The organism is Arthrobacter sp. NPDC056727 (assembly GCF_042790555.1).
Taxonomy (GTDB): Bacteria; Actinomycetota; Actinomycetes; order Actinomycetales; family Micrococcaceae; genus Arthrobacter.
On sequence record NZ_JBHTZA010000009.1, the window covers coordinates 112,306 to 169,976 of the forward strand.

Consider the following 57,671-nt stretch of genomic DNA (forward strand, 5'->3'; position numbering starts at 1 on the left):
GGCTCCTGCCGTGCGCCAAATCGGCTACTGCCGGTTTTCCGGCGGCAGGGCGATCTGGAGCTTGCGTACCTTGCCCCTGCCCACGATGTAGCCGCGGCCCGGAATGAAGTCCGTGCCGACCCGTCCGAGTGACGTATTAAGGAGGCTGTCGCCGTCGATATCGCCGGGATTGATCAGCAGCCCCCTCCTGCCCGACTTGAACGGCTGGGCCAGTGACCACGCCGATGACCAGGTGGACGTTTCGGATTCGCCCACCACCCACTGGTCGGCCTTGATGCAGGCCGCCACGAGCCTTTCGATGCCGGATTCGGCCAGGGTGTCCGTGAACTCCGTGAGCCCCTCGATGAAGATGGCCACTTTGCCCGGATTGGCCGAGGCATGATCCGTCAGCGCTTCCACAGCCTCCTCGACGTCGTCGGCCCCCACCAGCGACCGGTCCCAGACCGGCAGGGATGCCACGGCGGACTTCCTGGCGGCGAGGTAGACCAGTTCGGTCCCCGGATTGGAGCGGCGCAGCGCGTAGGCCATGGTCACGAGGGCCACGGTCCGGCCGGCGCCGGGAGGACCGGCGAGCAGCAGCGGGCCCTTGGCCGTGAGCGTGGCCGGCTGCAGCGTCTCGTCGTCCACGCCGATCACCGGAAGGTCCGGCAGCCCGGCGGGCAGGATGTCCAGGTCGATCTGCTCGGGCAGCCGTTCGATGCGCGGGGCCCGTTCCACGCCCTGGCGGAGCATGGCCTCGCTGAGCTTGTGCACCTCGCGCGCCTGCAGGGCCAGGTTGGAGTTGCCGCCCAGGACGGAGAGCTGGACCTCGAGTCCGCCCAGCAGCCCGCGCCCGGGAGGCGAACCCTTGCCCAGGACATCCTTCGGCACGTCCATGGTCAGGTAGTCGTCCTCGGCGGACAGCCGGAGAACCAGCCGCCGCTGGATGGAGGCAAGCAACGACGCCGGGACGGAGTTGGGCCGGTCACCGGTGACGACGAGGTGGATGCCCAGGGGACGGCCGTCGGTGGCGAGCTGCAGGAAGAGGTCCCACAGGCCTGAGAGCTTGCTGTACTCGTACGCCTCGCGGAAGGCTGACATGCCGTCCACCAGCACGAAAATGCGCTTTTCATCCGGCATGCCGGACAGCCTCCGGTACTCCCCGATGGTGGAGGCCCGGACCTCGGCGAAGCGGCTTGCCCGGTCCTCGGCGAGCTCGCTGAGCCAGCGCAGGAGCCTGCCCACGCGCTCGACGTCGTCGCCGTCGATGATTCCGCCCACGTGCGGGAGCTCCTCGAGCATCTTGAGCCCGGCGGAACCACAGTCGATCCCGTAGACGTGGACCGGTCCGCCGCGGGGTGTGACGGCGGCGGCGATGGCGATGCCCCGCAGGGCCGCGGACTTGCCCGAGCCGCCGGTGCCGTAGATGGCCATGTTGCCGTCGTTGTCCGGTTCGTAGAAGACGGTGGGCTGGTCCTGGCGGGCGGGGTGGTCCGCCACGCCCAGCAGGAGCCGTTCGTCGGTGCGCGGGTTGGGGAGCAGGGAGAAGTCGTAGGTTGTGGCCAGTTCGTTCAGCCACGGCTTCCGCGGCGGTTCGATGGCCAGCAGGTCGGCCGCGGCGATGACGTTCGTGGTCATCCTGGCGATGTCGTTGGGGCCGGCCGGTTCCTGCTGCACGGCGGCGTCCGGTGCGGGCGTTTCCCAGGCGGGGCCGGAACCGAAGGCCATCTCCACGATGTCCACCTGCGGGCGCTGCGGCCGTTCGGTGGTCCAGCCGCCGGCGTAGCCCGTCTGGAAACCCTGGATCCGGCCGGGGCCGGTTTTTGCGGCACCCCGGCCCGGAATGGAGGGGTCGAAGTACGCGGCGTCCGGCACGCCCAGGATGTCCGTGGCGTCATCCTCGTCGGCCATGCGCAGCGCCACCCGGAGGTTGGTGTTGGCGCGCAGGCTTTCCTTGATCACACCCGCGGGGCGCTGGGTGGCGAGGATCAGGTGCAGCCCGAGGGACCGGCCGCGGGCGGCGACGTCGACGACGCCGTCCACGAATTCTGGCACCTCGGTGGCCAGGGCAGCGAACTCATCCACCACGATCACCAGGTACGGCGGGGCCTCGGGATCGGCCTCCCGCTGGAGCGCGAGCAGGTCCTTGGCCTTCTTCCTGTTGAGCAGGTGTTCGCGGTAGTGGAGTTCAGCCCGCAGCGAGGTGAGGGCGCGGCGCACCAGGTGCGGCGAGAGGTCGGTGACCAGGCCCACGGTGTGCGGCAGGTTCACGCAGTCTGCAAACGCGGCGCCGCCCTTGTAGTCCACGAAAAGGAAGCTGACCCGGTCCGGGCTGTAGGCGGTGGCCATGCCCATGACCCACGACTGCAGGAACTCGGACTTGCCGGCGCCGGTGGTGCCGCCCACCAGCGCGTGCGGGCCTTCGTTCTTGAGGTCCAGGTGCAGGGGTTCCACGCCTTTGGACCCCACCAGCGCACGGAGCGAGCCGTTGTCCTTGCGGTTGGCGACGGCGGTGGAGCGGACCGAGTTGTTCTCCTGCCAGCGTTCCGCCACGGCCTGCGGATTGTCCAGGAAGTCCTTGCCCACCAGCGCCGCATAGGACACGGCCCGCGGCAGGTTCGAGTCGTCCTCCACCGGTTTGCCGGCGTCGACCACGGGCGAGAGCATGCGGGCCAGCTGGCCGGCCAGTTCGGCGTCGAGGCTTTCGCAGCTCACGGGGTAGGTGTGACGTCCCAGCCGGACCTGGCCGGTGGTGGTGCCGTGCTCACCGTCCACCGCCATGAAGTCACGGCAGGCGGCCGGAAGGGATTCGACGCCGGCAGCCACCCACAGGACGTGGACGCCGGCGTCAGGGCCGCGTTCCACGAGCCGGGTCAGCCGCCCGCGGTCCACCGGCGCGTCGTCCTCGACGACCACCAGCACCGATGGCAGCACCGGCGGCGGAACGTCAGCGGTTTCCTCAACGATCCCGGGCCGGTGCCCGGAACCCTGCGGGCGCATGGCGGCCTCGCGGTGTTCGACGAGGTCCTCGATCCGGGCCAGAAGGCTGGTGCCGCCTGCAGAACCGGCGGCAAGGTGGTCGCCGCTGAGGGGGCTGTGGCTTGAACCGACGTGCGGCAGCCACTGCAGCCAGTTCCAGCGTTCCCTGGACCGGGCCGAGGTTATGGCGGCCACGGCCACCTCTGCGGGGGAATGCAGGCCCACGAGCTGCAGCACCACTCCCCTGGCCACGTCATCGACGAGTCCGCGCGGCCCGGCCAGGCCGAAGGAGCCGGCGGACCGGAGCTGGGACACCACCGGCACGCCCTCGATCTGCCGGAACCGGTCCAGGCAGTCCTCGATCTCGCGCCGGTACTCCGTCTCGGTTTCCGCGGTGTTTGGCTCCTCGAACGGGATCCGTGACGGCACCGTGCCGAGCCCGAACCGGAGCCCCAGGAACCCGGAGTGCTCCGGCCGGTGGGTCCACAGCAGCGGGCCAAGCTTGTAGATGGAGTCGACGGTGTCGCTGACCGAGGGCGCTTCCTGGAGCCTGACGGCGCGCTCCACGCGCTGCAACTCGGTAATGTCCTGCCGGAAGGCGGCCATGGCCGTTCGGAACTGCTTCAGCTGCTCCTTGCGCTCGCGCTTGCCCTGGAGTTTCTGGTCCACATAATGGCCCACGATGAACAGCGGCATCATCAGCATGAACAGCATGGACAGCAGGCTCTGGGTCACTGCGAACAGCACCGCGCCCATCATCAGCGGGGCGATCAGCATGATGAAGGGGAACGGGTGGTGGTCCTGCCGCTTCGGTCCGGCCGGGGGCACCCGCTTCCCGGGGGCGAACCGGGGCACCACCCGCGGGGACCGGTTGAAGTCCACGAGGGGCGACGTCGGGGCTGCCGCGCCGCTGCGCGCCAGCGGCACCACCGTCAGCCCGGTGTCACCCAGGGTGACGGTGTCGGAGGAATTCAGCGTCGCCCGCGTGACGGGCAGTCCGTCCATCTGCAGGCCGTTGGCGGAGTTCGTGTCGACGATCTCGATGCTCTCCCCCACCGTGATGCGGGCGTGCCGCTTCGATGTCAGGGGGTCGGTGAGCCGCACGTCCACGTTCCGGTCCCGTCCGATATAGCTGGTGCCGGACGGCAGGGAGAACTCCCGCCCGACGTCGGGGCCGGAAACGATGCGGAGCGTCGCCGCAGCCGGGCCGCGGTCCGCGGCAGGGCCGGCGTCGTTCGGGTTGCCGAACTGGCTGCTCACTTGGGTGAGCGAAACCACGGACCCCGGGCGCAGTCCGGATTCCAGCAGGTTGTCCGCCCGGTCCAGGACGATGCCGCGCATTCCGCCCGCCACGAAGGCCTCGTCGATCCGGAGCGAGAGGTTCGGCGGAGCGGGCTCCTGCCGCCGGGCGGGGTCGGCGGTCCACAGTTCGGTGGCGATGTCCGCGACGGTGGCGCGGCCGTCCACGGTGACGGCCAGGTCCTTGGCCTCGGCGGGGTCCCGGCGCAGGGTCAGTCGGATCCTCATGCGTCGCCGTCCCCGCGCATCTTTTCCAGCAGGTGCAGGTCGTCGGCGGTGACCAGGTGCGAGGTGACCGCGTGCTCGACGAGCCGTGCCCGGCGGTTGGTGGCCAGCTTGCCGCCGCCTCCCCGAAGCCCGGCCACTCCGGCGCGGTCCAGCTTGTCGCAGACGTTGTCCAGCTTCCGGTTGAACCGGGTGAGGGCCCAGCCCAGGGCCCGGGCCGCCTCGGCAGAGGATGGAATGGCGCTGAATCCGGTGCCTTCGCGCCGGAGCATCGGCTCGGCGAGCGCCACGATCAGGGCTTTCTGGGAGTCAGTGAAGACCACCGGGCCGATGGTGGTGTCCCCGCCGCTGGTTTCGGTGCTGGTGTCCTGCCGGAACGACGGCGTTTTCAGGTGGACCGCGAACTCGTAGGTGGTGGGTCCGGCGGTGAAGATGACGCTGGTGTGGCTGAAGACGAGCGGCAGCCGGGCGCCGGGCGAGAGCCACGCCTGCATACCGCCGGATCCGTCGGCCACCGTGGCGGAGAGCCGGCTGCCCACATTGCTGAGCCACCAGATCCCGTCATACCTGGCGATCTGCAGGAAGCGCCGGTGCAGGTACGGGTTGTCGTCCACCTCCAGGTCGCCCTCGCGTCCGATGCTGAAGATGTCCTCGTCGGTCGGCTCGTACCACTCGCCGCAGAAATCTATGGCCAGGTCTCCCATGTTTTCCTGTCTTGTCGTCGGGTCTGATGATGCCGGGCGGCTCGGGGCGCTGCCGGACGCCGGCTGCCGGAAGTTGGCTAAAGGCACGCGATGGAGTCTTCGCCGGCCGGTGATGCCGTTCCGTCGCTGCGGACGATGATCACCTGGACGCAGGTGGGTTCTGCCGGGTTCGCCGTGACGTCCACGCGGGTGGCCGACGTCGACAAATAGCTTCCGCCGCCCTTGACCGTTTTGATCCGCCATTTGTAGGTGTCCCCTGCCTTCGGCTGGGGATTGGTCCAGGTGAAGCGGACTTTCCCCTGCGCCCCTGCGCTGCCGGCCAGCCTGGTGACGTCAGGCACGGACCCGTCGTCGACGGCGTCTGCCGGGGGCTTGCTCACCGTTTCGGTGGGCCGTGCCTGCGGCTGGGGCGCGGCCGATGCCACCACAATGCCCACGACGACGGCCAGCACCAGGAGCGTTCCGCCGGCGATGGCGAGCCACAGGTTCCGCTTCCCGTGGTCGGCTGGCTGGTCTCCAAACTGGTCCGCGGGCCTGGGCTGGTTGCTGCGCAGGACAGTAGCGTCGGCCGAGTCGTCCGCTGCAGGCTGCGGCGCAGCTGTGGCAGCGGCCGCCGGAAAGGCCGACGGCGGGACGTCCGGTGCCCGCTGTGGCGTCGGCGCAGGCGCAAGGCCCGGCACTGCGTCTCCCCAGCCCAGCGGCTTGGTGCGGGTCGGGAAGGTGGGGGCACTTCCGGTCCGGTCGGGATCAATGGACGCGACGTTGCGGACGCGCGTTTCCTCCACCCCGTCGTCCAGGTGCACCTCGTCCGGCTGGCGCTCCTCGAGCACCTCGAACGGCGTGACGGACAGGTTGAGCTCGGCCTGGATACGCTGCAGCGCCAGCGCGAAGGCATGGGCAGACGAATAGCGTGAGGCGGGCGTTTTGGCCATCGCCGTGGCCAGCGCGAGTTCCAGGGATTCCGGCACGTCGGCGCGCCCCAGCCGGGGCACGGGCATGCTGGTGATGCGTGAAATGAGCTCGCGCTGGGAGTTGTCGGCGCCCGGCAGCACGAAGGGTGACCGTCCGGCGAGCAAGGTGTACAGGGTGGCGCCGAGCGCCCACACGTCCACCAGCACGCCGTCGACATTCCCGTCCCGGAACTGTTCCGGCGGCGACCACGGGATGGACATCCCGGCGTCCTCGTCAGCGTCGCCGGCCAGCGTGCCGGAGATGCCGAAGTCGGTGAGCGCCGGACGGTTGTAGTCGGTGACCAGGATGTTGGCCGGCTTGATGTCCCGGTGGGCGATCCCCGCCCGGTGTGCCGTTTCGACGGCGGAGGCCACCTGGATGCCGACGGCGAGCACCTCGTCCACGCTGAAGCGCTGCCGGCGGTACCGGACGTCCAGGCTGGGCCGCGAGCAGTATTCCATGGCGAGGTAGGAATGCCCGTCCTCGGTCACCTCGGCTTCGAAGATGGTGACGATGAAGGGGTGCGACGACAGCTGGGCCATCAGGTTGGCCTCGGACTCAAAGCGGCGCCGCGCGCCTTCCGTCTTGAGGCCGGACAGCAGCACCTTGACGGCAACCCTGCGCCGTGGCCGGTCCTGCTCGTAGAGATAGACGTCGGAGAAGCCGCCCGATCCGAGGAGGCTGACATAGCTGAAGCCGGGGATGCGGGGCGGGGGCGCCGCCGGCCGCTTGGAACTCACAGGATCTCCTCGAAGCGCAAGGAAACGTCATCGCCGAGTTCTGCGATGTCGCCGTCCAAAACAATGGCCATTTCATTCTGGGCAAGGCGCCGCGGCGGCTGCCCCTCGCGGACCAGCACGGTGCCGTTGGTGGCTTTCAGGTCGCACAGCATCACGTGCCAGCCCTCCAGCCGGACCTCCACGTGCGACCTTGAAATGTCCCCGCCGGGGCTGGCCACCTGGACGAGCCGCGGCATCGTGCCGCCCTGGACCCGGGACACGGACGGCTGCCGCCCGATCACCAGCGACCCGTCGAGGTCGATCAGCTCCCCCGTGGACAGCCGGACCCGGCCCAGCCTGGGGCGCGGCACCTGGACGGCGACGTCAGGCAGCTGCGCCCCGCAGGTGAAGCACTGGCTGCTCGTGGGAGGGTTGGCGTGCCCGCCCGGGCACACCCGCGCCAGCACCCGCGGTCCGTTGCCTGCCGCGCCCTGGCCGGGTTCCTGTCCCTGCCCTGTCTGCTGCGCTCCGGAGGCGGGGAGACCGCTCCTAAGGATGGTCTGGCCGTCGTGGTCGCCTTCCTGCGCCCCGCCGGGCCCGGATGCGGGGATGAACGACGGCGGGACCTGGGGTCCGGAGAACGACGGCGCGATGCCGGGTGCGGAGAAGGGCGGCGGGACCTGCGGTCCCGGGAAATCCCGGGCTGCCGCGGCACGGTCGCCGCCGGTCGCCCACGGCACTGAGTCAATCAAGCCTGGCTGGTCGATCAGTCCTGGCTGACCTGACTGAGCGGGGGCCGTGGGTGGCGCCGGAGCCGCTGTGGCACTGACATGGTGCCCGGGCTCCCCGGATTCGGCTTCCGGGCCGGCTATCTCTTGGCCTGCAGTTTCCTGGCTTTCAGTTTCCTGACCCGCCGTTTCCGGAACGGCCGCCTCCTGGCCTGCGGGAGCACCGCCGTCGTCCTCGTCTCCGGTCCGCACCGCGGCGTCCTCGATGCTGCGCACCACAGTCTTGTCCCACAGGTGGTCGTACGAACTGGTGAGCTCGGTGGCCGGGCTGTCGTCCTGCTCCAGTGCCTCCAGCGACGGTGCGTCGTGCGGCAATCCTTCCTGCGCCGGTGCTTCAAGCGGCAGTGGTTCCTGCGCCGGTGCTTCCTCGGGCACAGTCCCGGCGGTGGCCGCGACGGTCTCGGTGAATCCCGTCACGGTGTCCTGCAGCCCGGCAACAGTCTCGGCCGATGCCTCCTGCAAAGGTGCAGCGGTGGCCGGCGCGGCCAACTGGCTGCCGCCGACGTCGATGCGGCCCGGTTCAGTGACACTGACGCGCAGCGACTGCAGGAACACGGCCCCTTCAACCACCGGTAACTCAGCGGCAGGGGCCGGTCCTGGCGACGCCGCGTGCACCGGCGCGGCCGCAGGCACGGCCACGCTGAACCAGTCGGGTGCGTCCAGCCACCGCTCGGTCCACGTGGTGACGTTCCGGCCGTCCAGGGTCACGGAACCGGACGGAAGCTGGACAGTCAGGTCGATGTCGCCGCGGAGGAAGACCCGCAGCGAGTCGCTGTACCCGATGATCCCGAAACACGGGGTGGCGGACAGCGGTGCGCCGAACCCGCCCATCACAGCATGCAGAACCTCGGCCGCATCCGGCGCGTCCGCCAGCACATCCCAGACGGTGCTGACCAGCGGGGCCGGCGTGGCGGGGTCCAGGATCACAGCAGTTCCCGACCTGATGAGGCCCAGCCATCCGCCGGGGATGTAGCTAGCTGCGGCCATTGGCAGCGTCCTCGCTTCCGGCACGCGGCAGCGTGTCCTCCTCTTCCGCGTCGGCCGCGGTCCGGGGCGCCGTCGTCGCCATGCCGGCGTCGTTAAGGACGTTCCTGGCATCGATCACGATGACCGTGATGTTGTCCCGCCCGCCGCGCCGCAGCGCTGCCTGGATCAGCGCATCCACGGCCTCCTGCGGGTCCTCGACGGTGCTGAGGATTTCGTGCATCTCCCCGTCCGTCAGTTCCCCGTTGAGGCCGTCGGAGCAGACCATCACCCGGTCGCCTTCCTCAATGGGCAGGAGCCAGTAGTCGGCTTCGGTCTCGTCGCCGGCGCCCAGCGCGCGCGTCACAACGTGCCGGCGGGGATGCACCGCGGCCTCCTCGGCGGTGATCTCGCCGCTCTCGACCAGCTCCTGGACCTCGGAGTGATCCACGCTGACCTGCGAGAGCCGGCCCTGGCTCAGCCGGTACGTCCGGGAATCCCCGATGTTCATGACCAGCCAGTAGGGCACGCCCATCTGCTCCACCACCACCACGCCGCTGAGCGTGGTTCCGGCCCGCGAACCGGTGGCCGAGCGGATCGATTCGTCCGCGCTGGCCAGATACTGCTGCAGCACACCCGCGGTGGCCGTCCGCTCCCCCGTCGCCAGCTGCGGCAACTGAGCCAGTGCCCGCACGCACATGCCGCTGGCCACCTCGCCCGCTTCATGGCCGCCCATGCCGTCCGCGACGGCGAACACAGGATCCGAGGCAATGTAGGAGTCCTCATTGAGCTCGCGGCGAAGGCCACGGTCCGTTCCGTAGCCAAAGCTCAGCCTCAGGCCGGGCTCGCTGCCGGTCCCCGGGGTTCCGGCCACCTGCTGTGAATTCATGCGTGTCCTACGTCGAAGGTGCGGTCCCCGAAATGAACTGTGGTTCCGGGGCTGACAAATGCGGGCACACCGGGCTGCAGCGCAGTGCGCATGCCGTCGGGTGTGGTGACGGCGCTGCCGTTGGTCGAGTGGCGGTCTGTGACCCAAACGCCGGCGCCGTCAGTGAGCAGGTGGAGGTGGGTCTTGGAGATGGTCCTGCCGGGATCGGCCACGGGCAGCAGCTGTGCCTGCGATTCCCCGGCGGCGGGGGCCGGGTTCCGGCCAACCAGAACCGTCCGTTCCAGGCGGAAGTCACGGCCGTCGTCGAGCCTTATCCGCAGCACGGCCTGCGGCGCGTCCTCGCGCTCCCCGCCACGCACCTGGGTGCGGTCCACGGCGTCGTCCGGGTGAACGGCGTCGTCCGGGTGAACAGCGCTAACCGGGTGAACAGCGCCCTCCGGAGCTGCCGGCCGGGCCGGCTCAACGGCGGGCGGGGAAGCAGCCGGGTGCCGGGAAGCGATCGGGGACGCCACCTGCTGCACCGGGGGCAGGTCCAGGGGCGCGAAACTGTAGGGGCCTTCAATGCCGCCGGTGGCGACGGGGTTGCGGCCCTGCACGACGTCAAAGGCAAGCGTCCCGGCCGCGTTGTCGTGCCATCCGCGGCGTTTGCCGTTCCGGTCCCAGGCGCTGGAGGCCACAACGACGACGGCCCACGCCGATCCGAGGAACAGCAGCGGTCCCAGGACCAGCGGTGCGGCGTCGAACCATTTGAAGACCGCCACCAGTACTGCGGCCAGGACGGCCAGCAGGATGCCCGCTCCCGTCACGATGCCGCGCAGGAACACCGCACCGAGGCCCGGCGCATAGCCGTCCCTGTCTGTGCTGCGGATGCCCATGAGCTGGTTGCCGATGGTGTTGCCGGAGCGGCCCTCGATGCCGGCGACAGTGACCACGTACGCCAGGGTCAGTCCGGCTCCGATGCTCCCGAGGAGCGCCAGCAGGCTCGTGTCATAGATGATGAGTCCCGCGCTCCGCGTGCTGGTGATGCCGGCGAACCCGAAGGACAGCAGAACCGTCAGGATGGCCACCGGCGCCAGCCAGTCGAGGACGGCGGCGCCGAGACGCTTGCCGGGCGCCGCCGGAACCAGCGTAAGCGTGCCTGACATGTCCGTTCCTTCCCCCAGCCCTACCGGGATGCTACCGGGAATCGGCTCGGCCTGCCTCCCGGCCTGGGCCAACAAGGCCGCCCGGTCCAGCATGGCGCCCCGGCCGGGCATGGCTCCCCTGTTGGGCAGCGGCGTCCCGCACGCACCGCAAAAGCTGGCTCCGGCGCTGACAGGCTGGCCGCACCGCAGGCACGGCACGCTGCCCAAGGTTCCGGGACCATCGCCGGCTGCAGGTCCATCGAAAGTTCCCGGCACGCCACCACTTCCAGAGGGACCGTTCACCGCCGGAACCCCCGCGCGGCCAGGGCTGCCCGGGCCTCGGCCAGCAGCGACCTTGGCGAGAACCGCGCCTGCTGGCGCCGCCAGAAACCAACCGTTTCCGTCATCTCCTTCAGCGAGCCGTCCACCACCTCCCAGTACTGCCGCACCTCATCCTCACTCGGCTGGCCGGCGCCGAAGATGGAGGCGTCGGCGCGGTGGGCCAGCAGGGTTGTGGTGGCTCCGGTGGCCGGGAACGCCTCGGCGACCACTGCCGCGGTCTCCCGCCTGGTTGCACGGTTGTCCACCGCGGCACCCATGTCCGTTGCCAGGCTGAGGACCTCGTTCCAGCCCCCGCCTACGCGCTGTGCAGGGTCGCCGCCGGTGAAGCGGGCCTTCCGGCGCCGGGACTTGAGCAGGGCTATGAGCAGCAGCGGCAGGGCCAGAATGCCGATGGGAATCATGGCGATGCCGATGGCCGTGAGGATGGGGCCCCAGAGCAGCCACGGATTGTTCTTCTTCTCGTCGGCGTCGAGGGCGTCGGGAGAGGAGTCCGGCGGCAGGTCGGCGGGTTCCTGCGGCGGTGGCGGCGGCTGCAGGACCTGGGGCTTCGGTTTGGATTTGTTTTCCGGGTCCGGCGGAATGGGAATGTTGTCCTTGGGCGGCGCGGGGTCGAACGCCACCCAGCCCACGCGGTCGAACGCCACTTCCACCCAGGCGTGGACGTCTTTGCCGAGTATCTTGATTTCGCCGGCGCCGTTCTCCGGGCTCTTCGGGTCCGGATAGAACCCCATGACCACCCGTGAGGGGATGCCCAGGTGCCGCAGCATCAGGGACATTGCCACGGCATACTGCTCATCGTCACCCAGCATCTGCTTGGCGGTCAGCAGGTCCCGGATGCGCGCCGCGCTGTGCCCGGAGACGCTGGGAAGCTGCCCGTCGGCAATGAGCCCGTTGCTGAAGGCACCCTTCTTCTGGAAGTGGGCCTCGATCTGCCGGACGCGGTCCACGGCCGTGGGGGCGTCCGCGGCCAGGTCGTTGGCCTGCGCGCCCACCACCGGCGGCACGTCGGTGATGTCAGGCAGGCTGACCTTGGCGAAGTCGTATTGCGTGAGCTGTCCGTGCTCCAGCTTCACGGGGTCCGAGACCTGGACGGTGTAGGAATCGCCTTGGGACAGGCCCTGGGTGGTCACCGCGGTGTCGGTGCCGGAGTTGAAGTACAGCCCTGAAGCTGCGCCTGACGAGCCCGGGGCAAAGCTGAGCCCGGTGGTCTTCCGGCCTCCCGGGACGAAGTAGCCCTGGTAGTCATCGATGGTGATGTCCAGGCTGTAGTCGTTCGTTGGGACCGTGTCCGTCGAGCCGGCGAGCGTGTTGATCGACTCCGCGTCGCCCACCTTGCTGAAGCTGCCTGAGCCGTTCGGATCCATCGTGTAGTTGGTGCCGTTGAAGGAATCCAGCGCACCGAGCCGGACGCGCGCGTCCTTGGGGAGCCCCTTGACGGTGAACAGGGCGTCGTCCTTCCTGTCCTTGACGAAGTTCCGGAAGCTCGCCAGCGGGGTGACGTATGCCTTGGGATCAAAAGGAGGTACGACGACGTTGCGGAGGACGCGCCGCTCGTCACCGCCGGCGATCAGCGGCGATACCGCCGCGGTGATTCCCACTGTCGCCGCCAGGACGGCCGCTCCGGCCGCCAGCCGGCGCATGCGCGCCTTCCCGGCCGTGCCGGCGTCGTGCTGGGGGCGGTTCACTGAGACCTTGTGGGTGTCACGCCGCCGCAGTGCGTCCCGGCGGAAGGTGGCCCACGCGATGCCCACCACCGTCAGTGCAATGCCGCGTTCCACCGTCAGGAACCCGGCGTTGGTGCTGAAGGCGATGCCCGTGACGAACAGGACCAGGACCGGCAGCAGCGGCCAGTACGGGCTGCGGAGGCGCCAGGTCAGGACGCCGGCGGCGGTGGCAGTGATAAGTGAGCTGAGGAAGGGGACGATCAGCACGCCGCCCGCGGTGCCCACCGGCACGCCGACGGTCAGCATGTCCTTCCACGAGAAGACGACGCCGAGCAGCAGCGTCCGCAGCGATTCCAGGCTGGGGACGAAGCCGGCGATCGCGGCGTCGGGGACGGCGAGGGCTGTGCCCAGCACCAGGTAGCTGCCGAAGGCGAGAGCCGTGGTGATCAGCGGCCCCAGCCGGAAGTGGGCGTTGAGGGCAGCGATGGCCAGGCCCAGGATGATTCCGCCGAACCCGGCAACCAGGTAATAGGGATCGCCGCCGAAGCTGAGGCTGAACCCGAGGACACCCAGCCCGAGCAGGACAGTGAGGGCACCGGCGTCGAGCACAAAATGCCACGGCGGCCGGCCGTCCGCGAAGGCTGACCCGGCGGCCGGCAGGACCGGGCGGCCGGGCCCGTTTGGACGGTTTTGCCGGCCCGATCGGCGGGGATTGTCCGGACGGCGGGGGCGGAGACCGGTGGCCTCACTCATGCTGCAGCCTTTCGCAGGACGGAGGGAAGGTCGGAGAGGTCGCCCACCGTGAGGACGGTCAGGTCGCCGATGTTGGCTCGGGCCGGCGCGGCGCCAAGGTCCACCAGCACGGCGAGGCTGCGGACGCCTGGCGGCACCGAGGCGGCGGCGGAGCGCAGCTGGGTGGGCGTCACCTGGCTGCCCACGATGAAGAAGACCACCGAGGCGTTGGGCACCGTGTCCGCCAGCGTGCGGGCGAGGTCGACGGCGGTCTTCCGCAGCGGGGTGCCGGCGATCCGGGTCATGTCGTCCAGCATGTTGCGGCCGGTTTCGCAGCGCAGCGGACCGGCCTGCGTGAGGACGTCCAGTTCGCGCTGTTCGCGGATGGCCTGCCGGCCGATGGACCCGGCTGCCGAAATGGCCAGCTCGAATTCGTCTTCCGAGGCGAATTCGTCCGTGTTGATGGACAGCGAAATGGCGAGGTGGGCGCGGCGGGTTTCCTCGAACTGGCGGACCATCAGCTTGTTGGTCCGGGCAGTGGTTTTCCAGTGGATGTGCCGCCGGTCGTCACCCGGGACGTAGTCGCGCAGCGCGTGGAAGGAAACGTCGGCGCTGGACAGCTCCGTGGTGGGCATGCCTTCCAGGTCGCGGATGAAACCGGCAGCGGAACCGGCCAGCGCCACCGTGCGGGGGTGCACGTACAGGTCCTCCGGTTCCGTCCACAGCACCTGCCGGCGGAGCAGGTGCAGCGGATCGGCCCGGACGGAGCGCACCGGGCCCACCACGATGACGGCGCGCCGCGCGGTGGGGATGGTGAAAAGGTCCCCGTGCACCTGCTGCGGTTTCATGCGCGGGAGGTGGAACACGGCGGTGGCAGAGCCTACGGGCAGTTCCAGGTCAGCCGGCAGGAGCGGCCGGGCCGACGTGTTGGACACGGCGATGCTTCCGACGGCGCTGTCCCCCACTGCCACCCTGTTCCGGGCGAGGTCGAGCAGGATCCCATAGGAGGACCGGCCCAGGATGAAGCCGACGGCGATGACGAAGAGCACCAGCGCCGCAATGGCTGCCGCCTTGGCCTCCTGCCAGCCGTAGGCGTTCCCGGTCAGCCACAGGAGGAACGCGGCGGCCAGCACGGACCAGCCCAGGACGCTGACCACGGCAAGAACCGGCCGCACATAGCGGTTCCACACGCCGTTGGCTATCCGCCAGGCCGGACCAAGCGCGAGCCGCGCGGTGCTGCCGGCCTCGGACCACACCCTGGACGCGCGCTGGAGCCGTACCCCGGGCAGCCGCGACTTGGACAACTTCGCACCGGACCGCTTCAGCCTGGACCAGTTCAGGCTGGACCAGTTCAGGCTGGACCAGTTCAGCTTGGGCCACTGCACTCTGGACAACGGCACGCTAGACGGCGGCGCGCTGCTGCGGCGCTGCCACATCAGCCAGGACGCGCCCCAGGACGGCCTCAGCCGTTGCCCCGGAAAACTCGGCTTCGGGGTCCATCACAAAACGGTGGGTCCAGACCACACCGGCAAGGTCCTTGATGTCGTCCGGCAGGACGAAGTTGCGGCCCTGGCTCGCGGCCCAGACCTTGGCCGCCCGGACCATGGCGAGGGCGCCGCGGACGGACACCCCCAGGCGGGTTTCGGGCGCGTTACGGGTTTCCTCGCAGAGCCTGGAGATGTACTCCAGCACGGCGGTATCAACGTGTGTGGTGGCGGCAAGGTCCGCCATGTCCGCCACAGCCTGCGTGGTGATGACGGGGTGCAGGTCCCGGGACCGGTCCTTGAGGCTGCTGCCGCCCAGGAGCTGGACGGTGGAGGCGTGGTCCGGGTAGCCGATGGAGGTCTTGATCAGGAAGCGGTCCAGCTGGGCCTCGGGCAGCCGGTAGGTGCCGGCCTGCTCGATCGGGTTCTGGGTGGCCATCACCATGAACGGCCGGCCGGCCTCATAGGTGGTGCCGTCCACGGTGACGCGGGACTCCTCCATGACCTCCAGCAGCGCCGACTGCGTCTTGGGCGAGGCCCGGTTGATTTCGTCCGCGAGCACAATGTTGCTGAAGATCGGGCCCTTGTGGAATTCGAACTTCTGGGTCTTCTGGTCGTAGATGGTCACGCCGGTGACATCCGAGGGCAGCAGGTCGGGCGTGAACTGGATGCGGCTGTTGGACCCCTGGACGGTGGCCGCCAGGGCCCGGGCCAGGGACGTCTTGCCGGTGCCGGGGGCATCCTCAAAGAGGACATGGCCTTCGGCGAGCATCGCGGTGAAGGTCAGGCGGATGACATGGGCCTTGCCCAGGACTGCCTGGCCCACGTTGGCGACGAGCTTCTCGAACGTCCCTGCAAACCAGTCGGCCTGCTCGCTTGTCATGGTCATGGTCGGTTCCTCTTCCGTGTCATTCCAGTCATATTCGCTTCAGCGGAGCGCGGCGCGGCATTCAGCACTGCCGGCACATTCAGCACTGCCCCACACCCGGGCCCCTGATGTCCACCGTGATGCCCTTGACGTACCAGCCGGAGTGCGGGCCGCCGTTCATCTTGTACCAGCGGCTGCCGTTGTTGTAGATGTCCGACCAGCACGGGGTCGGAATCCAGCCGTCGGAGTACGACACCCAGTTGGCGTCGCTGCCGCCGCAACTGCGTGTTGCGGCGTTGTACCGGTCAGGGACCCCGGGCTTGCCCGGGCAGCTGTTGTTGTCGGACTGCTTGACCCTGACCTCGGTCAGAGGCGGGGTGGGATCGTTGCCCGACGTTGCGTTTGCCTGCCCGGCTGCCCCGGCAACAACCGTGACGGCTTTGACCCGCAGCGACCGTGTGTTGTTCCAGCCGCCGCCGGAAGCGTCGAACCTGGTGGCCTTGCCGACGCTGGTCCAGGCGCCGCCGTCGAGACTGACCTCGTAGTGGTTCAGCGGACGGCCGTTGGTGCCGGTGGAGTTCCAGGTCCAGTGGACCTGGGGGTCGCCCACGGCGGACTTGCCGCCGTTGACGTTCGGCGCGTTCGGCGGCGCGTACGGGTTGCCCGAGCCAATGGCCTTACCATCGCCGGACACGTTGTTCTTGGTGGAGGCGGCGATGATGTTGACGGTCACGTCCCGGCCGTTGGGCTGGCCGGTGATGGTTCCGCCGCCGGCGTTGATGGGCCCGGACCCGTAGGCGGTGGACCACCGGTAAGTGATCTCCGACGCCTGCGAGCCGTTCCGCTGTGCGGCCGTGAGCGGGGTGAAGGTCACATCCAGCTGGCCGCCCGTACCGTTCGCCCGCACGCTGCCGCCGCTCACGGTGCCCGGCTTGCCGGCGGCCCTGACCGGTGCGGACTGGGCGCTGGTTCCGGACGTGCCCGCCTTGTTGGTGGCGGAAACGGTGAAGGCGTAGTCGGCCTCGGAGTTGTCCACCGTGACATTCAGCGAGGTTCCGGAAGCCACCTTCTGGCTCTTCACCACCGCTCCCCCGCGCAGGGTGGTCAGCGTGTAGGCGGAGACCGCGTCGCCGTTGTTGTCCGGCGCCGTCCAGCTGACGTTCACCTGGGACTGTGGGCCCACGGATCCGGCCCCGGCTGCGCTGGGGGCAGCAGGCGTCACCGGAACTCCCGCCGGCACCTCGGCGGCGGAGTACGTGCTCCACTCCGACGGGTCCTTCGCGTCGTTCCGGGCCAGGACGCGCACCTTGTAGGCCACGCCGTTGGTAAGCCCCTTCCAGACGTAGCTGGTGGACGCCAGGTTCTGGATCTGCGGGTTCTGGCCGGCCGGTGCGGGCGAGATTTCCAGGTCGTAGGACTTGACCGGAGAGCCCTTGCTGGCGGGCGCCTTCCACGCCACCGACAGCTGCTTGTCGCCGAACTTCAGCGACGGGGCCAGCGGCATGTCCGGCTTGACGTCGGGGCGGACCTCGGCGGAGGCCGGTGACCGGTCGGATTCGCCGAACTCATTCGTCGCCGTCACCTGGAAGTGGTACTTGGTGTTGTTGACGAGGTTGTTCAGGGTGCACGAGTTGGCCGGGCACTCCTGCCGGTAGCCGCCCTCGCCGTAGACCGTGTACTTGGTGATGGGCGAACCCCGGTCCGCCGGCGCCGTCCAGTTCAGCAGCGCCGTACTGTCGCCCACGCTCTGCGCCTGCGGCGTGGTCGGGGCCAGGGGCTTGTCCTTCACCGTGAGCCGGATCCGGGCGGTGGCGTACCTGGAGGCGTCATCGGTCTTGTCGCCCACCGTGTAGGACACAATCAGGGTTCCGGAGAATCCGGCCGCGGGCGTGACGGTGACCGAGTCCCCGCTGATGGCCGCGGTGCCCTGCCCGGTTTCGGTGGCGACGCCGATGATCTTCAGCGGCGTATCCGGGAATGGGTTGGCGTCGTTCGCCAGCACCTTGACGGTGACCGGCTTGCCTGCTGCGGCGTTTTCCTCGATGTCGTCGTTCGCCACCGGCTTGGCCCGGTTTGTCGCCGTCACGGCCAGCCGGAACGTGGCAGTGGAGTCGAGGCCGCGCGGGTCCTTCGCCTTCACCTGCACGGCTCCCCCGTCGCCGGGCCGCAGGCTGTCCTTTGCCGAGACCTTCAGGGACGCGCCGTCGATGGACACGTTGAAGCCCTGCGGAACCGCCCCGGCGATCTCGTACTTCATGTTGTCGGCGTCGTCCGCGTCGGGGTCGGTGGTCAGCTTGGCCAGGTCGGCGGAGGCCGAGTCACCCAGCGGAACGTCCACCGAGCCGCCGAGCAGGACCGGCGGGTTGTTGCGGTTGGGGTCGGGCAGCACCTTGGTCCTGATGCTCAGGGTGGACTTCAGGCCGGCGGGGTCGTCGGGACCGGAGCCGTCCGTCACTTCGAAGGTAATGGACCCAGGGCCCACATAGTCCTTGTCCGCGGTGTACCTGACGGCTGTGCCGCCGCCGGCCACGGGGTTGCTGCCGTCCGCGCCGATGAGCTTGATCCGGTCTGTCTGGGTCAGCCGGGGCGAGCGGCTGTCCCGGACCTTGACCCATTCGGCGAGGTCGGCGGTGACGGACTGGCCCGCGACCACCTCGAGGACCTCGTCCTTGGCGAGGGTGGGAACCTGCTGGCCGAGGCCGGGAACCCAGATGATCGCCGTCGACTTCTGGCCGTCGACGTCCTCCACCGTGTAGGGCACCAGCTGCGGCTGCTCCGTCAGCTCCACGATCATGTTGCCGTCCGTGCCCGGCCGGGCGGTCTCTGCGGCGCTGCTGATCTTGAGGTTCTCGCCCACACCGTCGGGGTCTTCGTCGTTCTTGAGGACGGGGACGTCGACGGCGGTCTTGCCCAGTGTCTGGGCGGAGGTGACGCGGTCGTCCCGGGCGATCGGTGCCTGGAGCGGGACGTTGCTGTCCACGACCATCCGGATGGCTGCCTGGGCGGAGGCTCCGCGCTCGTCGGCCACGGTGTAGCGGACATTGACGGTGCCTTCGGTGGCCGGAGCCTGCAGGAGGATGCGGCCGCTTTGCTTGCTGACCGTCGCCTTAAGGGCGGCATCGGCCTCGATGCCGTCGGTCAGGATCCGGATCAAGTCACCATCGGGATCGGTGTCGTTGCCGGCCGCGTCGACGGCGATCTGCCGCCCGGGCCGGACCTTGACCTGGTCGTCCACGGGCGTGGGCTTCTGGTTGGTGTCGCTGCGCGGTGCGATGCCCACGGTGACGGTGCCGGTGTTCACGGCACCCTGCCGGTCCACCACCTTGTAGCGGAACGTATCGGTTCCGGCGCCGTTGCCGGCGGCGACGAAGTCGATGAAGTTGCTGCCCGCCGTCGCGGTGCCCATGCCGGGCGTGCTGTCGATGCCTGTCAGCTGGACGGAGTCGCCGTCGGGATCGATGCCGTCCAGCGGCACGGGGATGCGCACCGTACCGGCGGCCACCACCCGGGCGGTCAGGTTCTTCGGCTGCGGCCGGGAGTTCTCGGCGCCCTCCAGCGGCAGGATGTGGATGGTGACGGCGGCGGCGCTCTTCTGGCCCTGCGGGTCCACCGCGTTGTAGATGGCGCGCACGGTCTTGGGCTGGCTGCCGGCGATGAACCGGAGCGTGTTCTCCGAGACGAAGCTCTTGCCGTCCTCCGCCGCGACGGCCTGGGGCAGCACCGGATCCACCGTCAGCTTCTCGCCCTGCGGGTGGGTGTCATTGTCCAGGACGGGGATGGTCACGACGTCGTTCACGCGGACGTTGACCTCGTCGGGCTTGGGCTGCGGCGCTTCCACCACAGCGGGCGCGGGAACCGGCACGACCGACACGCTGCCGGAGGCGGAAGCCTTGCCGTTGGACATCGTGTAGCGGAACAGGAAGGGGTCCTTGGTGCCGGCGATGTCGGTGATCCGCAGGACGCTGTGGTCGATCACGCTCACCGAGGCGGTGGCGTTTTCCGGCACCGCGACGGACTGCAGGACCAGGACGCCGCCGGACGGGTCGGAGTCGTTGGCCAGCGGGTCCAGCAGCACGCTGCCGCCAACCGGCAGGAGCGCGACGTCGTGCACGGCGACGGGGTTTCCGGAGTCCTTGCCGGATTCCACGTCCACGCGGATGAGGCCCTGGCTGCTCTGCGGCCCGTTGCTGGCCAGATAGGTGAGGTACACCGGGCCCGGGGTGCGGCTGCGGAAGGTGAAGGTGCCGCCGTCGGTGACCGGGCCGAGCTCAGCGGCTCCGCTGGCTTCCACCTGGGCAAGGCGCAGCGCGCCGCCGTTGGGATCGACGTCGTTCTTCAGAGGCGCGATGACCAGGTCCTGGCCCACCACGGCGGTGACGTGGTCGGCGTTGACCACGGGGGCGAGGGCGCCGGGCGGCTGGACGTTGACCACCACCTTGGCCGTGGTGGTGGCGCGACCGTCCCAGACGGACACGGTGACGCTTTTCTTGCCGGCCGTGGCGCCGGAGTCCTGGAAGGTCAGCAGCCCGTCGCGGCGGACCTTCACCTGGTCCTGATCATTGTCCGCGGTGGCCGACATCAGGACCAGGTCGTCGCCGTCGGGATCGGCCCAGTCGGTGAGGATGTTCTGGCTGACGGTCTTGCCCTGCTCCACGAGGAGCGTGGTGGGGTCGCCGCGTTTGAAGGCCGGGGGCCGGTTCTCGTCCGGCCCGACGACGCTCAGGCTCACCTTGCCGCCGGCCGACAGTCCGCGTCCGTCCGCTGCCGTGTAGTCGAACGTCTCGGTCCCCGCCGCGGCATCGGCCGGCACCGCGATCTGGAAGGCTGACCCGCCATAGATGCTTTCGATGCTGCCGGCCCGCGGGCCCTCTGCGCCGAGCGAGGCGGTGAGGACGTCGCCGTCGGGGTCGGAATCGTTGTCCAGGACGCTCAGGACCGTGGTGCGCCCAGGACGGACGCCGACGACGTCGGGCTTCGTTTCGGGGGGACGGTTCGGTTTGGTGCGGTCCGGCAGGACGTTGATGGTGTTGTCGTCGGCCGACTCCTCGTCGGGATCGTCGGCCTGGTTCTTGGGCGGGACCACGTCGTCCCAGTTGTTGACCAGCTGCATGTTCTGGTTGACCAGCCACACGTTGCCCGAGTTCACGTCGTTCAGCACAACCAGGTCGCGGTTGACGCGGAACACGTAGCTGGGCGATGCGCTGGCCTTGGGCACGGCAACGTTCTTGTTGTCCGCGGCATTGGCGCAGTCCCGGACATACTTGTTCGCTCCGGACCACGCAGCGTGGACGCAGCCGCCCAGCTGCACCGGCGCTGCCGGCACGCCCTGGCCGCCGAAGGCAACAGTCTTCGCGGCGGAGCCGTTCAGCGGCTGCTTGAGGAGTGCCTTGCTGGTGGCCACGGCCACGGAGTCCGAGGCCGGGCCTGACTGCTGGAGCCTGGCCTCCCGCGCATCGGCCAGGGGCACTTCGCGCCCGCCGGGCAGGAACAGTTTTCCGGCGGCGGCATCCAGGACCACGGGCTGGTCCCCCACGACGGCGAGCTGGAGGTCCCCGGCGCCCTTCAGCCCGTCCCACGTGCTGGACTGGGTATCGGTGGCTGCCCCGGCGGCGTCAACCGTTGTGACTGTCACCTGCCCTGTCTTCGGGTCGGCCGAGTAGATCCGGTCATCCGGGCCGACGGCGGACACCAGGCCCTGGGAACCCGCCACCGCGGGCTCGCTGGACTCCTGGTCGAAGGCGTTGACCGTTGACGGGGACATCGCCCACATCTTGCCGGCGGCAGGGTCGGTGACCGAGATGACGTCGGCACCGAAACTCACCTGCGCCGAGCCGGGAAGCTTCTTGTCGCCGCCGAGCCTCATGTTGGCGGCGGACACCTGGTTCAGCGTGGAGCCGGATTCGTCGTCGACGAACACCTTGCCGGCATTCTGCAGGACATCGAACGTGGTGCTGGCCGGTGTCACGGCACCGTCGAGGACCCGCGAGGGGTAGTTAAGCCGGCCGACGGCGTTGCGTGCCTTGCTGACCACCCAGACGCCGCCGTCGTTAAGGTCAACCTCGGTTGTCTTGAACCCCGGGTAGATTACGGCACCGGCCACCAGCGCTGCGGCAGCAGCGGAAAAGACGGTCCCGGTGACGATCTTGTTGCGGCGGTTCCTGAGCCCCAGCTTGCCGAACAGAGTTGACACAGCGTTATTATTCCCCTGAAATCACAGCCGCCTGAGCGCGGCTTGCTAGCCCCTGATGTTCATCACGGGCTGTGAAATTCCGCCACTCCCCCATAGAGACGCCGGAACAATTCTGAGCCTCGACTATTACATGGGCGCTGGCGGATTGTCCAAGGACAGCGCTTTGGCCGTCCGTTACCCGCACAGCCTACCCGCGCTGTCCGGCCGGGGCGATGGGGAGGACTGCCCACCCTGCGCCGGCTCCGCGTGCCTGGTCCTGGCTTCCCAGCTCAGGTTCCTAGTCCAGGATCAGGCCCCTGCCCCGTCCCCGCGCCAGCGTGACCGGCTGGATCTCGCCGAATCCACGGACGTTCTCCACGTCCTGGGGTATCAGCACGAACCGCTCGTCCTGGTCCAGCGCCGCCGCGGTCATCGAGTCGACCAGCACAGTGCCCGGATCGGCCAGCGTGGTCAGGCGGGCTGCAAGGTTCACAGTGGGCCCGTAGATGTCGCCCAGGCGGGAGAGGATCCGTCCCCACACCATGGCAACGCGGGCCTCGGGCAGGATCTCGTCCCTGGTGAATGCCTCTGCGAGCGCAAGCGAGATTTCGGCGCCCGCTGCCGGCGTTTCGGCGATGTAGAGGACTTCGTCGCCCACCGTCTTCACCAGCCGGCCGCCGCCCACCGAGATGATCTCCGCGCATTTGTTCTCGAACCGCTGCACCAGCTTGGCCAGGGTTTTCTCGTTCATCCGCCGTGACAGGCTCGTGTAGGACACCAGGTCGGCGAAGCCCACGGCACGCGCCAATGGAAGAGGCGCGTCATCCTCGTCACCCTCGCGGCCTTCCTCGCTGGCCTGCAGGCCGGCTTCCGCCCGGACAGCCAGCCGCTGCACGCCGGCGTTGAGCTGGCGCCGCCAGGAGTAGACAAGCATCTCCTCGAGGGGGTCCACCAGCGCCGGCAGCTCATGGACCAGGCGCTTGCGGGCCTGGGCGTCGGTCAGCCCCTGTTCATGGACCATGTCCTCGACCAGGGCCTCGATCTGCCACACCACCATGCGGTCCGTCATCTGCCCGATGGCGCGGGTCACGGAGATGGCGGCTTCCTCGGTGAGCTTTCCGGCGCGGACCATCCCCACCGCCGTGGACAGGGCAGCCTGGTCGCGTTCGGTGAAGGCGACGTCGTCGTCACCCCAGTTGGGGAAGCCCAGGGCACGCCACAGCTTGCGCGCCGAGAGCAGTGACAGGCCCACACCGGCGGCCACCTCGCGCCGGCGCAGCTTGCGTTCGCCGCCCAGAAGCCTTGATTCGAGGGTTTTCGCCGCAATGCGCTCCGCGGACAGGGTGCCGGTGGGCGGATTTTCGACGACGGCGTCCGTCACCTCCCGGTGGCCGGTGTCCTGTGCGCCGGCCCCGTCTGCTCCGGCCTCATGCGTACCGGTCTCAAGCATGCTTGTCTCCTGCGTGCCCGTCTCCTGGCCGCCGCGCTGATCCTCATCGTTCATCTCTTCCACCTTCTCTCACATCCCGCGGAAACCGGCCGCCGGGCTCATCCGGCGCCTGGCCCAATCCAAACGGTTCCTCGTCCGGAAGCTCGGCAAGGGCATCCAGCAGGAACCTGTTGAAGGTGGCAACTTCCGGCACGTCCTTCAGCACGGTGCCGAAATGGTGCCCGGCATCCAAGGATATATTCCCCGAACGCAACATCCGCTGGAGCATCGACTGGCTGATTGTGACATTACGCACTGACACCAGGAAAACCTGCCGGTCCCGGCGCCGGAGCATGCCCTGGCGCGCCAGGACCCGCTGGCTGGTCAGGATGTACCGGGTGGTCTGCCATCTCAGGAGCCTGGGCAGGCAGTAACCCAGTAGGATCCACACGCCGGCCAGCACGCAGCCAGCCACCGCCCAGAACGTCCATTCTGCTGTAATGGCCGGGGCCAGCGCGGACAGCCCGCCGCGGATAATCCACGCGCTGCCAAATGCAGCAAGGGCGGGCACCACGATGAAAACCACCGCCGGGAGGAACAGCGCCCTGGGCTGCGGGCGGGTCACCACGATGACCTGCTCGCCCGGGAGGAGTTCTTTACGCATAACCGCTTTCGCCGGACCCCTGTGTGCCAGCGCCATGCTTTGCAGGGGCATGCTTGTCCGCCCCGTGCCTGCCTGAATCCTGCGGCGACCACGGCCGCAGGTGGACCACGTCCCCCGCCGTCACCACGTGCTCGTGGGCGGAGGCATCCACCACCAGGAGGGAGCCCGAGTCATCAAGCCGGGAGGCATGGCCGATGATTTCGTGGTCTCCCGGAAGCTGGGCGCGGACCTGCTGGCCCAGGGTGACCATCGCCGTTTCCACGCGCTTGTGCAGCGACGGCCCGCCGGCCAGGCCGGCCGTGGCATCGCCGTCGGCATTGCAGAAGCTGCGGTAGAGCGAGCAAAAACGCGAGAGATAGCTTTTCAGGAGGGCCGTGCGGTCAACGGTCCGGGCACCCTGCAACTGCACGGACGTGGCGGTGGGCACCGGCAATTCGTCCTCCGTCAGCGTGACGTTCAGGCCGGTGCCCAGAATGACAGGCGGCACGGAGCCGCCGCCCAGCGGGCCGAGCTGGGCCAGGATGCCGGCGATTTTTCCGCCCCGCACCAGGACATCATTCGGCCACTTCAGGTCAGCGGGAATCCCCGCCGTCTCATCGAGAGCGTCGCGCAGCGCGACCGCGGCCAGCAGGGACAGCCAGGAGTAGGTGTCGGCGGGCAAGGGCTGGCCACCGGCATTCACGGGCCGGAGCACCAGGGAGACCAGCACGGAGCTGCGGGCGGGCGCTTCCCAGGCGCGGTCCAGCCGGCCGCGGGCGGCAGTCTGGTGCTCCGCTGTCAGGACTGACAGGTCGGGCCAGGCCTTGGGGTCCACGGTCACGGCCCGCAGCAGGTCGGCGTTGGTGGAACCTGTGGTGTCCACGACCGTCAGCTGCGCGATGCCGGTGGCGGCCAGGAAGTTGGCGTCGGACAGGGCTTCCCGGTCCAGGGCCGGCCGCCCGGGCACGCCCTCCGTTCCGGTCAGGTTCTCCTGCGGTCCACGGCTATCGTCAGGGCGTGCGGCATCCATAGTTGAATCCTAGCGACTCGCCGGGCCGCGCGGCCGGTAAAGCCGGAGGTCAGCAGCAGTTCACAGGAAGATGTCGGGAACCAGATCCGCTTCTGCGGCGCCCAGGCTGTAGGGCCGGAAATCCGTGACGCCGGCCGCGGCCAGGACCTGCTCGTCAATGTAGAAGTTGCCGGTACCGCCGCCGCAGTTCACAGTCCCCGTGAGTATGGCGTGGGCTGCGTCTGCCATGATTTCCGGCATTCGGGCGGCCCGGACCATTGATTCGCCGCCTGCCATGTTCCGGATTGCGGCGGTATCGATCAGCGTCCGCGGCCACAGCGAGTTGACGCAGATGCCGTCGCTCCTCAGCTCCTCCGCCAGGCCCAGCGTGGTCAGGCTCATGCCGTACTTGGCCATGGTGTACGCCAGGTGCCGGCCCGCCCACTTCGGGTCGAGGTTCAGGGGCGGCGACAGCGTGAGGATATGGCCGCCGGAGGATTTGCGCAGGGCCGGCAGGGCCAGCTTGGAGAGCAGGAAGGTGCCGCGGACGTTGATGTCCTGCATGAGGTCGTAGCGCTTCATGTCCACGGAACCGGTCGGCGAAAGATCGATCGCAGAGGCGTTGTTGAGAACGACGTCGATCCCGCCAAAGCGGCCGACGGCAGCATCCACGGCGCGTGCGACGTCGTCGTCGTTCCGTACATCCCCGACCAGTGGAAGGGCACTGCCTCCGGCGGCTTCCAGTTCTTCGGCGGCACCGTAGACAGTTCCCTCAAGCCTGGCGTGCGGCTTGCCGGTCTTGGCGAGCAGCACCACGTTTGCGCCGTCGCGAGCTGCCCGCCGGGCAATGGCAAGGCCGATGCCGCGGCTGCCGCCGGACATCAGAATGGTCCGGCCCCGCAGATTGCCAGTGGCCCGGTAGGGTGTGGCTGGAACAGGGCAAGCGTCACTGCTTGAAGTCATAGGGACACTCTAGCCGGAGTTTGTTACCAGCGAGTAACATTCGCGCTTCCGTCGGCGCCACGGACGAAAATTGTAGGAACCCTACAGCGGTCCCGGGAATTTGCGTCACTAGACTAGCCATCAGGGCCTTGGATTTGTACGGATGCTACTTAAGCCGGCAACCAGCGCCCGCATCACGCTGCCGCAGCAGAACAGCTACAGCACAACAGCTACAGAGCCGGAGACACTTGATGAGCCACGATCTGACCACGACGGCGGGAAAGATTGCCGATTTCCGCGACCGCCAGGCCCGTGCAGAGCAGCCCTCCGGCCCCGAAGCCATCGAGAAGCAGCACGCGCGCGGCAAGAACACCGCCCGCGAGCGCATCGACCTGCTGGTGGACGAGGGATCCTTCGTCGAGTTCGACGCATTGGCGGTGCACCGCTCCACGGCCTTCGGCATGGAGAAGAAGAAGCCGCTCGGCGACGGCGTGGTGTCCGGTTACGGAACCGTGGACGGCCGGCTCGTGGCCCTGTACAGCCAGGACTTCAGCGTCTACGGCGGCTCCCTGAGCCAGGTCAACGGCGAAAAGATCGTGAAGGTCCAGGAGTTCGCGCTGCGCAACGGCTGCCCCGTGGTGGGCATCAACGACGGCGGCGGCGCCCGGATCCAGGAGGGTGTGGCCTCGCTGGCCATGTTCGCGGACATCTTCCGCAACAACGTGCACGCCTCCGGGGTTGTCCCCCAGATCTCCCTCATCATGGGCCCCTGCGCCGGCGGCGCGGCCTACTCCCCCGCACTGACCGACTACGTGGTCATGGTGGACAAGACCTCCCACATGTTCATCACCGGACCGGACGTCATCAAGACCGTCACCGGCGAGGACGTGGACATGGAAACCCTCGGCGGCGCCCGGCAGCATAACGCCACCACCGGCACCTCCACCTACCTGGCCTCCGACGAGGCCGACGCCATCGAATTCGTCCGGGAACTGCTGGACTTCCTCCCCTCCAACAACCTCTCCGAGGCGCCGGTGCTGGAGCACCAGCAGGAGCTGGAACTCGACGAGGACGACCTCGCCCTGGACACGCTGATCCCGGATTCCGCGAACCAGCCCTACGACATGCGCAAGGTCATCGAGCAGGTCGTCGACGATGCCCACTTCCTGGAGATGCAGGCGCTGTACGCACCCAACGTGATCATCGGCTATGGCCGGGTCGAGGGGCACACGGTGGGAATCGTGGCCAACCAGCCGCTGCAGTTCGCCGGCACCCTGGACATCTCCGCTTCCGAAAAAGCGGCCCGCTTCGTCCGCCACTGCGACGCCTTCAACATCCCGATCATCACCCTCGTGGACGTTCCGGGCTTCCTGCCGGGCAAGGACCAGGAGTTCCAGGGCATCATCCGCCGCGGCGCCAAGCTCCTCTACGCCTACGCCGAAGCCACCGTGCCCAAGCTGACCGTGATCACCCGGAAGGCCTACGGCGGCGCCTACATCGTGATGGGCTCCAAGAAGCTCGGCGCCGACCTGAACCTCGCCTGGCCCACCGCCCAGATCGGCGTGATGGGCGCCCAGGGCGCCGTCAACATCCTCTACCGGCGCGACCTCGCCGCCGTTGCCGAGGCCGGCGGCGACGTCGAAGCCAAGCGCGCCGACGTGATCCGGCAGTACGAGGAAGAGCTGCTCAACCCGTACCAGGCCGCCGAGCTGGGCTACGTTGACGCGGTCATCGCCCCCTCGGACACGCGGCTGCAGATCGTCAGGGGGCTGCGTGCACTCCGCGACAAGCGTGCGGGCCTGCCCGCCAAGAAGCACGGAAACATCCCGCTGTGAGCGTCCCGAATCCCGCGGCTGAGCCCGCTGACAACGCCCAGCCGGCCCAGACCCTGTTCTCTGTCACCAAGGGCGAACCGACAGCCGAGGAGCTGGCGGCGCTTACCGCCGTCGTGCTTTCCCTGGAACCGGCAGCAGCGGCCGGCCCGGCGAAGCCCAGCGTGCGGCAGTGGATGCGGCGGCAGCAGCTGCGGCTGGAGCCGACGCCCGGTCCGGGGGCCTGGAAGCGGAGCCGGGGCTAAAAATTCAATGACTCTTTCATAACTGGAACCCTGCGATTAGTCTCGTGGGGTGACTACTGAATCCGCCGCCCCGGCACGCCCCCGGACCGCCATTGACGCCGTCGCCGACGCCCACACCGAAACCCTCCTTGCACTGGACCCGAGCCTGGCCACCACGCTCGGCATCCCGGGGCACGATACCGAGTTCCAGGACTTCTCCCCTGCCGGGCTGGCCAGGTTCGCAGCAGCGGAACGAAAGACCCTGCAGGCCCTTGAGGGGCTGGAACCCGTTGACGACGTCGATGCCGTCACCCTCGACGCCCTGCGCGAACGCCTCGGCCTCCAGCTGGAGATCCATGGGTCGGGCTGGAACCTGGCCGAGCTGAACAACATCGACTCCCCGGCGCAGAACATCCGCTCGATCTTCGACCTCATGCCCACGGACACCGAGGAGCACTGGGCCAACATCGCCGGCCGCACGCACAGCGTGCCCGCGGCGATCAGCGGCTACATCGAGTCCCTCCGGACGGCCAGGGACGGCGGCAAGGTCTCCGCCCGGCGCCAGGTGTCGATCGTGATCGAGCAGACCACCAAATACGCCGCCGAGGACGGTTTCTTCGCCAAGCTCGCGGCCGAGGCCAAAACGGCGGACGGCCCGCTGCCGGCGGACCTGCAGGAAAAGCTCGACGCCGGTGCTGCCGCCGCCCGGGGAGCGTACGCCGGGCTGGCGGCGTACCTGCTGGAGGAGCTGCTGCCCGTCGCCCCGGAGAAGGATGCCGTGGGCCGGGAACGCTACGCCCTCGCCTCGCGGGTTTTCCTGGGTGCCGCCGTCGACCTCGAGGAAACCTACGCCTGGGGCGTGGAGGAGCTGGAGCGGATCATTGCCGCCCAGGAACGCGTCGCGGAAGAAATCAGGCCGGGCGCCTCCATCGCCGAGGCCAAGGAGATCCTCAACGGCGATCCGGCCCGGCGCCTTCAGGGAACGGACGCCCTGACGGCGTGGATGCAGGAGCTGTCCGACCGCGCAGTGTCCGACCTTGCCGGCGTCCACTTCGAGATTCCCGACGTCATGAAGACGCTCGAATGCCGGATCGCGCCCACCGACGAGGGCGGCATCTACTACACAGGGCCCTCGGACGACTTCAGCCGGCCCGGAAAGATGTGGTGGTCCGTGCCCGAGGGCGAGGACTCGTTCACCACCTGGGCCGAAACCACTACCGTGTTCCATGAGGGCGTGCCCGGCCACCACCTGCAGGTGGCCACCGCCGTCTACCGGCGCGAACTGCTCAACAGTTGGCGGCGCAATGTCTGCTGGACCTCGGGCCACGGCGAGGGCTGGGCCCTATACGCCGAGAAGCTCATGGAGGAGCTCGGCTACCTCAAGGATCCGGGCGACCACATGGGCATGCTGGACATGCAGCGCATGCGGGCCGCCCGGGTGGTCTTTGACATCGGTGTCCACCTGGAACTCGACGTCCCCGCGCGCTGGGGAACGGGCACCTGGACGCCGGAGAAGGGCTTCGACTTCCTCAAGGCCAACCTGGACATCAGCGAGGGCAACCTTCAGTTCGAGTTCGCGCGCTACCTCGGCTGGCCGGGCCAGGCCCCGTCCTACAAGGTGGGCCAGCGGCTGTGGGAGCAGATCCGCTTGGAGCTCGAAGCCCGGCCGGATTTTGACCTGAAGGCCTTCCACACCAAGGCGCTCAACATCGGCTCCGTGGGCCTCGACACGCTCAAGCGCGCAATGCTCGGCTAGGGTTCCATCCCCCCGATCGATAGGAGTTTTTGTCCAGATACCGCGGGTTAAGGGCCTCCGAAGCCGCGGTATCTGGACAAAAAACTCCTGACCGGGGCGAGATGTTTGCCACAGGTTCCGTGGGAATATCTTCATAAAAGAGCGGAGTTACGCCGATTTTCCGGGCATCGTGATGCTGTTAGCCAGTAAGGTCCGCGTAATATTTCTCAATGTCGGCTGGAAGCTGTATTTTGCGCGGCCTAGCTTGTTGTGGTGAGCAATCAAACCACTTCATCCACGGCCGGGCGCCCCGGCTTCCAGCTGCCCCGGTGGGCAGGTTCCTTCGGCTTCCAGATCATCTCGGCCCTGATCATCGGGCTTGGGCTTGGCCTGCTGGCAAAGTACACCGGCAGCACCAAGACGAACCCCAACGGGCTGGGCGCCACGCTGCAGACCATCGGCTCCAGCTATGTGTCGCTGCTGCAGACCGCCGTCGTGCCGCTCATCTTCACGGCTGTGGTGAGCTCCATCTCCAACCTGCGCGAGGTCGCCAACGCGGCCCGGCTGGCTTGGAACACGCTGCTGTGGTTTGCCATCACATCCCTGGTGTCCGTGCTTATCGGCATTGGCCTTGGCGTGCTCCTGCAGCCTGGCGCCAACACCGGCATCTCCGGCGAGGCGAAGTACGACGGCAAGCAGGGCGACTGGTGGGCATTCCTCATCGGCCTGTTCCCGAAGAACTTCCTGGGCCTCGGCGCCAGCTCCACGGTCACCGACTCCGGCGCCGTAACCACCTCCGTCAGCTTCAACGTCCTGCAGATCCTGGTGATCGCGATCGCCGTCGGAGTCGCCGCCCTCAAGGTGGGCAAGCAGGCTGAGCCGTTCCTGGCCCTCAACGCCTCGGCCCTGGCCGTCATCCAGAAGGTCCTGTGGTGGATCATCCGCATCGCACCGCTGGGCACCGTGGGCCTGATCGGCAACGCCGTGGCAGTGTACGGCTGGGACACCATCGGCTCGCTGGGCAAGTTCACGGTGGCCATCTACATCGGCCTCGCCCTGGTGCTGTTCGTCGTCTACCCGGTTCTCGTCCGCTCCCACGGCCTGTCCGTCAAGCAGTACTTCTCCGGCGCCTGGCCCGCGATCCAGCTGGCCTTCGTCTCCCGCTCCTCCATCGGCACGCTCCCGCTGACCCAGCGGGTTACCGAGCGCAACCTCGGCGTTGCCAAGGGCTACGCCTCCTTCGCGGTTCCGCTGGGCGCCACCACCAAGATGGACGGCTGCGCGGCCATCTACCCGGCCATCGCAGCGATCTTTGTGGCCCAGTTCTTCGGAATCCAGCTCGACTTCAGCCAGTACCTGCTGATCGCCCTGGTTTCCGTCCTCGGGTCCGCTGCCACGGCCGGCACCACCGGCGCCGTCGTCATGCTGACGCTGACCCTCTCCACGCTGGGACTGCCGCTGGCCGGCGTCGGACTCCTGCTGGCGATCGACCCCATCCTGGACATGGGCCGCACGGCCGTCAACGTGGCAGGCCAGGCACTCGTGCCCACCATCGTGGCCAAGCGCCAGGGGATCCTCGACGAAACCCTCTACAACGCGCCGCACACCGGGGAGGCCTTCCGTGAGGAGGATGCACCCGCGGCCGAGCGCGAGCTGGCCGGCTCGAAGGCCTGACCTTCATAGAATGCGTGTGCCCCGGGAGTTCCCCGGGGCACACCGCTTTAAGTCGCCCGCTTTAAGCCGGGCCGCCCAAATCAGTCCAGCATGCGGAGAGCAAGGGTAGGGTACGGGCATGGACATCATTCTGGTTCCCGGCTTTTGGCTCGATGGTTCATCCTGGTCCGGCGTCACTCCCCCGCTTTTGGAGGCCGGCCACCAGATCCACGCACTGACCCTTCCGGGGCTCGAGTCGAAGGACGCCAAGAGGTCCGGCATCGGGCTCCGCGACCACATCAACACAGTCGTTGAGGCCATTGACGGAATCGAGGGTCCGCTGGTCCTCGTGGGCCACTCCGGCGGCGGCGCCATCATCCACGGCGCTGTGGACGAACGTCCGGACCGCGTGGCCAGGGCCGTCTATGTGGACAGCGGACCGCTCGGCGAGGGCGGGGTCATCAACGACGAGCTGCCGAGCGAGGGTGACGAGATCCCCCTGCCCGCGTGGGACGTGTTCGACGACGCCGACCTCACCGACCTCGACGACGGGCTTCGGGAAGCATTCCGCGCACGGGCCATCCCGCAGCCAAGAGCCGTGGCCTGCGACAAGCAGCACCTTCACGACGTGCGCCGCTACGAGGTTCCGGCCACGGTGATCGCCTGCGAGTTCCCGTCCTCCCTGCTGACGGAGTGGATGGACGCCGGCCACCCTTACGTTGAAGAGCTCGCGCGCATCCGCGATGTGGAACTTGTGGACCTTCCCACCGGGCACTGGCCGCAGTTCACCAAGCCGGCGGAACTCGGGGCGGCAATCCTCGCCGCCGTGGACCGCACCGGCTGACGCTTAATAGCCGCGGCACAGCGACCCCTGGCGAGCACTAAAGGCAAGCCGGGTTTCCGTCCAGCAACCTAATGGCCGCCGATCACGCCCTTTTCCACGGCCTTCGTGACGGCATCTGCCTCGGCCTGGGTGAGTACGCCGTCCTTCACCGCTTGGTCGAGCCGACCCTTCAGGGCAGCCGCACGTCCGGCCTGCGCCTCGGTGCGGAGTTCCTCGAGGGCGGCCTTAACCTTGGCTTCATCGATTCCCAGCGACTTCGCCAGCGAGGCTGCCAGGGCCGCCTCCTTCGCGGCCCTGTCCGGCTTGGTGCCGTCGGCGTTCCTGGCGGGCGGACGGTTTGCGTCGCGGAATGCCCTCAGGGCGTCCTCCACCTTGGCCTGGTCCACGCCCAGCTTGGCCGCGAGGGCCGCCGCGTCCCGGCCGAGGACACCGTGACCGCGTCCATGTCCATGCCCGTTGCCGTGACGGTCCCAGCCGTCAAACCGCGGGGCGTCAGCGGGAGCACTGGACGGGCTGCTTGTTGTTGGAGTGGGCGAGGGAACGGCTGTTGTTGCGGCCGCCATCCCGCTAACACCGAATCCGGCACCCAGTGCCAAGGCAGTCGCGCCAAGCCCGAGGGCAACTTTCTTTGAACGCTCCATGGTCCGCTCCTCGATCCGCCGGCCTTGAGGCACCACTGCCGCCGTGCCGACGACAACAGGATGCACCTTCCTCCTCAAGAACGCCTTTCGCCCGGCTGTGAAGATGCTGTGAATTTCTCCGTCAAGGCTGTGAAGTGCCGCACCGGTTGCGCAGAGTGCAAACTTGCACGTAGTGTAATTGGGTGTCCACTTCCACTTCGCCATCCCAGCCTTCACCGGATCCCGCCCCCACGGAGCCCCGCGGGGCGGCTTCCCGCCGCGAGCTGAACAAGGCCGCCACGAGGCGGGCCATCATCGATTCCACTCTTGCTCTTCTGCGGCAGAACGGCCCGGGCAACTTCACGGTCGAGGACATCGCCGAAGCCGCGGGCATCTCCCGCCGCACCTTCTTCAACTACTTCAGCAGCACGGAAGCCGCCATCGCCTCGGTGACCAACGGATTCCTGGACAGCGCCCTCGAACAGTTCCGCCGGCGCCCCGCGGACGAGCCCATCCTTGAGTCGGCGCGCGCCGCCCTGGTGGAATTGGCAGATCCCATGACGGTGGCCCCGCTTGCCGAGCTGTTCGGCCTGACCCAGGGCAACCCCCTCATGGCGCGCTCCGAACTGGAGGCATGGGACCACTGCACCGAACAGATTGTCGCTGCGGCCCGCGAGCGCACCGGCCAGGGCACCGGGGCTGACCGGGACGAGCTCTACGTCCGGGCCCTCGCAGGGTCAGTCATCTCCTGCGGCAAGGCAGCGATGGACGTCTGGTTCCGCCGGTGCGGCCCCGATATGTCCCCCGAATCACTGGCCATCCTCCGGCAGCTGCTCATCGATTCGATGGGGCTCCTCGGGTCCGGCTTCGCCAGCCCTGCACCACAGTCGCCCGAATCATCCGCCAAACCTTCCACCCGCAACGCAGAACGGTCCTGACATGGCACTTCTCCTGTACCGCCTTGGCAAGTTTTCCTATCGTCACCGCTGGCTTGTCGTCTCGCTCTGGCTGGCGGTCCTGCTCGCCGTCGGCGGCGCGGCAGCAGCTTTTTCCGGCACTCTGTCCAACAACTTCCAGATACCCGGCACGGAAACCCAGCGTATGGCCGACAAGCTCCAGAAGGAGCTGCCGGCGTCATCCGGCGGCTCTGCGGGGGTTGTCTTCCAGGCAAATGACGCCCGGTTCAGCCAGGCCGGCAAGGATGCGGTGTCCACTGCGCTGACGAAGCTTGAGGCCCTTCCGGACGTCCGGGGAACCGTGGACCCGTTCGCCACGCAGGCGCAGCTGGACAAGGCCGCCGGGGATCTCGCCGACGGTGAAGCCAAGGCCGCCGCCGGCAAAGCACAGCTGGAAACATCTGCCGCCGAACTGGCCGCCGGCAAGGAGCAGCTCGCCGCTGCCGAGGCGCAGATGACCGCGGCCGGGCTCCCGGCGTCGGCCATTGAAGCACAGCTTGGCCAGCAAAAAGCCGCACTGGCCGCCGGCCAGGCAAAGCTCGACGCCGGGACCAGGGAACTGGAGGCAGGTGACGCGAAGCTGGCACTCGCCAAGCGCCAGCTGGAAGCGTCGCACGGAATGCGCTTCGTCTCCGAGGACGGCAAGGCGGCCATTGCGCAGGTCCAGTTCAGGACCTCCATCAACGGGCTGGACCCCGGGGTGCGCCAGGAAGTCCAGGACATCCTGCAGGAAGTCTCCTCCGCAGGTGTCACAGCGCTGCCGAGCAAGGAGATCAGCGAGGACGTCTCCGAGATCTTCGGCGTGGCCGAGATCATCGGCATCGCCGTGGCGGCGCTGGTACTGATCATCATGCTCGGCACCCTGGTCGCCGCCGGGCTGCCGCTGCTGATGGCCATTATCGGCGTAGCGGTCGGCGTCGGCGGCACCATGGCCCTCAGCAGTGTCATCGACATGAGTTCAATCTCGCCGATGCTCGCCCTCATGCTGGGCCTCGCCGTCGGCATTGACTACTCGCTGTTCATCGTCAACCGCCACCGCGGGCAGCTGCTGGCGGGCATGGACGCCGAGGAGTCCGTGGCCCGCGCCACCGGAACCTCCGGCAATGCCGTGCTCTTTGCCGGCCTGACAGTCATCATCGCCCTCGCGGCGCTGGTTGTCCCCGGGCTTCCGTTCCTGGGGGTGATGGGCGTGTCCGCGGCCGGGACCGTCGCGGTCGCCGTCCTCGTCGCCCTGACGCTGACCCCGGCCATCCTCTCGTTCATTGGCAGGAAGCTGATCTCCAGGCGGGCCTGGGCCAAGGCCGCGCAGCACAATGCCGACCCCAACGCTGAGGCCGAGGACCACGCCAGGGACGAACACCGCAGCAGCCACGGCTGGGGCGGACTGGTCACCAGGCACCCGGTTCTGGCCATGCTGGCAGGGGTCCTGGCGCTGGGCATCGTGGCACTGCCCGCTGCCCAGCTGCGGCTTGCACTGCCCGACGGCGGCTCCGAACCCGTCGATTCCCAGGCCTTCAAAGCCTATGACGCCACCAAGCGCAGCTTTGGCGAGGGCATGACCGGGCCGATCATCGTGGTGGGCGATCTCCCGGACGGCCTGAGCGAAGCGGAAGCAACGGCCAAGCAGCTGGACGTCGCGGACATCCTGCGCAAGACGGAGAACGTCACGGCGGCCATTCCGGTGGCGCTGAGCGAGGACCGCGGGACGGCGGTGTTCCAGGTCATCCCGAAGGAGGGACCGGCCAGCGCCAGCACCGTGGACGTGGTCTCCGACATCCGTGCCGAGAGGGCCGAAATCCAGGACTCCACCGGCGTCAGCATCGGCCACACCGGCCAGACCGCAGGCAACGTCGACGTTTCCACCAAGCTGGGCGACGCACTGCCGTCCTACCTGGCCATCGTCGTGGGGCTCTCGCTGATCCTGCTGCTGCTGGTGTTCCGCTCGATCGTGGTGCCGCTGCTGGCAACCGGCGGGTTCCTGCTGTCGCTTGCGGCCGCGTTCGGTGCCGTGGTGGCGGTCTACCAGTGGGGCTGGCTGGGCTCGGTGTTCGGTGTCGACAACCCCGGAGCCGTGCTGAGCTTCCTGCCGATCATCCTGATCGGCGTCCTGTTCGGGCTGGCCATGGACTACCAGGTGTTCATCGCCTCGGGCATGCGTGAGTCCTTCATGCACGGCGAGTCCGCCAAGCACGCAGTCCGGTCCGGCTTCAGCCACGCCTCGGCCGTGGTCACCGCCGCCGCCATCATCATGGTCAGTGTCTTCGCGGGCTTCATCTTCTCGCACCTGAACATGGTCCGGCCGCTCGGCTTCGCGATGGCCTTCGGCGTGCTGGTTGACGCCTTCGTGGTGCGCATGACGATCGTCCCGGCAGTCATGTACCTCCTCGGTGATAAGGCCTGGTGGCTGCCGCGCTGGCTGGACCGCATCCTGCCGGACGTGGACGTGGAAGGCGCGAAGCTCGGCAAGAAAAGCACGACGGCGAGTGTCACCTCTGCGGCCGAACCCGCCAAAGTCCCTGCCGGCTGACGGCCGTTACCGCTGAGGTCACCAGACTCAGAGCAACGAAAGGGAGTGGACGGCCGCCCTCCGATCATCTGGATCAGAGGGCGGCTTCCGCTTTATCTGGTTCCTACCCAGTCTGTAATCCAGTCCGACACGAGCTCCGCTACTTAGCGGAGAGTCTTAGGCAGCAAGCGAACCCTCAGCAGAGGCTTCCCTCCGCCCCCGCATGCGCACCTTCGCATGGCGCCGGAGTTCACGCCTGCACCGGCAGGCTTCCGCGTTCGACGCGTCACGCTCCCTCCCCGGGAGGGGTGGCGCGGTGGAGTGGTAGGTGTGGCCGGTCGGAGTGCGGATTTCTATGGAGTGCCTCGGGCCGGATCTGGGCTGGGCTTTCCAGCCGGGCCCTTCTTTGGTGTGATTACACGCCTCGCACACGCCCGCGCCGTTGCCGAGGCTGGTGGGTCCATCGGCGTGCCACGGGACTATGTGGTCGAGGTGCCGGATGGGAGCGTCGCAGTAGGGCGTCCGGCAGGTGTCGTCACGGATTTGGATGAAGCGGCGCAACGGTGCCGGGAACAGCCGCCTCCGCGAATCCATGGCCACTAAATCACCCGACCCCGGCGCCGTGTACAGCCGGCGGACCCAGGCCTTGAACTCCTGATCTCCCTCGGCCTGTCCACTGATCACCAGCGTCCGCGCCCAGGCAGCCGGGACAACGCCGTAGCCGGCAATCCTGGCGGGCTCGGTGTCACCCTGAAAAAGGGTTCGGTCCGTCATGACGAGCTGGACATCCACACCGGAAATACCTCCCGGGGTACCGGTGGTCCACTCGACCAGGGTATCGGCGCTGATCTGCCCACGGCTACGCTGGTCCCCGCCGGCGCGGAGAGAATCGGCGTGCCGGGTCAACGCCGTGTATGCGGCGATGCCCTCGTGAACTGGCAGCAGCGCCGTCAGGTACACCATAGTGTCCGGGGCCGGCCGGATGCTCACCGTCCGCTCGGACGCCGCACGGCTCGCCCGCTGCGCGACGGAGCGAGAATCCCGCCGGATGGCCGCAGCCCTCACTGCGGCGACAACCGCCCGGGTTCCTGCACCCTTGAAGGTTCCCGTGTCTGCGGCGAGTTCCTCATCGGCGGCGGACCGGTCGGCGGCACTGAGGCATGCTGTTTCCCGGACGATCAGGGTGGCGCGCTCTTCATTCAACTGTCCGGTCTCCAGGGCGGCCAGAGTGCGCGGCATCTCGGTGACCAGGGCCCTCGCCATCCCCAGCAGGCGGCCGCCGCGGTGCGGCGACTCGCCCCGGGCAAGCGCAATCTGCGCCGCCGAGTCCATGCGGCATTCCTTTCCGCGGTCTTTGCCGAGGTCCTCGGCAGCCGGCATCCCAAGCCCAGCCTGCGGTCCAGTCACTGCCTGCTTTTGCCGCTGCCGGGCATCGAATGTGACAGCGATCCGGGCCTGGAGCCCCGCCACCGCGGACTTCAACTCTTCCAGGTCCCGCAATTGATCAATCAGTCCGGCATCATCGGCAATCATGCGGATACCGGCCAAGGACCTGATGAGGTCCCTGATTCCAACCTCATCCGTAACTTCAGCCGTCACCGGCTCCCGACTGCCTTCCATGGGCTAAGTCTGCCAAGGGGGTCCGACATTTTTAGCGAGCTCAAGGTGACGTACATGCCCGTGACCGCCGGCGGCACTTCTGAACGTATTACGCTGGAACAGTGACCCGCCTCATTCTTGCTTCCCAGTCCCCCGCCCGCACCAAGCTCCTGACTGAGGCCGGCATCGAACACCAGGTCCTCGTGTCCGACGTCGACGAGGACGCCGTCCAGGAACGCTACGGCGTCACGGATCCGCACGACACCGCCCTCCTGTTGGCGCGTGCCAAGGCGGAGGCCGTCGCGTCGCTCCCGGAAGCCGACGGGGCGCTGGTGCTCGGCTGCGATTCGGTTTTTGAGTTCGACGGCGAATCGCACGGCAAGCCGTACACCGTGGACGTGGCCCGGCAGCGGATGCTGCGGATGAGCGGCAGCAGCGGGGTCCTGCACACCGGCCACTGGCTGGTGGACTGCCGCGACACGGACGACGACGGCGGCTCGGGCGCCACACTGGGCAGCGTCGCCTCCGCGGAGGTCCACTTCATGGACATGGAACTCGCCGAGATCGACGCCTACATTGCCACCGGTGAACCGCTCCACTGCGCCGGCTCCTTCACCATCGACGGTTTGGGCGGCGCTTTCATCCGGAAAGTCGACGGCGACCCGCACGCCGTAGTCGGTTTGTCGGTATCCACGCTTCGTTCCCTGCTGGCCCAGGCGAACGTGAGCATCACCGAGTTCTGGCAAGACCTGCCCGACTCGGCAAATCCCGGGGAGTTGTAGCTTCCCTACAAAGGCCGGGCCTCTTACACGCGGATTCCGCCAGTAATATCGGCGGAATCCTCAAAATCAGGCTAGGCTCCCTGAAGGAAAGAAGGAGACGCCTTGTCAGTAAAGCCGGAGCAGTCCGCAGGTCCAGTGCATTCAAAACTCACCAAGGTTCTGATCGCGAACCGCGGTGAAATCGCCGTCCGCATCATCCGTGCGGCCCGGGACGAGGGCATCGCCTCCGTCGCCGTCTACGCCGATCCGGACCGGGATGCCCTCCACGTCCGGCTCGCCGACGAAGCATACGCCCTGGGCGGCAACACGGCAGCCGAGTCCTACCTCGTGATGGACAAACTGATCGACGTGGCCCGCCAGTCCGGCGCTGATGCCATCCACCCCGGCTATGGCTTCCTCGCCGAGAACGCCGAGTTCGCGGCCAAGGTCATCGACGCCGGCATCACCTGGATCGGCCCCTCACCGGAAGCCATCTCCGCCCTCGGCGACAAGGTCCAGGCCCGCCACATCGCCGAGAAGGTGGGCGCCCCGCAGGTGCCCGGCACCGCCGACCCCGTTGAGTCCGCCGAGGAGATCCTCGAATTCGCGGACAAGTTCGGCCTGCCCGTGGCCATCAAGGCCGCCTTCGGCGGCGGCGGGCGCGGCATCAAGGTGGCCCGCACCCGCGAGGAAATCCCCGAACTCTTCGATTCCGCTGTCCGCGAGGCCACCGCAGCCTTCGGCCGCGGCGAATGCTTCATCGAGCGGTTCCTCGATGCCCCCCGCCACGTCGAGACGCAGTGCCTCGCCGACGCGCACGGCAACGTCGTCGTCGTCTCCACCCGCGACTGCTCACTCCAGCGCCGCAACCAGAAGCTCGTGGAGGAGGCCCCCGCCCCCTTCCTGACGGAGGAGCAGAACCGCCGCCTCTACGAGTCGTCCAAGGCCATCCTGAAGGAGGCCGGCTACCTGGGCGCCGGAACCTGCGAGTTCCTCGTCGGCCAGGACGGCACCATCTCCTTCCTCGAGGTGAACACCCGCCTGCAGGTGGAGCACTGCGTCTCCGAGGAAGTGACCGGCATCGACCTGGTCCGCGAGCAGTTCCGCCTGGCCCGCGGCGAAGAGCTGGGCTACGGCGACCCCGAGGTCCGCGGCCACTCCTTCGAGTTCCGCATCACCGGCGAGGATCCGGGCCGCAACTTCATGCCCGCACCGGGCACCATCAGCACCCTGAAGAACCCCACCGGGCCCGGCGTCCGCATCGACTCCGGCGTCGAAGAGGGCGACGTCATCAGCGGCAACTTCGACTCGATGCTGTCCAAGCTGATCGTCACCGGAGCGAACCGCCCGCAGGCCCTGCAGCGTGCCCGCCGCGCCCTCGAGGAGATGGTGGTGGAGGGCATCCCCACGGTCATCCCCTTCGACCTGGCCGTGGTCAGCCACCCGGCGTTCGCACCCGCCGAGGGACCGTTCGGCGTCCACACCCGCTGGATCGAGACCGAGTTCGTCAACGACCTTCCTGCGTGGACGCCCAACGGCGCCGCGCCGGAGGGTGAGGAAGCCGGCGAGCGCCGCACCGTGGTGGTGGAAGTGGGCGGCAAGCGCCTGGAGGTAGCCCTGCCGGCCAGCCTTGGCTTCAGCGGGAACGCGGCGGCCGGCGCGAAGCCCGCGAAGTCCAAGAAGCGCAGCCGCACCGGCGGCGCCACCGCCGCTGCCGGCGGCAACGCGCTGACCTCGCCCATGCAGGGAACCATCGTTAAGGTGGCCGTGGCCGACGGCGACGTCGTCGCCGAAGGTGATCTCGTCGTCGTACTTGAGGCGATGAAGATGGAACAGCCGCTCACCGCACACCGCGCCGGGACCATTACCGGGCTGTCCGCCGCGGCGGGCCAGACGGTCGCTGCCGGCGCCGTGATCGCGACGATCGAAGACTAAGTCACGGCTAAGCAGCAGCAACAGAGCATGAAAATGCCCGGTGTGAATCACACCGGGCATTTTCGTTTAAGCGGAAGGCTAAGGGTCAGGCCACGTTGTTCTCGTAGTCCGTGTCCCTGGTTTCCCGGGTGAGCCACAGCGCTATGAAGGTCAGCACCGCAGCCCCCGCCATGTAGACGCCGACGAGCCAGGTGCTGCCGCCGGCTGCCTGCCACAGGGCGATGGCGATGAACGACGCCGGGGCGGCTCCGATGACGCTGGACAGGTTGTACGCGACAGCCGAGCCGGTGTACCGCACGTTGGACGGGAACAGCTCCGGCAGGATCGCAGCCATCGGGCCGAAGGTGAGGCCCATCAGCGTGAAGCCGACAATGAGGCCGACGATTGCCGCGCCCGGGCCGGGGCCGAACATGGTGAACCACAGCGCGCCGAACACGAAGATGCCTGCGGTGACGCCCATGAGGAACTTGCGGCGGCCCCACTTCTCGGCCAGCGGGCCGGACACGAGGGTGAAGATGCCAAAGAAGACGACGCCGAGGATCAGCATCCAGAGGAAGTCACCGCGGGAAACGCCCAGGCCGGGAACGAAGTTGGCGATCTCGGCGGCGGACATCGGTTTGCCTGCCTTTTCGGCGGCGGCCTGCGCGGCCTCAACGGAGGCGGGCTTGGTGCCGTAGGTCAGGGTGAATGAGGTCATGATGTAGAACAGCACGTACGTAGCCAGCATGATGAAGGTGCCTGCCAGCACCGGGCGCCAGTGGCTCTTGAAGGTGGCGGCGAAGGGGACCTTGGCCACCTTGTCCTCCTTCAGGACCTTCTGGAAGGAGACACTTTCCACGAGCTTCAGCCGGACATAGAGTCCCACGATCACGAGGACGGCGCTGAGCAGGAACGGCACGCGCCAGCCCCAGGCGGTGAACTCCTCGGGAGTGAGGGCGGCGTTGAACCAGATGAAGAGCAGGTTGGCCAGGATGAAGCCGATGGGGGCGCCGAGCTGCGGGAACGTTCCGTAGACGGCGCGCTTGCCCTGGGGTGCGTTCTCGGTGGCCAGGAGCGCCGCGCCGGACCACTCACCGCCCAGCGCCAGGCCCTGGGCGAAGCGCAGCAGTACCAGCAGCAGCGGCGCAAGGACCGTCCAGCCGGCAACGGTGGCGGTGGGGAGCAGCCCGATGAAGAAAGTGGCCAGGCCCATCGTGAGCAGGGAGGCCACCAGGGTGCCCTTGCGGCCGAACTTGTCGCCGAAGTGCCCGAACAGGACCGAGCCGATGGGCCGGGCAATGAACGCGACGCCGAAGATGGCGAAGGAGCTCAGGAGGGCGTTGATTTCGGTGGCTTGCGGGAAGAACAGCTTCGGGAAAACCAGCACCGATGCGGTGGCGTAGATGTAGAAGTCGTAGAACTCGATCGTTGTTCCGATGAGGCTGGCAAAGATCACTTTGCCCTTGGAGTTCACCGGTTTGGCGGTGCCATGTTCCGTTGATGTTGCAGGCGATGACATGTGGGGACGCTTTCATGAGAACCGGGCGGGACTCCGCGCGGAAGCCCCTCCAAACATAGGGATAAGACAGAGTTCTATCTTAGTTCCCGCCGTCCACGTAACGGACAAGCGGTCCAGAATACGGACTTTTCTGGTTGTCTCACCATGAGGTCGTCCAGCAAGCCTAACGCCGCCCGAGGCGGGCTGATAGGCAAATGTCACAGCACGTTAACAAAGGGCGACCGTCTGCGAAACGCGCCATCCCTACCTTGGAAGGACAACATTCCCCCAAGGAGGTATACCGTGACTGCTGACCGCACCGCAGACGCCGGAACCCACAATTCCCTCGATCTTGCCGCCGCCACCACTGCCGATGCACCCGCCCTTGAAGAGCGTCCCGGACGCTGGATCGCCAACTGGGACGCCGAGAACAAGCACCAGTGGGACTCCCAGGGCCGCTCCATCGCCCGCCGCAACCTCAACTGGTCCATCTTCGCCGAATTCCTCGGCTTCGTCGTCTGGCAGCTGTGGTCCATCGTCGTGGTCCAGCTCCCCGCCGCCGGGTTCACGTTCAGCACCTCCGAAATCTTCTGGCTCATCTCCATGCCGAGCCTCGTCGGAGCCACGCTGCGCATTCCGTACACGTTCATGGTCCCGCGCTTCGGCGGCCGGAACTGGACCATCGTCTCCGCCCTGCTGCTGCTGATCCCCACGATCGGCCTGGCCCTGTGCGTCTCCAATCCGGAAACCCCGTTCGGCGCCATGCTGTTTGTGGCCGCCCTCGCAGGCTTCGGCGGCGGCAACTTCGCCAGCTCCATGGCCAACATCACGTTCTTCTACCCCGCACGGGAAAAGGGCTGGGCCCTGGGCTTGAACGCCGCCGGCGGTAACCTCGGCGCAGCCGTGGCACAGCTCGCCGTCCCCATTGCCATCACGCTGCTGGCCGCCGGCACCGTCAACCTCCCCATGGCCGGCCTCATGTGGGTTCCGCTGATCCTGCTGGCAGCCTTCGGAGCCTACAAGTACATGAACAACCTCACGAGCGCCAAGGGCGACGTGGCCGGATCCCTGGCAGCCATCAAGGAACCCCACCTGTGGGTCATGGCGCTGCTCTACATCGGAACGTTTGGCTCCTTCATCGGCTTCGCCGGCGTTTTCCCGAAGCTCATCAAGGACTACTTCCCGGCGTTCTCCTCAATCCACGTCGGCGCGGTGGCTCTCTCCCTGGCCTTCCTCGGCCCGCTGGTCGGTTCGCTGGCCCGCCCCTACGGCGGCCGCATGGCTGACCGCATGGGCGGGGCCCGGATGACCGTAACGGCCTTTGCCTCGATGGCCGTTATCACGCTGACCATGATCTGGACCCTGCCGCTGAAGAACTTCTGGCTCTTCCTGGTCCTGTTCCTGATGCTGTTCACGGCCAGCGGCTTCGGAAACGGCGCCACCTACCGCATGATCCCGGTCATCTTTGCAACGTCCAGCCGCGCGGCCCGCTCCGGAGCCAGCTCGGTGCAGACCCAGCGCCTTGCGTCCTCGGCCCTCGGCCTGATCTCCGCCATCGGCGCTTACGGCGGGTTCGTCATCCCGCAGGTGCTCAACGCCTCCAACACCGCCAGCGGCTCCTACACCCCGGCTTTCTACGGCTTCGTCGGAGCGTACGCCCTGATGCTCACCGTCTGCTGGTTCTTCTACATCCGCAACGCCAACCGAAACGCGATGGGACACGTCTAACATGACCAAAAGCGCCGACACGCACTGCCCTTACTGCGCTTTGCAGTGCGCCATGACGCTCAAGTCCCCTGCGGCCCAGGCCGCAACGGGCCTGGCCCCGGCTGTCCAGCCGGGGCCAGGCCCCGTGCCCGCCCCGCCGGCACAGACCGGGGCAGCCCTGAACGGGCCCGCCCTCAAGGTCAGCGGACGGGACTTCCCCACCAACCGCGGCGGCCTCTGCCGCAAGGGATGGACGTCCGCCTCGCTCCTGCAGCACCCCGGACGCGTCACCGAACCCATGTTCAAAGGGCCCGACGGCGTCTTCCGCCCCATCTCCTGGGACGAGGCCCTGGGCCGCGTCACCGCCGCCGTCAAGGATGCCCGTGCCAGATACGGCGCGGACTCCGTCGGCGTTTTCGGCGGCGGCGGCCTCACCAATGAAAAGGCGTACCAGCTGGGCAAATTCGCCCGCCTCGCGCTGGGCACCTCGCGGATCGACTACAACGGCCGGTTCTGCATGTCGTCCGCCGCGGCCGCCGGCATGCGCGCCTTCGGCCTGGACCGCGGGCTGCCGTTCCCGCTGGAGGCGCTGGATACGGCCAGCACCATCCTGATGCTCGGCTCCAACGTCGCCGAGACCATGCCGCCCTTCGTCCAGCACCTGCAGGGCGTCCGCGACGCCGGCGGCCTCATCGTGGTGGACCCGCGGCGCTCCGCCACCGCTGCGTTTACCTCCGACGGCGGCGGCATCCACCTGCAGCCCCTTCCCGGCACGGACCTCACCCTTCTGCTGGGCCTCTCCCACGTGGTGATCCACGAAGGCCTCCTCGACGACGAGTACATCCAGGCACGCACCGCCGGCTTCGACGGGGTGGTCCGGTCCGTCAACGCCTACTGGCCCGAACGGGTCCAGTCCGTCACCGGCGTACCCGCCGAGCTGATCCGCGAGACGGCCCGCCGGCTGGCCGGCGGAGCACGCCGCGGCGGCAGCTACATCCTGACCGGACGCGGCGTTGAGCAGCACGTGGACGGCACGGACACCGCCACGGCGGCCATCAACCTGAGCCTCCTGCTGGGCCTGCCCGGCAGCGCCCGCAGCGGCTACGGCACGCTCACCGGCCAGGGCAACGGCCAGGGCGGCCGGGAGCACGGCCAGAAGGCCGACCAGCTGCCCGGCTACCGCAAGATCACCGATCCCGCCGCACGCGCGCACATGGCGAAGGTCTGGGACGTTCCCGAGTCGCTCATTCCGGGCCCCGGCCTGCCGGCCGTGCAGCTGCTCAAGTCACTGGGGCAGCCCGACGGCGTCCGGTGCCTTTTTGTGCACGCCTCCAACATCGCCGTCGCGTCGCCGGATGCCAATGCCGTCATCCGCGGGCTCCGCAGCCTGGATTTCCTGGTGGTCTGCGACTTCTTCATGTCCGAGACCGCCGCCGAGGCCGACCTCGTCCTGCCGGTGCTGCAGTGGGCCGAGGAGGAAGGCACGCTGACCAACCTCGAAGGCCGCGTGCTCCGCCGCCGGCAGGCGATCCAGCCGCCCGCCGGCGCCCGCAGCGAGCTGTGGATCATGGCACGGCTGGCCGAGCTGCTTGACGCGCCGTCCACTTACAGCGACGACCCGGAGACGGTCTTCGAGGAACTGCGCCGGGCATCCGCCGGCGGGGCGGCCGACTACTCCGGCATCGACTACGCCATGCTCGACGGCGGTGCAGCCGCCTACTGGCCCTACCCCGCCGGCAGCACCGGCACCCCCCGCATGTTCCTGGACGCGTTCGCCCACCCGGACGGCAAGGCGGTCATGACCCCGGTGGCGCCCCGCCGCCGTCGTACTCCCACAGCCAACCCCGGCCGGGACATCACCTCCCCGGCCGCCAGGCCCATGACCCTCATCACCGGCCGGCTGCTGGAGCACTACCAGTCAGGCGCCCAGACGCGGCGGGTGGCCGAGCTCCTGGCATCGCAGCCCGAAGCCCGCATGCAGATCCATCCGGCCGCCGCCGCGGCCATGGGCATCACGGACGGTGCAGAGGTTTCGGTGGCCAATGAGCGCGGTGAAGTGGTCTGCCGTGCCGAGCTCAGCACCGCCATCCGCCCCGAGACCGTCTTCCTGCCGTTCCACTTTCCCGAACTGGAAAGCGCGAACCGGCTGACGGAGGCGGCCACGGATCCCATCTCGGGGATGCCCGAATTCAAGTTCAACAAGGTGTGGGTCCGGCTGGCAGCCGACACCCCGGTCAGCAGCGTTCTTCAGACATCGGAGGCCTCATGAGCGAGCAGATTGTAATTGTCGGATTCGGTCCGGTGGCCGCGCGGCTGGTCGACGAACTGATGCCGGCGCTGCGCGCCGGACAGGTGCGGCTGACGGTCATCGGCCAGGAAAGCGAGGCCGCCTATAACCGCGTGCTGGTGGCCGACCTTGGCGTGGGCCGCACCACCGCCGGGGCGCTGGCCCTCGCCGACGCGGCAGCACTGGTGGCCGGCGGCGTGGACGTCCGGCTGGGCGTGACGGTCAGGCGCGTGGACCGCGCACGGCAGTCTGTCATCCTTTCCGACGGCACGTCGGCACACTACGACCGCCTGGTCTTCGCCACCGGTTCCCGGCCCGTGATCCCCAACCTCACGGGGCTGAACCCGGACCCCGCCGCTCCCGTCCTCCCGCCGGGGGTCACCGCACTCCGCGACCTCCGCGACGCCGAGGTGCTCCGCACGGCCGTGGCAGGCCGCAAGCGCGTGGTGGTGCTGGGCGGCGGCGTGCTGGGGCTTGAGACGGCCCTCGCGGCCGCCGAGGAAGGCGCCACGGTCACGGTGGTGCACAACGGCCCCCACCCGCTGGGCCGCAACATCGACCGTGGCGGCGGCGCCGTCCTGGCCGCGAGCCTGCGCAGCTGCGGCGTCCGGGTGGCTGGAAACGCCCGTTCCACGGGCATCGAGCACAACGGCCCCGACGGCGGGTTCTCGGCCCTGCTGCTCGACGACGGATCGGCGATCGACGGCGACCTGCTGGTCCTCTCCTGCGGCGTCCGCCCGCGCATCGAGCTCGCCGAGGGCTGCGGCCTCTCCACCGGGACGGGCATCCTGGTGGACCACCGGCTGCGCGCCCACCACGAGCCGCACATCTTCGCCATCGGTGACTGCGCCGAGGTCCGCTGCCCGGATCCCGCCTGCATCGAATGCCGCACCGCGCGGGGACCGTCAGGCCTGGTGGGCCCCGGCTGGCGGCAGGCCGAATGGCTCGCCGAATACCTGCTGCTGCTGTCCGAGGGTGCCGCGGAGGACGCAGACTCACTGCCCCCGCTCCCCCAGGAAAAGCCCGGCGTGATCGTGCTGAAGGCCCGCGGCATGAACATGGCCGTGGCCGGGGACAACTCCGCGGAACCGTGGGATGAGGAAGTCCTGACAGCCGGCGCCGTCAACGGCCGCCCGCGCCTGCAGATCGCCCAGTGGGCCGACCCCGAGCACGGGCGCTACGTGAAGATGACCACCCGCGGCGGAGTGCTGGAGGGCCTGGTCAGCGTGGGCATGCCGCGAACCGCCGGAGAGCTGGTGCAGCTCTTCGAACGCGGCGCCGAACTGCCCGCTGACCGTTCCCTGCTCCTGCGCCTCGACGGACCCGACCAGCTGGCCGCCGGTCCTTCCAACGACCCCGAGAGCACCGTGTGCCGGTGCGCGGGCGTCAGCGGCGGCAAGATTGCCGAGGCTGTTGCAGGCGGCTGCTCCACCGTGGCGGAGGTTTCTGCCGCCACCCGTGCGGGCACCGGCTGCGGCGGCTGCCACGAGGACATCAAGGGACTGATCGAGAAGCATTTTCAGGGAGCCGCCGCCTGAGGTTGCTGCCGCTTGACGGGGTCCGGGACGTGGCCCTGGGCTGCCGCGTCACACAAATCGGGCATGCCGCCCCTGGCCGGTAGCATCGGGATCATGAATGCCGACGAAGACGACGACATCACCGAAGAACTGCTGGCCGACGCCGAAAAGCTCACCGGGCTGAGCCTTGAGCTGCTGGGTCTGGACCCGCACCCCGACGACATGACCGCCGAGCAGCGGCTCCAGTTCGCCCCCGAGGATCTGGCCGAGATGGGGGTCGAGGATCCAGAAGAGCGGGAGCGGTCCGCGCGGCAGACCCGGCTGCTGGCGGGCCTGCTGTGGAATTCGTCCAGCATCCTCATTGACCAGTTGTTCCGCGACCTTGGCACCCTGCACGAACTGGAAACGGTCACCCCCGGGGCCATCGCCGGAACGTCGGTGCTGTCCTCGCTGCCCCCGCAGTTCGCTTCCAGCTATGACGCAAAGTTCACGCAGCGGTTCATCGTGGTGGCATCGGACGTCACCGCGTCCCTGGCCCGCGGCTGGACCGCCCCCGGCTGCCTTGCAGGCGAACTCGCGGTCCATTGCCTGCTGGACCAGGCCCGGATCACTGAGGACATCTACGAGCTTGACCTCCCCGACGACTGGCGGGCCATCGTTGAGGAAGTCCTGCTGGAAGACGCCGACTCGGAGACCCTGTACGCAGAAGGTACGGGCGACGCGGACAGCGGAAAACTGGACGTCCGGCACTGGTTCGAGCCCTTCGCGCCCGGCGACGCCGTTCCCCCGTACGCCTGCTCCTAAGCCGCCGGACGTCTGCCGCAGGGATCAACGGCGGCTACTTGGCCCCGCGGCCAGCTTCCGTGGCCGTGATGTTGAAGGACCCGTCCAGCTTCACCGTTGCCCGCGAGCCGTCCGCCTTCGTGATGTGGGCTTCGTAGACCGCACCCTCGGCGTCGGTTTCCACCCGGTGGACCGTCGCGCCGGGGTTGGCCGCCAGCACCGCGTTCTTCACGCGGGTGGCGGTGCTTCCGGTCAGCTGCTGCTCGGTAATCCCGTTGGCCTGGTGGGCGCCGTTCGCTGAGTCTGTGCCGGACTGGCTTCCCGCGCTGGTGGACGAGGCAATGAGGGGATAACCCATGGCGAGGTAGGCGCCGCCGCCGACGAGCGCCGCGACGAGGGCAGTGTTGATTGCGGCTTTCTGAACAGAGGTTTTTTGAACGGTGATCATGGCATGCTCCTGGCTTCCGCGGTCCGACCGTTCGGAAGAAAATCTCCGCATAGCAGACCGCTGGTGGGTCGGTCTGTCGGAAGCCCGGTGCCGCCAATCCCGGGGATCGACAGTTCGAATTTTACCCAGCCCTGAAGGTGCCGCCTAGGAGAAGCGTGCCATTCACAGGAAGCGGTCGCCGCCTACATGTGGACGTGCAGGCGGCGGGCAGCCTCGGAAATGGAGCCGCTCAGCGACGGGTACACAGTGAAGGTGCTGGCGACGTCGTCGACGTGAAGTTTCTGCTTCACCGCGAGGGAGATGGCGAAAATCAGCTCCGACGCGTTGGCGCCCACCACCACGCCGCCGATCACGGTGCCCGATCCCTTGCGGGCGAAGATCTTGACGAAGCCGTCCTTGACGTTGCGCATCTTGGCACGGGCGTTGCTCTGCAGGGAAAGCTTGATGATGTCGCCCTGGTACTTGCCCGACTCGATCTCCGCTTCGGACACGCCCACCGAGGCGATTTCGGGCGACGTGAAGATGTTGGACGCCACCTGGTGCAGCTTGATGGGAGTCACCTGGTCGCCCAGGAAGTGGGCGATCGCGATCCGGCCCTGCATGGCGGCGACGGAGGCGAGCGCCAGGACACCGGTGCAGTCACCGGCAGCGTAGATGTTCGGGGCGGTGGTGCGGGAGACGCCGTCCACCTTGATGTGGCCGCTTTCGGTCAGCGCCACGCCGGCTTCCTCCAGGCCGATGCCCGCGGTGTTGGGAATGGAGCCCACGCACACCAGGCAGTGGCTGCCGGTGACCTTGGAGCCGTCACCGAGGGTGACCACCACGCCGTCGTCGGTCCGTTCCACCGTCTCGGCGCGCGAACGGGACAGCACCCGCACGCCGCGGCGTTCGAAGACGTCCTCCAGCACCTCGGCGGCGTCGGTGTCGGACCCCGGAAGCACGCGGTCGCGGCTGGAGATCAGGGTGACCTTGGAGCCGAGGCCGTTGTAGGCGGAGGCGAACTCGGCGCCGGTCACGCCGGAGCCCACCACGATCAGTTCCTCCGGCAGTTCGTCCAGGTTGTAGATCTGCGCCCAGTTCAGGATCCGCTCGCCGTCCGGCCGTGCCGTGGGCAGCTCCCGCGGGTGCGCCCCGACGGTCAGCAGGATGGCGTCAGCCTCGACGGTTTCGGTGCCGTCTGCGGTCAGGACTTCGATGGTGTGGTTGTCCACGAGCTTCCCGGAGCCGTTCAGGATCCGGACGTTCTGGTGCTCCAGGCCGGTCTGGATGTCGAGGGACTGCTGGCGGGCGAGGCCGAGCAGGCGGTCGTTGATGTGCTTGAGGTCGGCGCGCATGACGGGAACGAAGTCCCCGCCGTCGACGTCGAACTTGACCCCCAGCTCTCCGGCACCACTGACGCGGGTCATCAGGTCCGACGTCGCGATCAGCGTCTTGGACGGCACGACGTCGGTCAGCACCGCTGAGCCGCCGAGGCCGGCGCGCTCGATGATGGTGACAACGGCTCCCAGCGAGGCGGCCACCATGGCGGCTTCATAACCACCCGGACCTCCGCCGAGAATTGCGATTCGGGGGGCGCTGAAATCAGGATGCATAGTCACAATCGACCATTGTCCCGCATCCTGCGCCGGACCACCAACCGCCAGAGGGCGGCCGTGGCGCCCGCCAGGGCGCGTTTCTGCTGCCCGGGCCGGGCCGGGCACGGTAGCTTGGACCGGGTGAGCACAACAGAATTCCTGAACACGGATCCCTTCGAAGCAGCCCGCACGGCCGCGGACTACATCGCGGCGGAGACCGGCGTCGAGGCGCACGACACCGCCCTGGTCCTGGGCTCAGGCTGGGCTGAGGCCGCCGACCTCATCGGCGAGACCACCGCGACGCTGGCGGCGTCGGAGGTCCCCGGCTTTTCCGCCCCGGCCGTAGCGGGGCACGTGGGCACGATCCGTTCCGTGCTCACCCGGGAAGGCAAACGCGCCCTGGTGCTCGGCGCCCGCACCCACTACTACGAAGGCAAAGGCGTCCGGGCCGTGGTGCACGGCGTCCGCACTGCGGCCGCCGCCGGCTGCAGGACGCTTGTGGTCACCAACGGCTGCGGGGGTCTCAATGAGGACTGGGCACCCGGCACCCCCGTGCTCATCAAAGATCACATAAACCTCACCGCGACGTCCCCGCTCGAGGGCGCCACCTTCGTGGACCTGACAGATCTGTACTCGTCGCGGATCCGGAACCTGGCCCGCGAGGTGGACCCGTCGCTGAATGAAGGTGTCTACGCCCAGTTCACCGGCCCGCACTACGAGACGCCCGCCGAGGTGCAGTACGCCAAGCGGATCGGCGCCGACCTGGTGGGCATGTCGACGGCGCTGGAGGCCATCGCTGCCCGGCACGCCGGCATGGAGGTCTTCGGCATCTCGCTCGTCACCAACCTCGCGGCAGGCATCAGCCCCACGCCGCTGAGCCATGAGGAAGTGCTCGAAGCCGGACATGCGGCGGGGCCGCGCATCTCCAAGCTGCTGGCGGAAATCATCAGCCGGCTCTAGTTGTCATGCCCGGCCTTGGTTGGCCTGCCCCCACTAGTCCCGCCCGCCGTTTGGGGCGAGGAGCTGGGCCAGCGAGCTCGCGCGCGCATCGGGGAACCGCCGCTCAAGGGACTGGGCGATGCCTGCCACGGTCTGCCGCGCCAGTTCGGTCCGCCACGCCAGCTCCGCCTGGCGCATGGACTGCGAAATGACGCAGCTCCGGACGTAGTCCTCGTCCGCGTCGCCGCCGGGGCAGTTCCCCAGGATCCCGTCGCAGCGGAACGCCAGGTCCCGGCCTTCGATGGCCAGCACTACGTCCAGCACCGAGATCCGGTCAGGCCGGCGCGCCAGCTGAAACCCTCCCCTGGGGCCGGACACCGACTGCAGGACGCCGGCACGCACCAGGCTCTGCAGCTGCTTGTTGAGGTAGGCCGGGGGCAAATCATAGAGTTCGGCCAGCCGGCCGCTGCTGATGGATTCCCCGGCAGGTGCCCACGCCATGTTGACGCAGCAGTGAAGCGCCCACTCCACCCCCTGGTTCAACTTCACAACCCAGACGCTACGTGTCCAGAATTTTCGCTGTCAAGGAACGTTCCGGCCGCTGCCAAGCGGGGAGGTTATGACCGTTCCGCACCCCGGCCCGGCACCGCTCCGCCGCATTTTGACGATAGTTTGGTTTCCATGACGTCCTCCGAAGCCGATCTGCAGCTGCTCAACGACGCCCGCGCGTGGGCCGCCCAGGATCCCGATCCCCGGACCGCGGCCACGCTGACCGAACTCGTGAAACTCACCGAGGCCGGCACGCCCGCCGCCCGGCAGGACCTTGAAGACAGCTTCCGGGGAACGCTGCAGTTCGGAACGGCAGGCCTGCGCGCCGCGCTGGGGCCGGGGCCCAACCGGATGAACCGCGTCGTAGTCCGCCGCGCAGCGGCGGGCTTCGCCACTTTCCTGCTCCGCGCGGTGGCGGAGGCCGCGCCCGGAACACGGCCACGCGCCGTCGTCGGCTATGACGCCCGCTACAACTCCGACATTTTCGCGACGGAGACAGCGGCGGTATTCACCGCCGCCGGGATCGAGACGTTCCTGATGCCCGCCGCCCTGCCGACGCCGCTGCTGGCGTATGCGGTCCGGGCACTGGAGTGCGACGGCGGGGTGATGGTCACAGCCAGCCACAACCCGCCGCAGGACAACGGTTACAAGGTGTACCTCGGCCGGCACGCGGTGGAGGAAAGCGGCCGGGGTGCGCAGATCGTGGCGCCGTACGATGCACTCATCGCCGACGAGATCAGCAAGGTGGGCGACCTTGCCTCGATCCCGCTGGCCCAGGACGGCTGGACGGTCCTGGACGGCGGGATCGTCCAGGACTACGAGGCGGCCGCGGCGGGGCTGGCCGACCGCGGACTCTTCCCAGCCCGGGACCTGAAGATCGTCCTGACGCCGCTGCACGGCGTGGGCGGAACAACCGCCGTCTCCGTGCTCCGGGCAGCCGGGTTCACCGATGTGACACTGGTCAGCGAGCAGGCGGAGCCGGACCCGGACTTCCCCACCGTCAGTTTTCCCAACCCCGAGGAACCGGGCGCCCTGGACCTGGCGCTGGGGGCGGCGATGCAGGCAGACGCGGACATCGTCCTGGCCAACGACCCCGACGCCGACCGTGCCGCGGTGGCCGCGAAGGACCCGGACACGGGTGCGTGGCGGATGCTGCGCGGCGATGAGGTGGGCGCCCTGCTGGGGGCGCATGTGGTGGCGCGGCTGGCAGCGTCCGGAGCGGAAGCGGACGGCGTGTTCGCCAATTCGGTTGTTTCGTCGCGGCTGTTGTCCCGCATCGCCGCGGCCGCGGGGTACGCGCATGAGGAAACGCTGACCGGGTTCAAGTGGATCTCCCGGGTGCCCGGCCTCGTCTACGGCTATGAGGAGGCGCTGGGCTACTGTGTTGCGCCGGACCGGGTCCGCGACAAGGACGGGTTGTCGGCTGCTGTGCTCATCGCGGAACTCGCGGCCGCAGCCAAGGCCGAGGGCAAAACGATCTTCGACACCTTGGACGAGCTGTACCTGGTCCACGGGCTCCACGCGAGTGACCAGCTGAACATCCGCGTCGGGGACCTCGGTCTGCTGGATGCCATGATGAACCGGCTGCGCGTGAACCCGCCCGAATCGTTCGGCGGTTCGGCCGTGGAGTCATTCGTGGATCTGGCCGAAGGCAGCGACCAGCTGCCTCCGACCGACGGGCTGCTGTATGTGACCCGTGACCTCAGCCGCGTGATCATCCGGCCGAGCGGCACGGAGCCCAAACTCAAGTGCTACCTGGAGGTCATCCGGAGCGTCGGGTCCGCAGCCGAGCTGCCCGAAGCCCGGCTGGCGGCCAGGGCCGCGCTGGACCAGGTGCTTACCGACGTGCGGGAAGCCCTGGGGCTTTAGACGCAGGCCTTTAGAGCTCGACCTCGATGACGCCGTCGACGATGCGCGTGGCGAACGTGGCAAGGCGCAGTTGCCCGTTGCCGAAGCACTCGCCCGTCTCCAGGTCGTAGACCTCCTTGTGCAGCGGCGAGGCGATGGTGGGCCGGATGCCTCGTGAGCCGAGGATGCCCCGTGCCATGACGAACGCGCCGGTGGCGGGGTCCTCCTGGGCTACGGCGAAAACCTCACCGGGGGCCGTGCGGAACAGGGCCACCTGCCGGCCGGCCACGAGTGCCGCCTCGCCCCAGGCCAGTTCCAGGTCCTCCACCGCGCAGACGCGGTGCCAGCCTGCGTACCCGGTGGCGAGATCCTCAAGTTCCAGTGTTGCCGTCATGTCCGGCTCCTCTCCCTTTTTGCGTGCTTTCCGGCGGCGGGCCGGTCCTGCGAGGCGTGTCATTGTGCCTGCTGTAGCCGCCGCTGCGGCCGTATACCCAAGCTAGGGCGGAGGTGTTTCGACGGGGTGCAGTCAATGTGTCGGGTACGTAAAAGACAACTCACATGGCCCGAAACAAGCCCGTGATGCAGAAGTTAAGATCACGAAACAAATGGGAAACTGAAGCGAAACTGCGCCTCCCTAGGCTGAATGCACAAGCTGCAGAGCACCGTCTGCGGCCCAGCGAAAGGCCCACAGTGACCGAACAGACTTCAACCTCATCGACTCCGCGCCGCATTGTGGTCGCCGGCGGCGGCCCTGCAGCCCACCGTTTTGCCGATGCCATGCATGCCCGCGGCCTCGAAGGCTGGCAGGTAACTGTTCTGACCGAGGAAGCCCACCTGCCCTATGACCGCGTTGCCCTCAGCAAGGCCCTCACGGACAGCACCGTTGACCTGACGCTGGGTACGGCTTCCATGTGGGACCACGAATCCCTCACCCTGCAGACCGGCGAGCGCGTGGTGAACATCGACACCGCGGCCAAGTCCGTCGAAACCGCCGCCGGCAACACCTACGAATACGACGAACTGGTGGTTGCCACCGGTTCCGACGCCGCCCGGCTCCCGCTGCCGGGCGCCGAGCGGGTGCACGTCTACCGCACGCTCGAAGATGTCTGGGCCATCAACCAGTCCATCGCCGAGCTCACCGAAAAGCTCGGCCGCAAGGTCAACGCGGTCACCATCGGCGGCGGCCTCCTGGGCCTCGAATCCGCTGCCGGCACCGAACAGCTCGGCGCCACGCCCGTCGTCATCAACGGCGCCCCCTGGCTCATGAACACCCAGCTCGACGAAGGCGCCGGGCAGGCGCTGGGCCGCCTCATCGAGGCCAAGGGATTCGAAGTCCACGGCGGTGTGTTCCCGTCCGAAATCCAGGCGGACGACGACGGCCAGGTCACCGGCGTGCTGATGGCCGACGGCCGCACCATCCCGGCCGACATCGTCATTGTGGCGATCGGCGTCAAGCCGCGCGACGAGCTCTTCCGCGCTGCCGAAGGCGAAGAGTCCCTGTTTGACCTTGGCCCCCGCGGCGGTGTGGTCATCAACGATTACTGCGCCACCCAGGTGCCCGGCATCTGGGCCATCGGTGAGGTCGCGAACTTCGAAGGCATGTGCCTGGGCCTGGTGGCCCCGGCCAATACCATGGCCGAAATCGTGGCCGACCGCCTGCACGGCGGAGACGCCACCTTCCCCGGCTTCGACACCGCCACCAAGCTGAAGCTCTCCGGCGTGGACGTGGCCAGCTTCGGGGACGCCTTTGCCCGGACCGAGCACGCCCTGGAAATCGTCTACGCGGACCCCGCCCGCGGCGTCTACCAGAAGATCGTCACCACCGATGATGCAAAGACCCTCCTGGGCGGCATCTTCGTCGGCGATGCCTCACCGTACATGAGCCTTCGCCCGCTCCTGGGCCGCGAGCTTCCAGCCGAGCCCGGCGCGTTCCTCAGCGCTGCAGGCGGCGGGGAAGCCCCCGAGACCGAGCTGCCGGACGACGCCATCCTCTGCTCGTGCAACAACGTCACCGCGGGAACCATCCGCGACGCCGTTAATGCCTGCGGCGCGTGCGACGGGAACGCCCCCGTCCAGGAACTCGGCGAACTCAAGGGCTGCACCCGTGCCGGAACCAGCTGTGGTTCCTGCGTGCCGATGCTGAAGAAGCTGCTGGAAACCGAACTGACCAAGTCCGGCGTCGAGGTTTCCAAGGCCCTGTGCGAGCACATCGAACTGTCCCGCCAAGAACTGTTTGACGCCATCCGCGTCCTGGAACTGACCTCCTTCGAGGAGATCATGGCCAAGTACGGCACCGGCGCCGGCTGCGACATCTGCAAGCCGACCATCGGCAACATCCTGGCCAGCCAGAACAGCGCTTACGTCCTCGACGCCGGCCGCGGCACGCTGCAGGACACCAACGACCGCGCGCTGGCCAACATGCAGAAGGACGGCACCTACTCGGTGGTCCCGCGCATCGCCGGCGGCGAGATCACCCCGAAGAAGCTCGGCGTGATTGCCGCCGTGGCCGAAAAGTACAACCTGTACACCAAGATCACCGGCGGCCAGCGCATCGACATGTTCGGTGCCCGGCTGGAGCAGCTGCCCGAAATCTGGAAGGAGCTGGTGGACGCCGGCTTCGAATCCGGCCAGGCCTACGGCAAGAGCCTGCGCACGGTGAAGTCCTGCGTCGGTTCCACCTGGTGCCGCTTCGGCGTCCAGGACTCGGTGGCCATGGCCATCCAGCTGGAGCTCCGCTACCGTGGCCTCCGCAGCCCGCATAAGCTCAAGATGGGCGTCTCCGGCTGTGCCCGTGAGTGCGCCGAGGCCCGCGGCAAGGACGTCGGCGTCATCGCCACCGCCGACGGCTGGAACCTGTACGTCGGCGGCAACGGCGGTGCCACCCCGGCCCACGCCCAGCTGCTGGCCAAGGACCTCGACGACGAGACCCTGATCAAGTACATCGACCGCTACTTCATGTACTACATCCGCACCGCCGACAGGCTGCAGCGCACCGCCCGCTGGCAGGAGGAGCTCGACGGCGGCATCAAGCACGTCGAGGACGTCGTGGTGCATGACACCCTGGGCATCGCCGAGGACCTCGAGGCCGCCATGGCCAAGCACGTCGACACCTACATCGACGAGTGGGCCGACACCCTGAAGGACCCCGAGCGCCTGCGCCGTTTCCGCTCCTTCGTCAATGCCCCCGACCAGAAGGACGATTCCATCACCTTCGTCCCGGACGAGCGCGGCCAGATGCGCCCCGCCACGGCTGAGGAAAAAGGCAAGGTGCTGATCGGGGCCTCCATCCCGGTAAGGCCCTCCTCCCCGGAACTGCTGGACACGAACGAGGTATAGGCATGCAGCTCAGCATTGATCTCACCGGCCGCGAAGTCCTGGTCACCGGCTCGGAGTTCGCCGCCCGCCAGGCCGTCCGCCGCTACGAGGCAGCCGGCGCCGTCATCTCCCGCCTCAGCACGCCGCAGGGTGCCGGACACGACGGTCCGCTGCCCGAGCGCCCGTTCCTCGTCGCGGCGGTCGACGACGGCCAGCCCGGCTGGGAGCCGCTGCTGGACCGCTGCCGCGCCGCCGGCATTCCGGTGGCGGCCGAACCGGCCGCCGGCCGGGCCGGACACGTCACCCTGGTCGGCGGCGGCCCGGGCACGGGCGAGCTGCTGACGGTGGCGGCCGTCAAGGCCCTGCGGGATGCCGACGTCGTCTTCTACGACCGGCTGGCCCCGTACCAGGAACTGGCGTCCCTCACTTCTGCCGAACTGGTCGACGTCGGAAAGCGCCCGGGACACCACAAGGTGAGCCAGGGCGACATCGAGAAGCTCATGGTCGCTTCCGCACTGGAAGGCAATAACGTGGTCCGCCTCAAGGGCGGCGACCCGTACGTCTTCGGCCGCGGTGGCGAGGAAGTTGCCTCCTGCGTTGCCGCGGGCGTTCCGGTCCGCGTCATTTCCGGCGTGACCAGCGCCATTTCCGTTCCGGCTG

The 57,671-nt window shown here is 68.3% G+C and carries 38 protein-coding genes (1 of these 38 running past the window's edge); 17 read left to right on the top strand and 21 right to left on the bottom strand.

All coding sequences use genetic code 11. The features are described from left to right. Positions 1-24: 24 nt before the first annotated feature. The 14 genes from ACFRAH_RS11325 to ACFRAH_RS11390 form a co-directional block, all read right to left on the bottom strand. On the bottom strand, positions 25-4,485 hold the full coding sequence (locus tag ACFRAH_RS11325) for an FtsK/SpoIIIE domain-containing protein (RefSeq protein WP_377990974.1): 4,461 nt from the start codon (positions 4,483-4,485) through the stop codon (positions 25-27). Then, positions 4,482-5,186, bottom strand: a complete 705-nt coding sequence (locus ACFRAH_RS11330) for a hypothetical protein (RefSeq protein WP_377991036.1) — start codon at positions 5,184-5,186, stop codon at positions 4,482-4,484. Before ACFRAH_RS11330 ends, ACFRAH_RS11325 begins: the two co-directional genes overlap by 4 nt. 77 nt (positions 5,187-5,263) lie before the next feature. Further along, a complete protein-coding gene (locus ACFRAH_RS11335) occupies positions 5,264-6,877 on the bottom strand; it encodes a serine/threonine-protein kinase (protein ID WP_377990975.1) in 1,614 nt (537 codons plus the stop codon). Then, positions 6,874-8,631, bottom strand: a complete 1,758-nt coding sequence (locus ACFRAH_RS11340; protein ID WP_377990976.1) for an FHA domain-containing protein — start codon at positions 8,629-8,631, stop codon at positions 6,874-6,876. Before ACFRAH_RS11340 ends, ACFRAH_RS11335 begins: the two co-directional genes overlap by 4 nt. Continuing rightward, complete coding sequence (locus ACFRAH_RS11345) at positions 8,618-9,496, bottom strand: PP2C family protein-serine/threonine phosphatase (protein WP_377990977.1); 879 nt, start codon at positions 9,494-9,496, stop codon at positions 8,618-8,620. The genes ACFRAH_RS11340 and ACFRAH_RS11345 overlap by 14 nt, the downstream gene beginning before the upstream one ends. Continuing rightward, complete coding sequence (locus ACFRAH_RS11350; RefSeq protein ID WP_377991037.1) at positions 9,493-10,848, bottom strand: RDD family protein; 1,356 nt, start codon at positions 10,846-10,848, stop codon at positions 9,493-9,495. Before ACFRAH_RS11350 ends, ACFRAH_RS11345 begins: the two co-directional genes overlap by 4 nt. Positions 10,849-10,919: 71 nt before the next feature. Next, on the bottom strand, positions 10,920-13,379 hold the full coding sequence (locus ACFRAH_RS11355) for a transglutaminase domain-containing protein (protein WP_377990978.1): 2,460 nt from the start codon (positions 13,377-13,379) through the stop codon (positions 10,920-10,922). Further along, complete coding sequence (locus ACFRAH_RS11360; RefSeq protein ID WP_377991038.1) at positions 13,376-14,662, bottom strand: DUF58 domain-containing protein; 1,287 nt, start codon at positions 14,660-14,662, stop codon at positions 13,376-13,378. The genes ACFRAH_RS11355 and ACFRAH_RS11360 overlap by 4 nt, the downstream gene beginning before the upstream one ends. Positions 14,663-14,759: 97 nt before the next feature. After that, positions 14,760-15,731, bottom strand: a complete 972-nt coding sequence (locus ACFRAH_RS11365) for an AAA family ATPase (protein WP_377990979.1) — start codon at positions 15,729-15,731, stop codon at positions 14,760-14,762. 79 nt (positions 15,732-15,810) lie between these two features. After that, entirely contained in the window at positions 15,811-21,900 is a 6,090-nt protein-coding gene (locus tag ACFRAH_RS11370) for an Ig-like domain-containing protein (protein WP_377990980.1), read from the bottom strand. A 277-nt stretch (positions 21,901-22,177) separates the two neighbouring features. Continuing rightward, positions 22,178-23,383 carry an adenylate/guanylate cyclase domain-containing protein gene (locus tag ACFRAH_RS11375; protein ID WP_377990981.1) on the bottom strand — a complete coding sequence of 402 codons (1,206 nt, stop codon included), beginning with the start codon at positions 23,381-23,383 and terminating at the stop codon, positions 22,178-22,180. After that, entirely contained in the window at positions 23,373-23,972 is a 600-nt protein-coding gene (locus ACFRAH_RS11380) for a PH domain-containing protein (protein ID WP_377990982.1), read from the bottom strand. The genes ACFRAH_RS11375 and ACFRAH_RS11380 overlap by 11 nt, the downstream gene beginning before the upstream one ends. After that, entirely contained in the window at positions 23,965-24,981 is a 1,017-nt protein-coding gene (locus ACFRAH_RS11385; RefSeq protein WP_377990983.1) for a biotin--[acetyl-CoA-carboxylase] ligase, read from the bottom strand. The genes ACFRAH_RS11380 and ACFRAH_RS11385 overlap by 8 nt, the downstream gene beginning before the upstream one ends. Before the next feature lie 60 nt (positions 24,982-25,041). Then, entirely contained in the window at positions 25,042-25,923 is an 882-nt protein-coding gene (locus tag ACFRAH_RS11390; RefSeq protein WP_377990984.1) for an SDR family oxidoreductase, read from the bottom strand. A 230-nt stretch (positions 25,924-26,153) separates the two neighbouring features. On the opposite strand from ACFRAH_RS11390, the gene ACFRAH_RS11395 reads away from it, so the two are divergent. From ACFRAH_RS11395 to ACFRAH_RS11415, 5 genes are all read left to right on the top strand, one after another. Next, positions 26,154-27,737, top strand: coding sequence for an acyl-CoA carboxylase subunit beta (locus ACFRAH_RS11395; RefSeq protein WP_377990985.1), 1,584 nt, complete (start codon positions 26,154-26,156; stop codon positions 27,735-27,737). Continuing rightward, positions 27,734-27,979, top strand: a complete 246-nt coding sequence (locus ACFRAH_RS11400; protein WP_377990986.1) for an acyl-CoA carboxylase subunit epsilon — start codon at positions 27,734-27,736, stop codon at positions 27,977-27,979. The genes ACFRAH_RS11395 and ACFRAH_RS11400 overlap by 4 nt, the downstream gene beginning before the upstream one ends. Before the next feature lie 49 nt (positions 27,980-28,028). Further along, the gene (locus ACFRAH_RS11405) at positions 28,029-29,714 is read left to right on the top strand and encodes a DUF885 domain-containing protein (protein ID WP_377990987.1); all 1,686 of its coding nucleotides are present in this window, start codon (positions 28,029-28,031) and stop codon (positions 29,712-29,714) included. Between the two features lie 252 nt (positions 29,715-29,966). After that, entirely contained in the window at positions 29,967-31,367 is a 1,401-nt protein-coding gene (locus tag ACFRAH_RS11410; protein ID WP_377990988.1) for a dicarboxylate/amino acid:cation symporter, read from the top strand. 118 nt (positions 31,368-31,485) lie between these two features. Beyond that, the gene (locus ACFRAH_RS11415) at positions 31,486-32,190 is read left to right on the top strand and encodes an alpha/beta fold hydrolase (protein WP_377990989.1); all 705 of its coding nucleotides are present in this window, start codon (positions 31,486-31,488) and stop codon (positions 32,188-32,190) included. Positions 32,191-32,258: 68 nt separating this feature from the next. On the opposite strand, the gene ACFRAH_RS11420 is transcribed toward ACFRAH_RS11415, so the two are convergent. After that, complete coding sequence (locus ACFRAH_RS11420; protein ID WP_377991039.1) at positions 32,259-32,831, bottom strand: hypothetical protein; 573 nt, start codon at positions 32,829-32,831, stop codon at positions 32,259-32,261. Positions 32,832-33,013: 182 nt separating this feature from the next. On the opposite strand from ACFRAH_RS11420, the gene ACFRAH_RS11425 reads away from it, so the two are divergent. Further along, positions 33,014-33,748 carry a TetR/AcrR family transcriptional regulator gene (locus ACFRAH_RS11425; RefSeq protein WP_377990990.1) on the top strand — a complete coding sequence of 245 codons (735 nt, stop codon included), beginning with the start codon at positions 33,014-33,016 and terminating at the stop codon, positions 33,746-33,748. A gap of 1 nt (position 33,749) precedes the next feature. Continuing rightward, positions 33,750-36,293, top strand: coding sequence for an MMPL family transporter (locus ACFRAH_RS11430; RefSeq protein ID WP_377990991.1), 2,544 nt, complete (start codon positions 33,750-33,752; stop codon positions 36,291-36,293). A gap of 156 nt (positions 36,294-36,449) precedes the next feature. Here the strand turns inward: ACFRAH_RS11430 and ACFRAH_RS11435 are convergent, their stop codons facing one another. Then, a complete protein-coding gene (locus ACFRAH_RS11435; protein ID WP_377990992.1) occupies positions 36,450-37,892 on the bottom strand; it encodes an HNH endonuclease in 1,443 nt (480 codons plus the stop codon). A 101-nt stretch (positions 37,893-37,993) separates the two neighbouring features. On the opposite strand from ACFRAH_RS11435, the gene ACFRAH_RS11440 reads away from it, so the two are divergent. Together ACFRAH_RS11440 and ACFRAH_RS11445 are read left to right on the top strand one after the other, a co-directional pair. After that, the gene (locus ACFRAH_RS11440; RefSeq protein ID WP_377990993.1) at positions 37,994-38,653 is read left to right on the top strand and encodes a Maf family protein; all 660 of its coding nucleotides are present in this window, start codon (positions 37,994-37,996) and stop codon (positions 38,651-38,653) included. Between the two features lie 102 nt (positions 38,654-38,755). Then, positions 38,756-40,567: an acetyl/propionyl/methylcrotonyl-CoA carboxylase subunit alpha gene (locus tag ACFRAH_RS11445; RefSeq protein WP_377990994.1), complete on the top strand. Its 1,812-nt coding sequence runs from the start codon at positions 38,756-38,758 to the stop codon at positions 40,565-40,567. 85 nt (positions 40,568-40,652) lie between these two features. Here the strand turns inward: ACFRAH_RS11445 and ACFRAH_RS11450 are convergent, their stop codons facing one another. After that, a complete protein-coding gene (locus tag ACFRAH_RS11450; protein WP_377990995.1) occupies positions 40,653-42,065 on the bottom strand; it encodes an MFS transporter in 1,413 nt (470 codons plus the stop codon). A 282-nt stretch (positions 42,066-42,347) separates the two neighbouring features. Here ACFRAH_RS11450 and ACFRAH_RS11455 point away from each other — a divergent pair, with 282 nt between their 5' ends. The 4 genes from ACFRAH_RS11455 to ACFRAH_RS11470 all read left to right on the top strand — a co-directional run bounded on the left by ACFRAH_RS11455 (position 42,348) and on the right by ACFRAH_RS11470 (position 48,359). Next, complete coding sequence (locus ACFRAH_RS11455; protein ID WP_377990996.1) at positions 42,348-43,772, top strand: MFS transporter; 1,425 nt, start codon at positions 42,348-42,350, stop codon at positions 43,770-43,772. Position 43,773: 1 nt separating this feature from the next. Continuing rightward, positions 43,774-46,020: a molybdopterin oxidoreductase family protein gene (locus tag ACFRAH_RS11460; protein WP_377990997.1), complete on the top strand. Its 2,247-nt coding sequence runs from the start codon at positions 43,774-43,776 to the stop codon at positions 46,018-46,020. Continuing rightward, the gene (locus ACFRAH_RS11465) at positions 46,017-47,576 is read left to right on the top strand and encodes an FAD-dependent oxidoreductase (protein WP_377990998.1); all 1,560 of its coding nucleotides are present in this window, start codon (positions 46,017-46,019) and stop codon (positions 47,574-47,576) included. Before ACFRAH_RS11460 ends, ACFRAH_RS11465 begins: the two co-directional genes overlap by 4 nt. 93 nt (positions 47,577-47,669) lie before the next feature. Then, positions 47,670-48,359, top strand: a complete 690-nt coding sequence (locus ACFRAH_RS11470) for a hypothetical protein (protein WP_377990999.1) — start codon at positions 47,670-47,672, stop codon at positions 48,357-48,359. 34 nt (positions 48,360-48,393) lie between these two features. Here the strand turns inward: ACFRAH_RS11470 and ACFRAH_RS11475 are convergent, their stop codons facing one another. Then, positions 48,394-48,786 carry a hypothetical protein gene (locus ACFRAH_RS11475; RefSeq protein ID WP_377991000.1) on the bottom strand — a complete coding sequence of 131 codons (393 nt, stop codon included), beginning with the start codon at positions 48,784-48,786 and terminating at the stop codon, positions 48,394-48,396. 182 nt (positions 48,787-48,968) lie between these two features. Continuing rightward, positions 48,969-50,384, bottom strand: coding sequence for an NAD(P)H-quinone dehydrogenase (locus tag ACFRAH_RS11480; RefSeq protein WP_377991001.1), 1,416 nt, complete (start codon positions 50,382-50,384; stop codon positions 48,969-48,971). A 117-nt stretch (positions 50,385-50,501) separates the two neighbouring features. Between ACFRAH_RS11480 and ACFRAH_RS11485 the strand changes: the two genes are divergently transcribed. Beyond that, positions 50,502-51,320, top strand: a complete 819-nt coding sequence (locus tag ACFRAH_RS11485) for a purine-nucleoside phosphorylase (protein ID WP_377991002.1) — start codon at positions 50,502-50,504, stop codon at positions 51,318-51,320. A 33-nt stretch (positions 51,321-51,353) separates the two neighbouring features. Here ACFRAH_RS11485 and ACFRAH_RS11490 read toward each other — a convergent pair whose 3' ends face one another. Continuing rightward, the gene (locus ACFRAH_RS11490; RefSeq protein WP_377991003.1) at positions 51,354-51,848 is read right to left on the bottom strand and encodes an RrF2 family transcriptional regulator; all 495 of its coding nucleotides are present in this window, start codon (positions 51,846-51,848) and stop codon (positions 51,354-51,356) included. Positions 51,849-51,980: 132 nt separating this feature from the next. On the opposite strand from ACFRAH_RS11490, the gene ACFRAH_RS11495 reads away from it, so the two are divergent. Next, positions 51,981-53,717 carry a phospho-sugar mutase gene (locus ACFRAH_RS11495; protein WP_377991004.1) on the top strand — a complete coding sequence of 579 codons (1,737 nt, stop codon included), beginning with the start codon at positions 51,981-51,983 and terminating at the stop codon, positions 53,715-53,717. Between the two features lie 10 nt (positions 53,718-53,727). Here ACFRAH_RS11495 and nirD read toward each other — a convergent pair whose 3' ends face one another. After that, positions 53,728-54,090 (bottom strand): nitrite reductase small subunit NirD, encoded by a 363-nt coding sequence (gene nirD, locus ACFRAH_RS11500; RefSeq protein ID WP_377991005.1) that lies wholly within the window; start codon positions 54,088-54,090, stop codon positions 53,728-53,730. Between the two features lie 296 nt (positions 54,091-54,386). Between nirD and nirB the strand changes: the two genes are divergently transcribed. Then, entirely contained in the window at positions 54,387-57,032 is a 2,646-nt protein-coding gene (gene nirB, locus ACFRAH_RS11505; protein ID WP_377991006.1) for a nitrite reductase large subunit NirB, read from the top strand. Positions 57,033-57,034: 2 nt separating this feature from the next. Next, positions 57,035-57,671, top strand: the 5' portion of a protein-coding gene (gene cobA / locus ACFRAH_RS11510; protein WP_377991007.1) for a uroporphyrinogen-III C-methyltransferase. 398 nt of this gene lie beyond the right edge of the window; 637 of the gene's 1,035 nt are visible here — the first part of the coding sequence; its start codon is at positions 57,035-57,037; its stop codon lies beyond the right edge, outside the window.

Excerpts from the sequence above, each read along its gene's own strand:
- ACFRAH_RS11475 (WP_377991000.1), bottom strand. The coding sequence starts at position 48,786 with ATGATCACCGTTCAAAAAACCTCTGTTCAGAAAGCCGCAATCAACACT.
- ACFRAH_RS11470 (WP_377990999.1), top strand. The coding sequence starts at position 47,670 with ATGAATGCCGACGAAGACGACGACATCACCGAAGAACTGCTGGCCGAC.
- ACFRAH_RS11390 (WP_377990984.1), bottom strand. The coding sequence starts at position 25,923 with ATGACTTCAAGCAGTGACGCTTGCCCTGTTCCAGCCACACCCTACCGG.
- ACFRAH_RS11465 (WP_377990998.1), top strand. The coding sequence starts at position 46,017 with ATGAGCGAGCAGATTGTAATTGTCGGATTCGGTCCGGTGGCCGCGCGG.
- ACFRAH_RS11385 (WP_377990983.1), bottom strand. The coding sequence starts at position 24,981 with ATGGATGCCGCACGCCCTGACGATAGCCGTGGACCGCAGGAGAACCTG.
- ACFRAH_RS11375 (WP_377990981.1), bottom strand. The coding sequence starts at position 23,383 with ATGAACGATGAGGATCAGCGCGGCGGCCAGGAGACGGGCACGCAGGAG.
- ACFRAH_RS11365 (WP_377990979.1), bottom strand. The coding sequence starts at position 15,731 with ATGACCATGACAAGCGAGCAGGCCGACTGGTTTGCAGGGACGTTCGAG.
- ACFRAH_RS11495 (WP_377991004.1), top strand. The coding sequence starts at position 51,981 with ATGACGTCCTCCGAAGCCGATCTGCAGCTGCTCAACGACGCCCGCGCG.
- ACFRAH_RS11330 (WP_377991036.1), bottom strand. The coding sequence starts at position 5,186 with ATGGGAGACCTGGCCATAGATTTCTGCGGCGAGTGGTACGAGCCGACC.
- ACFRAH_RS11395 (WP_377990985.1), top strand. The coding sequence starts at position 26,154 with ATGAGCCACGATCTGACCACGACGGCGGGAAAGATTGCCGATTTCCGC.
- ACFRAH_RS11460 (WP_377990997.1), top strand. The coding sequence starts at position 43,774 with ATGACCAAAAGCGCCGACACGCACTGCCCTTACTGCGCTTTGCAGTGC.
- ACFRAH_RS11355 (WP_377990978.1), bottom strand. The coding sequence starts at position 13,379 with ATGAGTGAGGCCACCGGTCTCCGCCCCCGCCGTCCGGACAATCCCCGC.
- ACFRAH_RS11430 (WP_377990991.1), top strand. The coding sequence starts at position 33,750 with ATGGCACTTCTCCTGTACCGCCTTGGCAAGTTTTCCTATCGTCACCGC.
- ACFRAH_RS11340 (WP_377990976.1), bottom strand. The coding sequence starts at position 8,631 with ATGGCCGCAGCTAGCTACATCCCCGGCGGATGGCTGGGCCTCATCAGG.
- ACFRAH_RS11435 (WP_377990992.1), bottom strand. The coding sequence starts at position 37,892 with ATGGAAGGCAGTCGGGAGCCGGTGACGGCTGAAGTTACGGATGAGGTT.
- ACFRAH_RS11420 (WP_377991039.1), bottom strand. The coding sequence starts at position 32,831 with ATGGAGCGTTCAAAGAAAGTTGCCCTCGGGCTTGGCGCGACTGCCTTG.
- nirD (WP_377991005.1), bottom strand. The coding sequence starts at position 54,090 with ATGACGGCAACACTGGAACTTGAGGATCTCGCCACCGGGTACGCAGGC.
- ACFRAH_RS11325 (WP_377990974.1), bottom strand. The coding sequence starts at position 4,485 with ATGAGGATCCGACTGACCCTGCGCCGGGACCCCGCCGAGGCCAAGGAC.
- ACFRAH_RS11345 (WP_377990977.1), bottom strand. The coding sequence starts at position 9,496 with ATGAATTCACAGCAGGTGGCCGGAACCCCGGGGACCGGCAGCGAGCCC.
- ACFRAH_RS11450 (WP_377990995.1), bottom strand. The coding sequence starts at position 42,065 with ATGTCATCGCCTGCAACATCAACGGAACATGGCACCGCCAAACCGGTG.
- ACFRAH_RS11380 (WP_377990982.1), bottom strand. The coding sequence starts at position 23,972 with ATGCGTAAAGAACTCCTCCCGGGCGAGCAGGTCATCGTGGTGACCCGC.
- ACFRAH_RS11415 (WP_377990989.1), top strand. The coding sequence starts at position 31,486 with ATGGACATCATTCTGGTTCCCGGCTTTTGGCTCGATGGTTCATCCTGG.